The sequence below is a fragment of the Microcoleus sp. BR0-C5 genome, from assembly GCF_036705045.1.
Lineage (GTDB): Bacteria > Cyanobacteriota > Cyanobacteriia > Cyanobacteriales > Microcoleaceae > Microcoleus.
Genome location: NZ_JAUBTR010000051.1, coordinates 1 through 50,541, shown reverse-complemented (window position 1 = coordinate 50,541; position 50,541 = coordinate 1). Strand labels below are relative to the sequence as shown.

44 protein-coding genes are annotated in these 50,541 nt (G+C 45.9%); 23 read left to right on the top strand and 21 right to left on the bottom strand.

Going from position 1 to position 50,541, the window contains the following annotated elements; translation table 11 throughout:
- The first annotated feature begins 444 nt into the window (after positions 1–444).
- Positions 445–1,200 (top strand): GerMN domain-containing protein, encoded by a 756-nt coding sequence (locus tag QUB08_RS21775; RefSeq protein ID WP_333227015.1) that lies wholly within the window; start codon positions 445–447, stop codon positions 1,198–1,200.
- 122 nt (positions 1,201–1,322) lie between these two features.
- On the opposite strand, the gene QUB08_RS21770 is transcribed toward QUB08_RS21775, so the two are convergent.
- From QUB08_RS21770 to efp, 3 genes are all read right to left on the bottom strand, one after another.
- A complete protein-coding gene (locus tag QUB08_RS21770; RefSeq protein WP_006631662.1) occupies positions 1,323–1,715 on the bottom strand; it encodes an ArsR/SmtB family transcription factor in 393 nt (130 codons plus the stop codon).
- A gap of 30 nt (positions 1,716–1,745) precedes the next feature.
- Positions 1,746–2,303: an acetyl-CoA carboxylase biotin carboxyl carrier protein gene (gene accB / locus QUB08_RS21765; protein WP_333227013.1), complete on the bottom strand. Its 558-nt coding sequence runs from the start codon at positions 2,301–2,303 to the stop codon at positions 1,746–1,748.
- Between the two features lie 200 nt (positions 2,304–2,503).
- Positions 2,504–3,061, bottom strand: a complete 558-nt coding sequence (efp, locus tag QUB08_RS21760) for an elongation factor P (RefSeq protein WP_333058573.1) — start codon at positions 3,059–3,061, stop codon at positions 2,504–2,506.
- Positions 3,062–3,627: 566 nt separating this feature from the next.
- Here efp and QUB08_RS21755 point away from each other — a divergent pair.
- From QUB08_RS21755 to thiL, 3 genes are all read left to right on the top strand, one after another.
- The gene (locus QUB08_RS21755; protein WP_333227011.1) at positions 3,628–4,752 is read left to right on the top strand and encodes a peptidylprolyl isomerase; all 1,125 of its coding nucleotides are present in this window, start codon (positions 3,628–3,630) and stop codon (positions 4,750–4,752) included.
- 242 nt (positions 4,753–4,994) lie between these two features.
- Complete coding sequence (locus tag QUB08_RS21750; RefSeq protein ID WP_333058575.1) at positions 4,995–5,309, top strand: hypothetical protein; 315 nt, start codon at positions 4,995–4,997, stop codon at positions 5,307–5,309.
- A gap of 173 nt (positions 5,310–5,482) precedes the next feature.
- Positions 5,483–6,478 carry a thiamine-phosphate kinase gene (thiL, locus tag QUB08_RS21745; protein ID WP_333227009.1) on the top strand — a complete coding sequence of 332 codons (996 nt, stop codon included), beginning with the start codon at positions 5,483–5,485 and terminating at the stop codon, positions 6,476–6,478.
- Between the two features lie 115 nt (positions 6,479–6,593).
- On the opposite strand, the gene QUB08_RS21740 is transcribed toward thiL, so the two are convergent.
- From QUB08_RS21740 to QUB08_RS21725, 4 genes are all read right to left on the bottom strand, one after another.
- Entirely contained in the window at positions 6,594–8,060 is a 1,467-nt protein-coding gene (locus QUB08_RS21740) for a hypothetical protein (protein ID WP_333227007.1), read from the bottom strand.
- Positions 8,047–8,382, bottom strand: a complete 336-nt coding sequence (locus tag QUB08_RS21735; protein ID WP_333227005.1) for a hypothetical protein — start codon at positions 8,380–8,382, stop codon at positions 8,047–8,049. Before QUB08_RS21735 ends, QUB08_RS21740 begins: the two co-directional genes overlap by 14 nt.
- Positions 8,383–8,648: 266 nt before the next feature.
- Positions 8,649–11,882 carry a CHAT domain-containing protein gene (locus QUB08_RS21730; protein ID WP_333227004.1) on the bottom strand — a complete coding sequence of 1,078 codons (3,234 nt, stop codon included), beginning with the start codon at positions 11,880–11,882 and terminating at the stop codon, positions 8,649–8,651.
- Positions 11,879–12,091 carry a hypothetical protein gene (locus tag QUB08_RS21725; protein WP_333227002.1) on the bottom strand — a complete coding sequence of 71 codons (213 nt, stop codon included), beginning with the start codon at positions 12,089–12,091 and terminating at the stop codon, positions 11,879–11,881. Before QUB08_RS21725 ends, QUB08_RS21730 begins: the two co-directional genes overlap by 4 nt.
- Positions 12,092–12,224: 133 nt before the next feature.
- Between QUB08_RS21725 and QUB08_RS21720 the strand changes: the two genes are divergently transcribed.
- A complete protein-coding gene (locus tag QUB08_RS21720; protein ID WP_333227000.1) occupies positions 12,225–12,389 on the top strand; it encodes a hypothetical protein in 165 nt (54 codons plus the stop codon).
- A 58-nt stretch (positions 12,390–12,447) separates the two neighbouring features.
- Here QUB08_RS21720 and QUB08_RS21715 read toward each other — a convergent pair whose 3' ends face one another.
- From QUB08_RS21715 to QUB08_RS21695, 5 genes are all read right to left on the bottom strand, one after another.
- Positions 12,448–13,470 (bottom strand): hypothetical protein, encoded by a 1,023-nt coding sequence (locus tag QUB08_RS21715; protein ID WP_333226998.1) that lies wholly within the window; start codon positions 13,468–13,470, stop codon positions 12,448–12,450.
- 215 nt (positions 13,471–13,685) lie between these two features.
- On the bottom strand, positions 13,686–14,090 hold the full coding sequence (locus tag QUB08_RS21710; protein WP_333226996.1) for a type II toxin-antitoxin system VapC family toxin: 405 nt from the start codon (positions 14,088–14,090) through the stop codon (positions 13,686–13,688).
- Positions 14,090–14,314 carry a DUF2281 domain-containing protein gene (locus tag QUB08_RS21705; protein WP_333226994.1) on the bottom strand — a complete coding sequence of 75 codons (225 nt, stop codon included), beginning with the start codon at positions 14,312–14,314 and terminating at the stop codon, positions 14,090–14,092. The genes QUB08_RS21710 and QUB08_RS21705 overlap by 1 nt, the downstream gene beginning before the upstream one ends.
- Positions 14,315–14,490: 176 nt before the next feature.
- Positions 14,491–15,663 (bottom strand): cysteine desulfurase family protein, encoded by a 1,173-nt coding sequence (locus QUB08_RS21700; protein ID WP_333226992.1) that lies wholly within the window; start codon positions 15,661–15,663, stop codon positions 14,491–14,493.
- A 104-nt stretch (positions 15,664–15,767) separates the two neighbouring features.
- Positions 15,768–16,169, bottom strand: a complete 402-nt coding sequence (locus QUB08_RS21695; protein WP_333226990.1) for a DUF7682 family zinc-binding protein — start codon at positions 16,167–16,169, stop codon at positions 15,768–15,770.
- A gap of 191 nt (positions 16,170–16,360) precedes the next feature.
- On the opposite strand from QUB08_RS21695, the gene QUB08_RS21690 reads away from it, so the two are divergent.
- Together QUB08_RS21690 and QUB08_RS21685 are read left to right on the top strand one after the other, a co-directional pair.
- Positions 16,361–18,025: a DUF655 domain-containing protein gene (locus tag QUB08_RS21690; RefSeq protein ID WP_333226988.1), complete on the top strand. Its 1,665-nt coding sequence runs from the start codon at positions 16,361–16,363 to the stop codon at positions 18,023–18,025.
- A gap of 328 nt (positions 18,026–18,353) precedes the next feature.
- On the top strand, positions 18,354–18,998 hold the full coding sequence (locus tag QUB08_RS21685; RefSeq protein WP_333226986.1) for a hypothetical protein: 645 nt from the start codon (positions 18,354–18,356) through the stop codon (positions 18,996–18,998).
- A gap of 251 nt (positions 18,999–19,249) precedes the next feature.
- On the opposite strand, the gene cax is transcribed toward QUB08_RS21685, so the two are convergent.
- The gene (cax, locus tag QUB08_RS21680; RefSeq protein WP_333227017.1) at positions 19,250–20,350 is read right to left on the bottom strand and encodes a calcium/proton exchanger; all 1,101 of its coding nucleotides are present in this window, start codon (positions 20,348–20,350) and stop codon (positions 19,250–19,252) included.
- A gap of 194 nt (positions 20,351–20,544) precedes the next feature.
- On the opposite strand from cax, the gene QUB08_RS21675 reads away from it, so the two are divergent.
- A complete protein-coding gene (locus tag QUB08_RS21675) occupies positions 20,545–21,273 on the top strand; it encodes a Uma2 family endonuclease (protein ID WP_333226984.1) in 729 nt (242 codons plus the stop codon).
- Positions 21,274–21,498: 225 nt separating this feature from the next.
- Here QUB08_RS21675 and QUB08_RS21670 read toward each other — a convergent pair whose 3' ends face one another.
- From QUB08_RS21670 to QUB08_RS21655, 4 genes are all read right to left on the bottom strand, one after another.
- A complete protein-coding gene (locus QUB08_RS21670; RefSeq protein WP_333226982.1) occupies positions 21,499–22,119 on the bottom strand; it encodes a DUF6391 domain-containing protein in 621 nt (206 codons plus the stop codon).
- Positions 22,120–22,298: 179 nt separating this feature from the next.
- Positions 22,299–23,015: an MORN motif-containing protein gene (locus QUB08_RS21665; protein WP_333226980.1), complete on the bottom strand. Its 717-nt coding sequence runs from the start codon at positions 23,013–23,015 to the stop codon at positions 22,299–22,301.
- Between the two features lie 102 nt (positions 23,016–23,117).
- Positions 23,118–23,882: an MORN motif-containing protein gene (locus tag QUB08_RS21660; RefSeq protein WP_333226978.1), complete on the bottom strand. Its 765-nt coding sequence runs from the start codon at positions 23,880–23,882 to the stop codon at positions 23,118–23,120.
- Between the two features lie 215 nt (positions 23,883–24,097).
- A complete protein-coding gene (locus QUB08_RS21655) occupies positions 24,098–26,044 on the bottom strand; it encodes a hypothetical protein (protein WP_333226976.1) in 1,947 nt (648 codons plus the stop codon).
- Positions 26,045–26,276: 232 nt separating this feature from the next.
- Between QUB08_RS21655 and QUB08_RS21650 the strand changes: the two genes are divergently transcribed.
- From QUB08_RS21650 to QUB08_RS21630, 5 genes are all read left to right on the top strand, one after another.
- Positions 26,277–26,972: a retropepsin-like aspartic protease gene (locus QUB08_RS21650; RefSeq protein ID WP_333226974.1), complete on the top strand. Its 696-nt coding sequence runs from the start codon at positions 26,277–26,279 to the stop codon at positions 26,970–26,972.
- 426 nt (positions 26,973–27,398) lie between these two features.
- Positions 27,399–28,997, top strand: coding sequence for a 2,3-bisphosphoglycerate-independent phosphoglycerate mutase (gene gpmI / locus QUB08_RS21645; RefSeq protein ID WP_333226972.1), 1,599 nt, complete (start codon positions 27,399–27,401; stop codon positions 28,995–28,997).
- A 338-nt stretch (positions 28,998–29,335) separates the two neighbouring features.
- Entirely contained in the window at positions 29,336–29,575 is a 240-nt protein-coding gene (gene secG / locus QUB08_RS21640; RefSeq protein ID WP_333156560.1) for a preprotein translocase subunit SecG, read from the top strand.
- 221 nt (positions 29,576–29,796) lie between these two features.
- Positions 29,797–30,522 (top strand): peptidase, encoded by a 726-nt coding sequence (locus QUB08_RS21635; RefSeq protein ID WP_333226970.1) that lies wholly within the window; start codon positions 29,797–29,799, stop codon positions 30,520–30,522.
- A gap of 37 nt (positions 30,523–30,559) precedes the next feature.
- Positions 30,560–31,027 carry an NUDIX domain-containing protein gene (locus QUB08_RS21630; protein ID WP_333226968.1) on the top strand — a complete coding sequence of 156 codons (468 nt, stop codon included), beginning with the start codon at positions 30,560–30,562 and terminating at the stop codon, positions 31,025–31,027.
- 260 nt (positions 31,028–31,287) lie between these two features.
- On the opposite strand, the gene QUB08_RS21625 is transcribed toward QUB08_RS21630, so the two are convergent.
- On the bottom strand, positions 31,288–31,767 hold the full coding sequence (locus QUB08_RS21625; protein ID WP_333226966.1) for a rhodanese-like domain-containing protein: 480 nt from the start codon (positions 31,765–31,767) through the stop codon (positions 31,288–31,290).
- Between the two features lie 412 nt (positions 31,768–32,179).
- Here QUB08_RS21625 and QUB08_RS21620 point away from each other — a divergent pair, with 412 nt between their 5' ends.
- From QUB08_RS21620 to QUB08_RS21610, 3 genes are read left to right on the top strand one after another with little or no spacing between them, the layout of a single operon-like run.
- Positions 32,180–32,902: a hypothetical protein gene (locus QUB08_RS21620; protein ID WP_333226964.1), complete on the top strand. Its 723-nt coding sequence runs from the start codon at positions 32,180–32,182 to the stop codon at positions 32,900–32,902.
- Between the two features lie 47 nt (positions 32,903–32,949).
- Positions 32,950–34,929 carry an ATP-binding protein gene (locus tag QUB08_RS21615; RefSeq protein WP_333226962.1) on the top strand — a complete coding sequence of 660 codons (1,980 nt, stop codon included), beginning with the start codon at positions 32,950–32,952 and terminating at the stop codon, positions 34,927–34,929.
- Positions 34,926–36,398 (top strand): DUF1802 family protein, encoded by a 1,473-nt coding sequence (locus QUB08_RS21610; RefSeq protein WP_333226960.1) that lies wholly within the window; start codon positions 34,926–34,928, stop codon positions 36,396–36,398. The genes QUB08_RS21615 and QUB08_RS21610 overlap by 4 nt, the downstream gene beginning before the upstream one ends.
- Before the next feature lie 59 nt (positions 36,399–36,457).
- Here QUB08_RS21610 and QUB08_RS21605 read toward each other — a convergent pair whose 3' ends face one another.
- The 3 genes from QUB08_RS21605 to QUB08_RS21595 form a co-directional block, all read right to left on the bottom strand.
- The gene (locus QUB08_RS21605; RefSeq protein WP_333226957.1) at positions 36,458–37,174 is read right to left on the bottom strand and encodes a Uma2 family endonuclease; all 717 of its coding nucleotides are present in this window, start codon (positions 37,172–37,174) and stop codon (positions 36,458–36,460) included.
- A gap of 133 nt (positions 37,175–37,307) precedes the next feature.
- Positions 37,308–40,319, bottom strand: a complete 3,012-nt coding sequence (locus QUB08_RS21600) for an EAL domain-containing protein (RefSeq protein WP_333226956.1) — start codon at positions 40,317–40,319, stop codon at positions 37,308–37,310.
- A 268-nt stretch (positions 40,320–40,587) separates the two neighbouring features.
- Entirely contained in the window at positions 40,588–41,421 is an 834-nt protein-coding gene (locus QUB08_RS21595; RefSeq protein WP_333226954.1) for a prohibitin family protein, read from the bottom strand.
- 627 nt (positions 41,422–42,048) lie between these two features.
- Between QUB08_RS21595 and nfi the strand changes: the two genes are divergently transcribed.
- From nfi to QUB08_RS21560, 7 genes are all read left to right on the top strand, one after another.
- On the top strand, positions 42,049–42,702 hold the full coding sequence (nfi, locus tag QUB08_RS21590; RefSeq protein WP_333226952.1) for a deoxyribonuclease V: 654 nt from the start codon (positions 42,049–42,051) through the stop codon (positions 42,700–42,702).
- A 451-nt stretch (positions 42,703–43,153) separates the two neighbouring features.
- The gene (locus QUB08_RS21585; RefSeq protein ID WP_006631632.1) at positions 43,154–43,384 is read left to right on the top strand and encodes a KGG domain-containing protein; all 231 of its coding nucleotides are present in this window, start codon (positions 43,154–43,156) and stop codon (positions 43,382–43,384) included.
- Positions 43,385–43,973: 589 nt separating this feature from the next.
- Positions 43,974–44,504, top strand: coding sequence for an FHA domain-containing protein (locus tag QUB08_RS21580; protein ID WP_333226950.1), 531 nt, complete (start codon positions 43,974–43,976; stop codon positions 44,502–44,504).
- A 104-nt stretch (positions 44,505–44,608) separates the two neighbouring features.
- Positions 44,609–46,612 (top strand): FHA domain-containing protein, encoded by a 2,004-nt coding sequence (locus QUB08_RS21575; RefSeq protein ID WP_333226948.1) that lies wholly within the window; start codon positions 44,609–44,611, stop codon positions 46,610–46,612.
- Positions 46,613–46,671: 59 nt separating this feature from the next.
- Positions 46,672–47,100, top strand: a complete 429-nt coding sequence (locus tag QUB08_RS21570; RefSeq protein WP_333226946.1) for a hypothetical protein — start codon at positions 46,672–46,674, stop codon at positions 47,098–47,100.
- Between the two features lie 322 nt (positions 47,101–47,422).
- Positions 47,423–49,111, top strand: a complete 1,689-nt coding sequence (locus QUB08_RS21565; protein WP_333226944.1) for an ankyrin repeat domain-containing protein — start codon at positions 47,423–47,425, stop codon at positions 49,109–49,111.
- Positions 49,112–49,168: 57 nt separating this feature from the next.
- Entirely contained in the window at positions 49,169–50,323 is a 1,155-nt protein-coding gene (locus QUB08_RS21560; RefSeq protein WP_333226942.1) for a DNA cytosine methyltransferase, read from the top strand.
- The last annotated feature ends 218 nt before the right edge of the window (positions 50,324–50,541 follow it).

The window sequence follows — 50,541 nt, the reverse complement described above, 5'->3', positions numbered from 1 at the left end:
GGCTAAGTTTTAGTCTGAGATTGACAAAAAGCGCTCCTAGAAATAGGGGCGCTTTTTGTTTGGGGAAAAATATTTTTATCGACCTGTTTCTATCCGTTAAATCCCTTAAATCCGTTACCCCCCTTACCTCCGTTACATCCATCCGTTGCCTTCCTTCTTGCTTTTTACTTATTTTTTCTTCCTTTATTCTTTAATTTTTTATGATTACTATAGAATATAGCCACTAGGCCGATCGAGATACTGTGACATACTCCACGGGCGAAATCTTATATTATGGTCTAGGATTCCAATAGTCGGATTCAGAATATGTTGGGCTTGCTATAAAGTGTTCGCTAGCAGCAATGCAATTGTGTCAATTCCAGAATCTAACCATAGACAAATGTAGCTGATCGGGAGTCGCTCCTCACCGTCCCAAGCGCTCTATCTGTAAGGAGAATTTGTATTATGAAAGATGGACAAGAAGTACGCCGCGTCTCCACAGCCGTCATTGCCGGTGTTTGCGGGTTGGCTTTACTGACGGGAGGGGGCATTGCCTGGTGGACCGCGAATCGTTCGCCAACCCCCGCAGATACGCCGTCTTCTGCTCAGACTACGGCTCCGCCGCTTTCCCCAATTCCTGCGGAATCTCCTGCTGTAGTTATCCCCGTACCCCCTCCAAATCCTGTACAAGTGCCACAGGTTCAGACGCCACAGGTTCAGACGCCGCAGGTTCAGACGCCTAACGCTCTGATCCCAAAGTCGCCGCAGCCAAAGCCTTTGCCGCAGACTGATGTCCAGACGGTGCAAGTCTACTGGGTTAAAGATGCCAGCGGCAAATTTGAGGGAGTTCCTACGAAAGTAGCTGTCAAACAAGCTGACAAGCCTGATGTAGCTTTACAAGCTGCTTTTAACAGTTTGTTGGCTGGGCCGAAGGATGCAACTGTTTCTAGCGAAATTCCTAATGGGACAAAACTCAGGGGTTTGAGTGTTAAGAATGACGGAGTTTATGTCGATTTGTCGGCAGAATTTACTTCGGGGGGAGGAAGCAATTCGATGACTGGCCGGTTAGGGCAAGTTATCTATACGGCTACGAGTTTACAACCGAATACCAAGGTTTGGATTTCGGTGGAAGGGAAGCCTTTAGAACTTTTAGGTGGCGAAGGTTTGGAGGTGGCTCAGCCGAGTACCCGCCAAAGTTTTGACAAAAATTTTCCCCTTTAGTAATTATGAGTCATTAGTTACAAGTGATTAGTCATCGGTCTCAAGGCCGAGAATAGGAATTGATAACTGATGACTCATGACTGAGGATTGAGGATTGAGGATTGAGGACTGGCAACTAATTTTCAGTGCTTCGTAGTTAGGCTAAATGCTCGAAAGTGTAGGGCTTGCTGTTCGATCCGGCTGGCAAGCCGATCGCACACCATATTACACAGCTCAAAAATCAACTCGTCTTGCACCTTATAATAAGCTGAAGTCCCTTCACTCCGGCGAGTGAGGATACCAGCTTGGAGCATGAGTTTTAGGTGCTTAGAAACATTGGCTTGACTCGTTTGAGTAGCTTCCACCAATTCTTGCACGCATTTTTCGCCGTCGCGAAGCAAGTTCAAAATTCGTAAACGCATGGGTTCGCTCAAAATACTGAAATACTCAGCAACTTGTTGCACAACCTCTTGCGGGACAGGCTGGGATGACTTCATCAAACTCACCGGAGAGAAGTGATCGGGAAATATTAGCATTTATTCTGTCCATAACAATAAAGTAATCCTTCAATCCGGATTAATTCGCATCAACACTTGACCGTATTCGACAGGTTCGCCATTTTGAACTAAAATTTCCATCACTTGACCGGAGACTTCATCAGCATCGATCTCGTTCATCAGCTTCATCGCTTCGATAATACAGACTGTCTGGCCGACCTTGATGCGATCGCCCACATTTACAAAAGGCGGCTCGTCAGGAGCAGCAGCGCGATAAAAGGTTCCTACCATCGGCGAGATAATTGGCACCCATTTCGTATCTACAGAAGCAGGTACGGCAGCAGGTGCGGCGACAGGGGCGACGGGTACAGGGGCAGCCAGATCCGCTGCTAAATTTTGGTCAACAGCAGGAGGTGACGCTAAGGTGGGGCTAGGAACCGCGCCCAAGGCGATCGGAGCGACACTCGCCACAGCAGCAGGGAGCGCTGCAGAGGTGGCTGGTGAACTTGCCAGAATGCCTTTGCGTACTGTCAGTTCAATATCCCCACTTTTTAAGGTGAGTTCCGAAATGCCAGTTTTGTCTAATACAGTTAGCAGGTCACAAAGCTGGTTTAAGTCTAGTTGCACAGCAGATTCAAGGGTAATTGAGAATTGAAAATTGAGAATTGAAAATTGAGAATTCAGAATCCGGCGAAGCTAGGAGAATTCACCGAGTTTGGAGGCAAAAGGGATAGTTTTTAAGCTGTGAGCGATGAGTATTGAATTTTGACTTCTTTAACTCATAACTCAGAACTAAAAACTAAAAACTCCCTTTTATTCCCTCGTTTCTATTCTCGGCCGAGGTACTTGTCTTCACGAGTATCAATCCGAATCCGTTCTCCAATGGAAATAAATAGAGGCACCATAACCTGAGCTCCGGTGGAGACGATCGCGGGTTTGCTGCCACCAGTGGCAGTATCTCCTTTGACTCCGGGATCGGTTTGCAGCACTTCCAAGACGACAGAGTTGGGCAGTTCCACTTCCATGATTTGGTCGTTCCAGCGCAGGATGCTGACTTCCATCCCTTCACTGAGGTACTTGACACGATCGCCTATTTGCTTGGCATTGAGGCGACTTTCCTCGTAAGTTTCCATATCCATAAAGACGAACTCGTCGCCCTCTTTATAGGTATGCTGCATCACACTCTTTTCCAGGTTGGCTTGAGGCATAGTCTCGCCCGCCCGGAAGGTTTGTTCTACTACGTTTCCGGTTTGGACGTTTTTTAATTTTGTCCGCACGAAAGCCGAGCCTTTTCCTGGCTTGACGTGGAGGAATTCGATAACCCGCCACACGCCGTTATTCCATTCAATTGAAACACCTGGTCGAAAGTCGTTACTGGAAATCATATAAATTTTTGCGGGCAATCCCGTCGCCTTGGCGGCACGGGGGAACTACAGTCAGTCGATTTTAGATTTTAGATTTTAGATTTTAGATTTACTCCACAGATGAATTTGGGAGATTGAACCTTGGTCTAAAATTTTGATCTCTCCACGACAGGAGTCTGGGGATTGTATCCGTTTTTGAGCGGGTCAGGTTAAAGTCGCAGTCTAGCTGACGGCATCAAAAAGCAATTGGCATTTTATTTTACCGTTCAAAGGGAGCAAGTGCTGTACGGAAATGTTAATGGCAGTGGGCAGTGGGCTGTTGTCAGTTGACTATCAAGCATCCAGGATGCAAGCCCCCGGATTCATCCGTCCAGAAATAAAAAACCTGTATCCGATAAAGGAGCCCCCGAATTTATCTCGCGCAAGTCAATCTAAAATCTAAAATCTAAAATCTAAAATCGATTGACTGTTGGCTGTTGTGTCAACCCCACTTCCCCTGCCGAACGAACAGACACTTTAGATGGGTAGCAGCAAAGGCGGGCGGGCAGCGCTGTGGGAAGATAAGAGAGGCAATAAAAGTTAAAGTTATGTTGCATTGGCCTAATTTCTCGATCGATACGTGCAAGCGCTGGGTCAAAACCGTCGCTTTAGCACTCTTGCTGTTCACTCTCGGACTGAGTTTCAGTCCAGTCTCCCATGCCAAACGCCCCAGCAGCAGTATGCCTGCGGGGAATGCGATTACGGACGGCCGGGCGCTGCTGCGCTTCGCTTTACCTATTGACAATCAGACTGTACGAGATTTGCAAATCAGTCTCGAAGACATTGGCAACCACATACGGTCTAAACGTTGGGGGCCTATTAGTAGCGATGTCAGCAAGGCTTCCAGGATTCTCAACCTTCGGGAATCTGACCTTTTAGAGAGTATTCCCGACGCCAAAAAGCCGGAAGCTGAGGCGCTAGTTGCAGGAGTCAAGGAGAAAGTTGCTCAACTGGAAAAGGCTGTTGAGGCTAAAGACAGGGACAAAGTGATTGATTTGAAAGCCACCATCCTAGGTTCCGTAGGCGAAATCGAAGAGTTGATGGTGACAAAGTTTCCTTTTGAAGTGCCTGCCAAGTATGCTAATCTGCCTCAACTGAAAGGGCGCGCTACTGTGGCTGTACAAACTGAAAAAGGGGAAATTACTGTTGTGCTTGACGGCTACAGCGCCCCGGTTACGGCTGGTAATTTTGTGGATTTAGTCGATCGAGGTTTTTATGACGGTTTGCCGTTTATTCGATCGGAAGAATCCTACGTTTTGCAAACGGGAGATCCCGAAGGCAAGGAAGAGGGTTTTATTGACCCAGCTACTGGCAAATACCGGAATATACCGCTAGAAGTGCTCGTTAGGGAGGAAAAAGAACCTATTTACGGGATTACTCTAGAAGATGCGGGGCGCTACCGCGACGAACCTGTTTTGCCTTTTTCTGCTTTCGGTACAGTGGCTATGGCCCGTACAGAAACTGACCCTGATAGCGCTTCTTCTCAGTTTTTCTTTTTCTTGTTTGAACCTGAACTCACGCCCGCTGGCCTGAATCTGTTGGACGGCCGCTATGCTGTTTTTGGTTACATGATTGAAGGAAAAGAAGTTTTGGAGCAACTGAAGCAGGGAGACAAGATTGTATCTGCTAAGGTAGTTAAAGGAATCGAAAATTTGGTGCGACCTCAAGTTTAACTAATGACGGCGATTGAAATCGCTTTTACACCAAAGTGACGGCGATTGAAATCGCTTTTACAGAAACAAAGCCCGCCTGCGCGGGCTGAAAAAATCAATAGTGACAGGCATTGAAATCTTTTCTAAATAAAGGTAACGGCGATTGAAATCAGTTTTACACAGACAAAGCCCGCCGGAATCAGGCTGGAAGAAGAGATAATTTTTATAGTTTCGTTATTAAAATTAGGAATTCCATCGAAAATATGGCTATTTTACAATTTTTATTGGTAATGGGTTTGGGCGGATTCGCAGGCTTATTGATTGTAAAAAATGTGAATGAAAACAAGCAAAAGCAGCGGTTGGATGAGGCTTTTTATCAGTTGTTGGAAACTCAAAACAGTCAAATTTCGCTGATTCAACTGGCGGCTAGTGCTAGGGTTGAGGCAGAAGTGGCTCAGCAGTATTTAACTCGGCAAGTTAAGATTTTTTCGGCGGTTTTAGAGGTAGATGATGAAGGGGATACTTTTTATAGGTTTCCTAGGTTGCGCTTGCCGCCGAGTTCGGGTAAGGAATGGTAATACAGTTGACAGTTGACAGTTGACAGTTGACAGTTGACAGTTGTTAGTTGTCATTGGTTTAGGAATTACGCACCAATAACGTGCTACAGGTAAGATACCTGTTCCATAATACATTGAGTTTATTGTAGGATGGGCATCTTGCCCGCCCGCATCTCACTAAAAAATCCTTTTTAATGCTGATTAAAGATATCGGTGAACAAGGCCTTTTAAGGATATTGCAAAAATTCTGCCCCGCAGAGATAGTGGGTGATGATTGCGCTGTCATGGCTACAAATCCCAACCAATCTCTGGCTATCACTACAGATATGTTGGTGGATGGAGTGCATTTTAGCGATCGCACTACGGGGCCTTATTACGCAGGATGGCGCGCCGCAGCCGCAAATTTGTCGGATCTGGCCGCTATGGGAGCAAGGCCTCTGGCGGTGACTTTAGCCCTCGCTGTGACGGCGGATACGGCTGTGCTGTGGGTGGAAGAGTTTTATCGCGGGATGACGGCTTGCTTGCAAGAATATGATACGCCGATCGTCGGTGGGGATGTTGTGCGATCGCCCGTGGTGACTGTGGCGATTACTGCTTTTGGGGAGGTTGAGTGCGCTCGTACCATTAGTCGGTCAAATGCGCGATCGGATTGGGCGATTGTCGCGACTGGCGTGCACGGAGCCTCCCGCGCGGGATTAGAATTGCTGTTAAATCCAGAATTCGGGCAAAATCTGGAAAAGGTCGATCGGGCTTCTTTAATTCTCGCTCACCAGCGGCCTAAACCGCGGCTGGATGTTTTGCCGATTGTTTGGGAGATTTTAGATTCTGCGGGTGAGTTTTCCATCGCCGGAATGGACAGCAGCGACGGTTTAGCTGATGCGATTATTCAAATTTGTCGGGCTAGCGGTGTTGGCGCAAAAGTCGATCGCCCGAAAATACCAATTCCCGATATTTTTAGCGAAATTGTATCAACCGAAAAAGCTTTAGATTGGGCATTATACGGCGGGGAAGATTTCGAGTTAGTGCTGTTTTTGCCGATTGCCCATGCTAATTTATTGGTGGAACGAATCGGTGATGGTGCTGCGATTGTGGGAATTGCTACGGATAGCACCGATATTTGGTTGACTGATAGCAGCGGCATTTGTCCTGATATTGTATTAAAGCTCGATCGAGGATTTCAACACTTTTGAATTATCTCTTAGCCGGCGGAGTCAGAAACCGGGTTTTTTGGGAAAATCATTCGTTGTAGCGCACAAATTAGGGAAAAACCCGGTTTCTTTGGCCTTGATGGGTAATGGTTGAGTTTTATTCTTGTTCAGTGGGCGATCGCACTTCGGCCGCTTCCTGTAACATATCATTAACTGGTGGACTTTGGGCATCGGACAATCTCCGAGGTTCCGACTTACGCCGAAACCATCTGTACTGATTGATTTTCCACGCACCATTAATCCAGCCTACCAATCCAGAAACCACGATTACAGCCAAGAGACTCCACAACAGACTAGCTACAGCCGGATGAATGCGATCGCCATTTTGAGGTATTCTGAACACTATCTCTCTCTCTACATAATTCGCAACCGCAGACACCACAAGGCCTCCAGCCCCTAATCCAGTACCGAGTATTTGAATGGTTCTTTCTAGGGAGCGATCGATTTCTGCTTGTTCAATATCTACAATCCCCGCCACCAAATCCACCGCAATCTTAATCAAATCAGTGCCATGTTTGAAATATCCTAAATCACCCTGAATTTGTTTCTGAAAATACGGAGAATTTCTATCAATAAAAAACTTGAATGTTGTTAAATTTTCGGGTGAGGCTTGCCATTTATCACAGATTTGAGCTAGCTTTTCCTGATAATTGTAAACATGAATATTAATCGTATTATTAAAATCTTCCAGAGATTCTAATACTCTTTCATAATCCAAACTTTCTCGAAGTAACTGTTTGAGTGTGCTTTTCAGAGAGGTTAAAGACTCATCTGTATTAACATTTTCCTGGGAAGCAACATCATTGTTCGATTCAAAATGAGCGATTTTTGTTTCTAAGTTAGCGATTATCCCCTCAATTTTTGCATATAGTCCCTTGAGTAAATCATAATTTTTGCGACTATCAATAAAAGCTGTGGTGATTTTATGGCGATAATAAAACAGTTCAAATAAAGGTTGAAGAATTTGCCCTAATTTTTCCTCAATCTCATCGTCAACCAGATAAACAAACACTTGTAGTTGACTTTTGAGCGAACTGTACTCAAAAATTGGAGAACCCAGTAACTGAGTATCGCGGTAAAAAGGTGGATGCACAGATGTTTCTGGGAACAGATTCTTTAAACATTTATCCGCAACTTCGCGGAGGTATTTTTTAGTGGGAGGTTGATAGGTTTGTAATTTGTAGGTAATAAAAATAGTCTGTCCCAGCCAATCTTCATAACTCTCAGCAAGCATGAGATTATTAACATTAAAAATTTTTAATGCTGCGATATCTATATCTTTATTTTCATCCGTTTCTGGGCTGCCAATTCTTGCTAAAATGCCTTCGCTATCATCCAGAAGGCAAAACTTAAAGGAACCATCAATTTTATTTGAATGCGAGAATTTTTTGACTTTAGTGAGGGGATAACCGAGGTTGGCTTGGGAAAAGATTAGCTCTTTTTCGTGGCTGAAATGTTGCCAGATATTATTAGCCCAAGTCCAGATAGATTTGACTTCGGTTTTGCTTTCGCGGCTGAGTTGGTAGCTGTAAATGTAGATTTGGGGATGGTCAATTTTTAGCATTTGCTTTGTCAATGCGTTTTTTCAAGCTTGCTTCTAGTTTTTTGATATCGGGATATGTATTGATGAGTGTTTCATAACCGGGCGTGACTTCTGCTTCGGCATCATCGAGATTTATTCTGGTCAGACTTTTAATTTCATCTCTCAACACTATAAACTGTTGATAGAGTGCATTAATAGCCTTTTCTACAGTATCGTTATCAGCACCAGATTCTGCCAAGGGCAGGATTTTGGTGAGTAATTGTTCGATAAAATCGGGAGTAAGAATTGTGGGCGCGGTGGTAATCGCGTTGTATATTTGGCACAAAATATCGACTTCATTCATAAATTTACCTCACTTTGGTTGAATTCTGGCCTGTTGATTGATGATTGTATGATAATTCCAACTGCTGTAGGGGCGGGTTAGCCGAAATATTTGACACCCAGCGATGGATTGTAAAAACCCGCCCCACCACACCTAAAAATTTGGATTACCATCCTATTGTACAGATAGATTGTACGTTATATCCTAGCCGGGGCGGGTTTATGAAATCTCTGGTTTTCATCAGAGATGGTTGGTGAACCCGCCCCTACAACATTTGCACATTCAGATTATAACCCTATGGCACAAAACGCTCCCCAATGATAAACATCGCCGTAGGGTTGTTCATCATCATTGTAGCCTTTTAATTCCTTGAGTATGGGTTTTTTGCGATCGGCATCAAAGCTATCGGATTCCTTTACCCATGTTAGCAAATCTGGAGTGGTGGCAGACTTAAACCAGCGCTGGGTATCGTGGAGGGCTTTACCGATGCTAACTCCAGGTTGTAGCAATTCATAGAATTTTACCATGATCAAGGCGGTGGAGAGGTCGTTGACAGCCCAAAGACTGGCTAGGGTTCCCATTGCTCCGGCGTGGATAAATCCTGTCGGTAATCCAATATAATCGGAGCGATTTTTGGTGTCAATGAGGGCGGTTTCGCAGGCGGAAAGCACGACTAGGCGGCAATGTTTGAATTGCAATAGCAAGATGTCTGCTAATGTTAGACAATTGTTAATATCGGCTGTTTTGCCTTCGCGCCATTCCACGTAACGATCCGATTCATCTAAATCCGATCCCCCTAAATCCGATCCCCCTAAATCCCCCTTAAGAAGGGGGACTTTGACAACTTCTTCCTCTTGCTCCCCCCTTAAGAAGGGGGGCTGGGGGGGATCTCCGGAGATGATACCCCCAGACAAAATCAAAAACGATTTTAGCGGATCGTCGGGATTAAAGGAGCCGTGACAGGAAAAGTGCGCGCAGTGGGCGTTTTCTAACTGTTCTAGATAGTTTTCTAGGAGATTTCTTTTACTCGCTTCATCGCCGGGGAGTATTTGACTAATGGCGAATTTGGGGGCGATGCTGGCGACTTCCAAATCGGTGTAGCGCAAATCTGATGTGGGGTTTTGCAGGGCGAGGAGTTGGTCGAAATTTGGGTAGGTGGTAATCTGTTGCAGGAGTTGGCAACTGGGGGCGTATTGAATGCCTTCGAGGTATTTATCTAATAAGAATTCGCCGTCATTTAGGGGTAGGGCGTGGAGGGGGAACAGGTGCAGCAACCAGTGGGGAATTAGGATTAAGCGGGTACTTGATGGCGGCAGAATTGTGGTGATTTCGAGGATGTCTGCGAGGCGCTGGAGATAGGTAGCAAGTTGTTTTTGCCAGTGGGTTTTGCTTTGTTTGTAGGCTTCCCGGTATTCAGCAACTAAATCGGTTAATTCATCCCAGTGACGATTGCGGTGCACTGTCAGCACGTCGGGGTATGTGACGACAAAGGTGATGATTTCTGCGTCGGTGATGTACCACTCAATGATGGCGGTGTTTGGGGTGAGGAGTTGGGTGATTTCGCTGAAGGTGATGGGTGCTAGGGTTTTGGGGATTTCCTGTTTCTGGGCGATTAGTTCGGCAAGGTTGCGGGCTTTGTTGACTTCGGCATATAAGAGTGCTTCTTGGTTGCTTTGGCGATCGAGACATACTTGCACCATGCCTCTGTAGAGTTTATCCCACTGCAAGTCATGTTTTTGTTTGGTTTCATTCCCCGATTCCAAATTCCGCAGTTGGGCGGCTCCGGCTATGGCATTTTTAAAAGTATCGTAGGCAGTTTGGAGAGTTGCTGCTTTTTGGTTTGTGTCTTCTGGTTTTTCTTGGTTGATGTAGTTTAGTTTGTCAAGATAAGCCCAGCCCAAGTTATTTAATGTTTCTACATTATTGATCGGGAAATCCTCAATGGTACGAACAGTTAAAGCTGCCTCATAAAACTCGATCGCCCGTTCCAGATTTTCGGCCCGCGAACCGTTTATCCTGAAATAGTAGGCATTACCTAGGTTATTTTGAGTCATTGCCCAATCTTCAGGGAAATCCTCAAGGGTATAGACAGTTAAAGCTGCCTGATAAAACTTGATCGCCCGTTCCAGATTTTCGGCCCGCGAACCGTTTATCCTGAAATAGTAGGCATTACCTAGGTTATTTTGAGTCATTGCCCAATCTTCAGGGAAATCCTCAAGGGTATAGACAGTTAAAGCTGCCTGATAAAACTTGATCGCCCGTTCCAGATTTTCGGCCCGCGAACCGTTTATCCTGTCACTGTAGGCATTAGCTAGGTTATTTTGAGTCATTGCCCATTTTTCCGGGAAATCCTCAAAGGTATAGACAGTTAAAGCTGCCTGATAAAACTTGATCGCCCGTTCCAGATTTTCGGCCCGCGAACCGTTTATCCTGTCACTGTAGGCATTAGCTAGGTTATTTTGAGTTATTGCCCATTTTTCCGGGAAATCCTCAAAGGTATAGACAGTTAAAGCTGCCTGATAAAACTTGATCGCCCGTTCCAGATTTTCGGCCCGCGAACCGTTTATCCTGTCACTGTAGGCATTAGCTAGGTTATTTTGAGTCCTTGCCCAATATTCAGGGAAATCCTCAAAGGTATAAACTGTTAAAGCAGCGTTATAAAAGCCAATCGCCCGTTCCAGATTTTGGGCGCGCGAACCCTTGATTTTATCAATGTAGGCAAGAGCTAGGTTATTTTGAGTCTCTGCCCATTTTTCAGGGAAATCCTCAAGGGTACGAACTGTTAAAGCAGCGTCATAAAAGGCGATCGCCCGTTCCAGATTTTCGGCCCGCGAACCGTTAATTCTGTATAAGTAGGCATTAGCTAGGTTATTTTGAATCTCTGCCCATTTTTCAGGGAAATCCTCAAGGGTATAAACTGTTAAAACAGCTTCATAAAAGCCGATCGCCCGTTCCAGATTATCCGCCCGCGAACCCTTGATTCTCTCACTGTAGGCAATAGCTAGGTTATTTTGAATCATTGCCCAATTTTCAGGGAAATCCTCAAGGGCATAGACTGTTAAAGCAGCCTCATAAAAGCCGATCGCCCGTTCCAGATTTTGGGCCCGCGAACCGTTTATCCTGAAATAGTAGGCATTAGCTAAGCTATTTTGAGTTTGAGCAAACTTTTCGCTTCCCGGTTGCCGATTATTTAAAACTATTTGATAACCAGTAATGGCAATTTCAATATTATTCGCTCTACTGCCAAGGGGAAAGTTTTTAATATGAATACTCAAATTTACAATGAGGGCGACAATGAACTCAATTGCTTCTGGCTGTTCGGCAATTAAAATCTGTGATGCTTGCTGTAAAGTCTCGGCAAAACGGGCATTGAGGAGATGTTGCCGTTGTTTTAGTATCGGGTAAATTACTTTAATATCGCTATCGCTATCTTGTTCTGCTTGCAATAATTCTTGGATAAATTCTGCATATTCTTGGGGATTTTCACCTTCGGAGTTGACTCGATCGCGGTTTTCATTCATAGGTTATAGTTAATAGTTGATAGCGTTGGCATAATTGCTGTAGGGGCGGGTTCGCCAACCATATTTAATACCCACAAACAATCCCCATAAACCCGCCCCCACCCCACCGAAGAAATTCGATCGCTTGTTTCAAATTTTCCTACAAATGCGATCGGTCGTTTTCCGGTTTTCCCGAAAGTGCGATTCCCTACGGGATAGCTTCGCTTCACGGGAATTTGTCGTTGGGAGGGGGCGGGTTTATTTCAATTGTTGGTACTCATTAGAGATGGTTGGCGAACCCGCCCCTACACAATTAATGGTATGACAAACTAATAATTAGAGTGAATTTATTTTAGCATAATTATGGCAAAAGGTGCTAGGGAGCGATCGACCGTTTTCCAATTCTCCCAATGGCGAGAAACCGGGTTTTTGCGAGAATTTTTTGTGAGAGGCGAAGATATCGGAAAAAACCCGGTTTCTGAGATTGTGCGTGGTGGCGAGAAACCGGGTTTTTGCGAAGATATTTAATCGGAGGCGAAGATATCGGAAAAAACCCAGTTTCTGAGATTGTTAAAGCTACCTCACTTTAGGCATTAGCCAGCTTCTTTTGAATCATTGCCCAATATTCAGGGAAATCCTCACGGGTATATACTGTTAATGCTGCTTGATAAAACGATCGCGCCTTTTCGAGATTTTCATCCCGCGAACCGTTGATTCTGTCATTATAGGCATTACCTAGGTTATATTGAATCATTGCCCAATCTTCAGGAAACTGTTCGGGGGTACGAACAGTTAAAGCAGCGTCAAAAAATGCGATCGCGCGATCGATATTTTCATCCCGCACACCGTTGATTCTGTTGGCGTAAGCAGCAGCTAGGTTATTTTGAGCCATAGCCCAATCTTCCGGGAAAGCCTCAAGGGTATATACTGTTAAAGCAGCGCCATAAAGGGCGATCGCCATTTCCACATTTTCGGCCCGCGAGCCCTTTATTCTAGTAATGTAGGCAGCAGCTAAGTTGTTTTGAGTTTGAGCAAACTTTTCGCTTCCGGGTTGCCGATTATTTAAAACAAGTTGATAAGCGGCAATGGCAATTTCAATATTATCCGCTCTATTCCCACCGGAAAAATTACTAATATTAATGCTCAAGTCTTCAACGAGACTGACAATTGAATCAATAGTTTGTGCATTTTCCCCACCAATTAATCTCTGCATTACTTGCTCTAAAATGTCAGAAAAACGAGCATTTAGGAGATGTTTTCGTTCAGCTAGCATGGAGTGAATTACTGCGGTATTGCTATTGCTACCATCTTCTGCTTGCAATAATTCTAAAATAAAGTTTGCATACTCTTGGGGATTTTCACCTGCGGAGTTATCGCCATCGTTGATATCGATTAATTGTGCTAGCTGACCGATCAGATTCCGCAGGAAATTAGCGCCGTTTTGTCCTCCTTGCTGTGCCATTTTTTCTGCTACTAACTCGCAAGTTTCCAGAAATTCGACATCCAACAATTCTGAGTTATCCTGTAATATCTGCGGTTCTTCTCCGTTGGGGCAATTCAGCAGGGTGTGAATTAGTTCTAGGTAGGCTTGGGCGCGGCTTTCTTCCATTGTTGGGGAGTTGTAAATAATATCGGGATTTATTTTATCATGCTTGGTGGGTGGCCCGAAACTGGGTTTTTGCGAGAATATTTGGTTACAGGTGAAGATTCTGGAAAAAACCCGGTTTCTTTGATTGTGCGCGAGTGGCTGTAAACGTCGGTTAGCCCGGCCAAAATTTCCGCAAACTCCCACTCAGTCACTTACATGGTAAATTCCACTCATACTCACCAAATTGTCTGAATAGTTGTTAACGCTTGAATTTTAGCGTCGCGGGTGACTAACGGAAGACTCAAAGATAAAGCAGTAGCAGCAATAATTCTATCTGGCATATCTGGCACCACATCGCGGGGAATTTGACGCAGAATTTGTGCTGTGATTAAATCCAAAGGGGCGATGGCTAATCCAGTCCCCGGATCGGATAAGGCATTAATCAACTGCTCAAATGCCTCTTCGGGCAATCGATACCTTTCCACTAAATACCCTAATTCTACCACAGAAATTGCGGACACATAAATCGAATAGCCTCCTGCCAATGCTGTATCCAAAGCAGTCATTGCTGTTTGCGATAATCGAGCAGTCTCCCGCAGATACCAGATAATTGTATGAGTGTCGGCGACAACGGCTGTCATTAAATATCCCCTCTGGGAAAGTTTCCCCACATTTCTTTTCTCGCTTCAGCAATATCTTCTTCGGTGATATCCATATCTAAATTAGCCCACATTCCTTTGACGCTTTTTAGAGGTCGTTTGAGAATGTTTTTTTGGTGAAGAAATTCAGCAAAATCTAAAACTTCCTGCTGCTGATTTGGGGGCAATTCGCGCAACTTATCTAAAACAGCTTGCTCTAAATTCATTGTTTATTTTCCTCCGTTATTTTTCTTTTTTTTGATCGACATCTCTACGCAAATAATACGGCAACTGACACGCTAAAATTTTCCTGCTAAGGAATGAGAATTAAATAACTTACAATTTGATATTTCTTGTGGGATGGGCGTCCCACAAACTTGTGTAAATTATTTAATTTGCGCTCCTAACGTCTAGATAATGCTACCTTTGGCATTAATCTATCCAAAATTTGCTCGATCGCACTTGCAGTCCAATCAATATCAGCTTCTGTGGTTTCCCGTCCCAGACTCAAGCGAATGCCGCCAACGGCCTTAGTTTTGTTATATCCCATTGCCAATAATATCGGACTCGGAGTCAGTTTGCCGCTGTTACAAGCAGAACCGGAACTAATGCCAATTCCTGCTAAGTTTAGCTGTCGCACTAAAGTTTTACCCGTCACTACTCCTGTGTCGCCGTCGGGAGAAACAATGCAAAAACTGGTGTGGTGCGGCAGTCGGTAATATCGATCGCCAGTTGGTACTAAACTGGGTACGTGGGATAATCGGTCAAAAAGTCGATCGCGCAATGCAATTAACCTCGGCGTTTCCACATCCATTTCCTGCAATGCTAACTCCGCCGCCACCCCAAAACCGACGATAGCGGGCAGTGCTTGCGTTCCTGAACGCAGTTTCAACTCTTGTCCGCCCCCGCCGAACATTGGCACTAATTCTAGCCCTGGACGCACGTAAAGCGCCCCCGCACCTTGCGGCCCGTAAAGTTTGTGACTGGAGAGGGAAAGCAAGTCTACGGGCAGTTTCTGTACGTCAATTGGCAGCTTGCCGGCAACTTGAACTGCATCTGTATGAAACATGATATTGCGATCGCGCGCAATTTGTCCTAATGCCTCAATTGGTTGCAGCGTGCCAACTTCGCTTTGTCCGTAAATGATTGAAATTAACACTGTATTCGATCGCAGCGACTCTTGCAAATCCAAAGGGTGAATGCGCCCAAATTTATCCACAGGTAGGCGCGTCACTTCCCATCCCAACTCTTCGAGTTGTCGCGCCGGTTCTGCTACTGCGGAGTGCTCTACGCTGGAGATAATAATATGCTGCGGCTTTGTATAAAGACGCGCAATTCCCATAATTGCCAAATTGTCCGCTTCAGTGCCGCCACTGGTAAAAATCATGGATTCCGGTAGCGCGTTAATCAAGCTAGCAACCTGCATTCTTGCTAATTCTAAAGCTGTCGCCGCCCTTTGTCCCCACTCGTGCAAGCTGGAAGGATTTCCCCACTGCTGAGTCAGGGCTTTTTGCATGGCTTGAATCGCTTCTGGGCGTGCGGGTGTTGTGGCACTATAGTCTAGGTAAATTTGCATGATAAATAACTAATTAATGAATGAATGAATGAATGTTGACTGTTGACTGTTGACTGTTGACTGTTGTGAGTGGCTACCAATAACCAATAACCAATAACTGATGACTAACTTCCTGGTTTGCAGACGTTGTAGTCTTCGTGCGACAAAACTTTTTGGGGAGTTAAGAAAGTGCCGCAATCTTCACAAAGCATTCTGTAGTTGCGAGTTACAGGAATACTGATTATCAAACGGTTGTGACGCAGACGTTTGCCGCCGAAATCTCTGTAATTCTTATTTTCGCCCAAAGCTGCTATAATGGCGCGGGCTTTAGTAACTACGTGGTCGGGCAGACCTCTGAGATCGATGATATCTCTAGCAAATGATGCTTCCCTCTCTTGTTTTTTGGTTTGTTTTTGTGTCAGCACTTCAACGTAATGCTGTTGCGCCACCAACTCTTGCGTGCAGCGATGGCACGCTTTACCATATCCTTTGTGACCGCACGGAAAAATTCTTTTTCTTTTAGCCATAAAGCAGCGGTATAGGGTTTGACCCACGCCCCTGAATGCTGCTACCCTACCAGTGATGCTTCCGGCATCGAGGCAGTTCTACAAGACGTAAAATCTATTCCCTTGCATAAATTTAATAGGTTGTAACTTTACTTGATCCAATAGATTTGAACTGTGGGAAGGCTAATAACCTCTATATTTTTTAAAATTTTGTGGCTGTATTGTATTATCATTTACTCGGTTTCTGTTGTGCTGGGCTGGTGGCGCTCAATCTGGCGGGCTGCGGACAAACAAAGCAAGACGTGCAGAATTTACCACTCAGTCTGGCTCCATTGCCTCAAGACCCCTTGTTGCAAGTATACTTCAATCAGTCGATCGCTTCGAGTTATACAGAGCCTTACCGCCAGCAAACTAGACCTGGAGATGATTTAGAAAACTTGATCGCTGTTGCGATCGCTAGTGCTGGATCGACGGTAGATGTAGCGGTTCAGGAGTTTCGCTTGCCCGGTATTGCGAGGGTTTTGGCCGATCGACGGCGATCGGGAATTAAAGTGAGATTAATTGTCGAACATATGTATAGTCGCCCTTGGAGCGATTTTACAGCCCAGGAGTTGGCGAAATTACCGGAAAGAGAGCGCGATCGTTATAACGAATTTGTGCAACTTGCTGATACCAATAAAGACGGTAAATTAAGCGCCGAGGAAATCAAGCAAAATGATGCTTTGGTAATTGTCAAAGATGCGGGTATTCCTGTAATTGATGATACTGCTGACGGCAGTAAAGGCAGCGGTTTGATGCACCACAAATTTGTGGTGATTGACGGCAAAACCGTAATCGTCACTTCTGCTAATTTTACCACAAGCGATATACATGGCGATTTCAAGACAGCCGGAAGTCGCGGCAATGCGAACAATTTACTGAAAATTGAAAATGCTCAAGTAGCGCAACTATTTACTCAAGAATTTAACATCATGTGGGGCGACGGGCCCGGAGGCAAACCGGACAGCAAGTTTGGCATCAAAAAGCCGTTTCGTCAAGTGCAAAAAGTAAGAGTAGGGAATTCGACAGTGGCGGTGCAATTTTCGCCGACTTCCCAGACTTTGCCTTGGGAAAAAAGCGTTAACAGTTTGATAAATCGAAATTTGGGTAGTGCGAAAAAGTCGGTTGATTTGGCCCTGTTTGTATTTTCGGCTCAGCGGTTGTCAAATACTTTGGAAATTGAAGCTAGCCGGGGAGTGGCGGTGCGAGCTTTAATTGACTCTAATTTTATTTATCGCTCTTATAGTGAAGGGTTGGATATGATGGGGGCGACTTTGATGCAAGATTGCGGGTTAGAAACTGACAATCGCCCTTGGAGAAAGCCGCTGACTACGGTGGGAGTGCCGCTGTTACCAATGGGCGATCGCCTGCACCACAAATTCGGCGTTGTGGACGGCAAAACGGTACTTACAGGTTCTCACAACTGGAGTGAGGCGGCAAATCACGGGAATGACGAGACGCTGCTGGCGATCGAGAGTCCCACGGTTGCAGCCCATTTTGAGCGGGAGTTCGATCGGCTTTACAAAGGTGCAATCTTAGGAATTCCCGCCCGCATCAAACAGAGAATTGAAGCTAAGAAAAAAGAGTGCGATTCACTACAAGCAGCATCAAAATCTGCGGATGCTCAACCTCAAATTGCTGCGAGTAAAAAGTTAGTTAATTTGAATGCAGCGACTCAGGAAGAATTAGAAACCTTGCCTGGGGTTGGCCCGAAGTTAGCCGAGAGAATTATTGCAGCGCGACAACAGCAACCTTTCACCTCTTTGGACGACGTGGCGCGGGTTCAGGGCATTGGGGACAAGCTTTTAGAGAGATGGCGCGATCGAGTAACTTGGTAGTTAAGTTCGTACTCCTGAAATGTTGCACCATTCTCGCTTAACAGGCTGGACGGCCTGTTCCACAAGAAAATTCACTCTTTGTGGAACGGGCATCTTGCCCGTTCATAACAGGCTTATTGACAATGGTGCAACATCTCAGTAATCAGGACTTCATTCCTGACTCTAAAAAGTTCACAGTCATAACTTCCGTCCTTCCTTTGGAAACTCAGCATCCAAGACTCAAGCCCTCACTAGAAACCTATTCGATATACTTTGACAACACCTCACCTCTCAAGTTAAAATAACTCCTAAAAAAAATGCTATCTATTCACATTAGAGGTAGAGAGAGATGAAACACGCCAGATTTATTACGGGGAGGCCACAAATCAAATTCCTAGCTATTTTGGTGGGGGCTTTTTTTTTGACGCTAGCAGCTTTCACAGTTAACGCCCAGCAGACTAGCGAAGCCCAATTTAGGGTCAAAAACGAAAACGCTTTTAATATTAATTTGATTCAATTTAAGCGCACTGAATATGTAGGGCCGTGTGCCGGTACTGTCTTCTCCCCTGATTCGCAAAGCGCTCGATTTGTCTCCAGCAAAACTCCTCCCGGCCCTAACAGAAGGGTAATGATTAAAAATGTAACTGATGGCATGGAAACTAACCCCTATCCCTACACATACAGAGGTTACAACAAAGGTGAGTTTTCCGAGGATTTTGGATTTAAGTTGGGTAACAGTCACAAAACAAGAACTTTTTCGGTTTTAGAGGGAGAAAATAAGTTTCTCTATGAAATTAAAGAAAATGACCAAGTTATAGAACAGGGTTCGCTGACGGCTGAAGTTTCTATACAAAACTTAGGTACTTTTCCCCGTCAGCAAATTTGTCAAGATCAGGTAGAATGTCGGGATACTTCTGATTGTCGCGACCGTAAAGGCAGAAAAAGAAGTTGCAGACGAGAGTGTTTTCCTGTTCAACAGTGTCGCTGTCCGTAATTACTTTCTCTGCTAAAATTATTTTCTTAATTAACGGCAGAAGACAAAGAGGAATAAAAAACCAGAAACAAGATAAGTTATTACTCGTTACCAGGCAGAGCCTGGTAACGCAGATCCGGAGGCTCTGCCTCCAATTTTCATGGAAGAAAACGAGGCAGAGCCTCGCTTACATCTGTTCCCAGGCCCAGCCTAGGAACCAGTTAAGAAAATGAGTGTTTGTGGAACAGGCACTCCGGCCTGTTCCGCGAAAATCAAGTAATCGGGTGAAAGTAAAATGCTGCTCCTAAAACGGTGTATGTTGCTAAAAGCAGCACTCCTTCGAGCCAATTAGAGCGCCCGTCGAGACTAATTAGATTAGCAATTGTTACTGCAATGGCAACTGCAACTACTTCAAACGGATTAAAGTTTAAATCCATCGGCTGATGAATCACTAATCCGATAATCACCAACACCGGCGCTACCAGCAAAGCAACTAGCAAACTCGAACCCATCGCGACAGAAACTGACAAATCCATATTGTTTTTCATCGCAACTCCCACCGCAGTTACATATTCGGCTGCGCCGCCCACAATCGGCAACAGAATTACCCCTGTAAACAGTGGCGTCAATCCCAATCCTTTGGTAGTTTCTTCGACAACACCCACGAAAATTTCTGATTCAAAAGCAACGGCAACAGTTGAGGCAACTAGCACTCCTATCCACAGCCACAAATTCGGTTTGTGCGTAGTGGATTCCTCTTTGGTATTTTGAGGATTTTCTGACTCTAGTTCTAGTAAGCCGACTTCGTAAAGATAGCTGTGAGTTTTTAAGGAAAATAGTAGAGTTAAAGCGTAAACTGCAATTAGGACGATCGCAGTTATTAAGGAAAGATTCTGAATGGCTGCGGGTTCGACTCCATTGGAGGTGTAAATTACCATTGTCGGCAGCAGGATGGCAATCACTGCTAGAGTCATTGTGGAACCGTTCACCCGCGCGATAATTGGCTTAAATTCTTGTTCTTTGTAGCGGATTCCTCCTAACAGCATGGAAAATCCCATTACTAAGAGCAAGTTGCTGATAATTGTACCGGTTATGCTGGCTTTCACAATGTCAATTAAGCCAGCTTTCAGGGCAACTATGGCAATAATTAATTCCGTAGCATTGCCAAAGACTGCATTTAATAGGCCGCCTATGGAGGGGCCTGTGACGATCGCCACTTCTTCTGTTGCTGTACTCAACCAAATCGCCAGAGGTATAATGCCTAAAGCGGATGTGATGAAAACTGCGAGGGAACCCCAGTGCAAATACTCAGCGCCGATGGAAATGGGGATGAAAATTAACAACGCTATGGAAAGAATTTTTTTGATTGACATAGGAACTCGGATGGTGTAAGGAAGGGTGAGGTCGAGTTGTCGAGGCGATCGCAAAGTTGATTTTACACTATTCAACTATTCTCTGACAATTCTGGCGGCGAGTGCGATCGATAATTGGGAATTTTTAACCGCAAATGCACCCAGATCGAGGCAGATTGAATATAATAGAATTATATCGACATCGGTGAAAAGATATGTCTCAATCTGTAGTGCCAGTTGTTGAATCAAAGCAAATTGATACTTCACCCACATTGACCTTTGAAGAATACCGATTTTATCAAACTGATTCCGATCTACAATATGAACTGTACAAAGGCAAATTAATTCCGATGCCAACCGCAACAGTTTTACATATCAAAATTTGCGAATATTTAGTTTACAAATTGCAGCGTTACCTAGCTGAACACAATCTTGACTTAGTAGCAAAGACAGGCCTGGGAGTAAGAACAGAAGAAGATACCTCCCGGATTCCTGATGTAGTTGTTTGTACTCAAAGTCTTTTAGAACAAGCTGCTACTAGACCAGGTTCTGGTATCCTCGATTTTGAAGAAAAGCCCCTGTTAGTCATAGAAGTAGTGAGTCAAAATCGGCGCGCCGATTATGTGATTAAACGAGCTGAGTACGAACTAGCTAACGTGCCCGAATATGTCATTGTTGACCCTACACCTAACAAAGAATTAGTGCGAGTCCTAGCCTTTCCTGAAGGGGAAGATATCTATACCCAGACTGATTTTAGGGCGGGGCAACAAATGGTGTCTGTAGTATTTCCCAATCTGACATTATCAGTGAATGAAATACTGTCTCCGCCATTAGTTGAAGGGTTGATTAAAGCAGAACAAGCTCGGTTCCAAGAACTCGAACAACGGGCTGAAAGATTGGCGGTGAGGTTGCGAGAATTAGGAGTAGATCCCGATCGCATTTAGGATCTTCGATGACCCAGAATTCATGAGTTAATTATTATTAGTTATATCAAATCCGCGCTGCATCAGAATTATTCAGATATCTCTGATCTGCATCTGCGTGAATCCGCGTCAATACCTTGTCATCTGCGGTTGCAAAATTCTATTTTTTTGACCGCAGATACAGGCAGATAAACACAGATTAACGCAGATGAGTTAGATATATCGATCGCCCTTGATACTGTGTAACTATTCAACCCAACGCACCCGCACAAAATGAGCTTCGCGTCCCCAGAAGTCGTGACTTACAGTAATATCAACAACACTCAAATTAAACGGAATAGCAGTTGTAACGTACCGCTGAGCCAGAGAGCCCACATCAGGGGCTAACTGAGCCGCAGCAGCCGCCGCTGCACCCAAACCTAAAAGTTGCAGAATGGGCCCTCGCGGTAAGGCTAAATTGATGCCGACAGCAAGTCCTGCTGTCAGCAGCATTGCCACTGACAGATTCGTGCCACAGCGGGGATGTACAGCTAAATCCCACTCTCCGCTGGCAATCCGCTGCAAAGCCTCGCGCACTGCCTGCCGCAACTGTGCAATGTTAACGTGACCATAAAGATAAAACCCTTGGTCTGTGGACATCCCGCCCAATAACTCATTATCGGTTCTTGCTGTCGCCACGCCGCCAGATTGGCTGAGTACCCAAACCGTAGCGTGTTCCAAAGCATGAACTTGTCGCAAAGCCAATATTTCCTTCAAGCCGGGCACAAAATCGAGTTGTCGCAACAAATCAGCATCTTGAGTCCGCTGCGGGGCAAAGTCGAAGGGAAACTGGCCGGTACGGCCGGAAGCAGAAGCAGTAGTTGTCATATCAAAACGCCTCCATTAACTCAATTAAGTCGATATTTAACATTAGCAATTCGGTTGAGAAAAAGTAGGTCATAAATTATCAATAGTTTTGACTTTAAAACCTAGCAAGGGCAGGTTTTAAAGTCAAAAATTATTAGCCCTCAACCTGCCCTTACTAATAGATCGCACTTATTCCCGGTTTATCGTTCGAGCCGCTGGCCGTCGCGGAACACTCCCGGAAACCGTCGGCCACTGGTATCGATAATTATGCCTTTGCCGTGAGGTAATCCCTTACGGAACTCTCCCTGATAGCGGATACCGTTAGAAAACGCGCAGCTACCCCTAGCATCGAGGTCTTGATTAAAGAACTGTCCCGAACACCGGGTACCGTCAGCGCGGGTGAACACCCCCGTACCCAAAGGCTTGCCCCCTAAAAATTGACCGACAAAGCGATCGCCGTTAGCAAAAATGAATTGCCCCTGTCCAGTCGGCGTACCCACTTTCCAATCCAGAGAAAACGGCCCTATATAGCGATCGCCATTAGTAAAAATAGCTGTCCCGGAGCTGATTCTGCCATCTCGGAATATGCCCTCGACGCGGGCGTCGTCCTTAAATATAAATTGTCCTCGACCGTTTGGCTGGCCTTGACGGAACTGCCCCTCATAGCGATCGCCATTGGAATATACGTATACCCCCGCGCCACTCGGCAAACCGTTAACGAACTGTCCGATGTAGCTATCGCCACTGTCGTAATCGCACCTAACTCTACCTGTAGCGATAGCTGGGACGCAACGACCACTCGGAGCTCCTACCCCTACTTGCGCCATTGATGGCAAGGGATAAGTCGCGTAACTACCAATTCCCAACACTGATGTAACTAATAGAGCGATTCCACTGGTTTTAAAACGGGAAATCATTAACTAAGTCTCTCCTATACGCTTCTGGATATTATTTTGCTTCGTCATTTGTCTTTTGTCCGATTTCTGTTCAAAAGTGACCTGAAAACCTCAATTTATGCTTTACGAAACTCCGCGTTTGCCGTTGCGATATACCCCCGGAAAGCGCCTGCCGCTAGCATCGATCATAGTTCCGACACCGTGAGGCACTCCCTTTCGCAATTCTCCTTCATAGCGCGTACCGTTGGGGAAAGTGCAGGTGACACTAGCATCTAGTTCTTGATTAAAAAATCTGCCGGAACAGCGAGTGCCATCTTTGCGTACTAATACCCCTGGGCCAAAGGGCGAACCTGCAAAGAATTGTCCTTCATAGCGATCGCCATTGTCGTAAAAAAATTGACCCCGCCCTGCAGGTTGGCTGCTAATAACATCAGTCTGAACGTTTCTGACGACTGCGAACTCTCCCACGTAGCGCTCGCCGTTGGGGAAAATCACCGTCCCAGACCTCATCGTGCCGTCTTGGAACACGCCTATATAGCGGCCATCATCCTTAAAAATGAATGTCCCTCTACCATTTGGCACTCCATTGCGAAATTGTCCTTCGTAGCGATCGCCATTAGCGTACACGTACACTCCACTGCCGTCGGGCAGGCCGTTGACGAAATTTCCCTCGTAGTTATCGCCTCCCTCGTAATTGCATTTCACTCTCCCCGTAGGAGGGTTTCCTTGGCAGAAGGGAGAGCGTTTTTCTTCTTCGGGTTTTGCCTCTGGTGTTGGCTCTGGTGTTGGTTGAGCCATTGATGGCTGGGGATTCAAGAGATTAGTGGCGCTGCCGATACAAGAAGCAACTAATATCACCATCCCTAATTTTTGAATTGAACCGAGCATGGGAAATCTCCTTTGACTTCAATTAGTGATAGAGCTTTTACAAAAGCTAAGACTTGCTGAAAAGTCTTCTATTTTTTAATCCCTAATGTTTCTTCCCAGAAGCGACTAACTCACTCTATATTAATTTTACCTTCAGATTCGAGATCAGCCATAAACGCTAAGGGCAAAAATTAGAGTTTTTGCCCTTAGCATTTTTCATGCTTTAATGTCAATTTTCAGCGCCGCGTTGAGCTATTCGGATTTGGCCGACGGCTAATAACTGCATTGGCGGGTTGTTGGCGACTTGCGGGTTTTTCGCCAACACCTTTGGCTACCTCAACGCCGTTTTCCTCCAGAATCACGACTGGATCTGCTCCGGGCTTGATCTCCACCCGCTTCACCAACACTTGCCCGTTAGACAACCGCTGGCCGACTTTGACATATCGGCTGGTTGGTTCATTCGGTACTTTGACAATCACTTGCGTCTCGTTCCCGACTTTTACCACGCCACTGACTTCAGTGCCTGTAGCGAGGTCAGTAGAAGGCGGTGGCGGCGGTGGCGCAACTGTTGGTATCTGCGGAGGAGGTGGGGGATTGGGGTCTCTCCACTGGGGCGGACGCTTGTCTACTGGCAGTTCCGGCAGATCCGGGACTCCTATGGGTCTAGCTGCAATTGGCTGGGGCGGGCGCGGGGGTCCTGGACGGCGCGGATTCCTACCGGTAGTTGGTGGTGAAGTTGGGCGACCGCCCACTTGAGGCGTATTCAGTCCCGGAACTTGGCGCGGCGAGCCTATTTGCGATCCATCGCCTCCCGGCAGAGAAGGATCTCCGGGGCGACTGCCCACTTGAGGCGTATTGAGTCCCGGAACTTGGCGCGGCGAGCCAATTTGCGCGCCTTCGCCTCCTGGAAAACCTGGCTGTCCAGGGCGACTGCCCAATTGAGGCGCATTGAGTCCCGGAACTTGGCGCGGGGAGCCAACTTGCGCGCCTTCGCCTCCCGGCAGAGAAGGATCTCCGGGGTTCGCTGCTATTAACGGAGATCCCGCTGGGCGACGCCCTAGTGGCGGGGGGCTTAGCCCAGGCACTTCTGGCAACCGGGCTAATTCCCGACCCAGGGCCCTCTCGCCTGTAGGCTGACGATTTGTCCTGCTTTCTGATAGAACTGGCAGAAGAGGCGCTTTTGCTATTGTTCGAGCCTCATAGTCTTGATCGCGGAGGGCTGCATCAAGTCTATTCTTACCCTGTCGCCAAACTGCTTGCAGCAAATTTCCTCGCGTCACGCAGGAAAGTTCCCCTCTTCTTACTGTCGGCGGTCGATATACCTCAATTGCCTCGGCAATTTCGGGCACGATGGAGCATCGGAGAGCGTCAGGAGGTGATTGATCTCCGTAAATATCCCACAAGTTTGAGGCTATTACATATTCACCCAGGGCTTTTTCTATTCTTCGGAACAATGGCCGGTTAGTTAGTAGTAACTCTCGTCTGGTTACACCAAAACTTCTTGTTCCTGGTATTCCGTAAATAGTCTCGACCAATCTATTCACATCCGTACCGTACTCAGAGTTTTGTGTGGTGTCGTCTAGCAAAGCCTGAAGCGTCCTGAATTCACTGACAACGCTTCTTGCTGTCGGGCTGAGATTGATTTGGGGAGCGGCCGGGCCTCTGAGCTTAGTTCCTCCAATTTGGACTGGGCGGGATAGTTCTGGCAGTTTAGGTATCATGGCCACCTGTCGCTGTGGCAGTTTGGGCAACGGATTGGCTGTCATCGGCCCTGCTGGGACTCCGCCCGGGAGATCGCCAACTCCGGGAGGGTTTTGAACTGTGATCGGTGGCAGCGGCCCAAAGGGGTCTAACCCAGAAGGATTCGCTGTCAAAGGGCCTTGGGGCACCGGCTGAAGCGGAAGCGTTGGATTCCTGTCCTTTTTGTCGCCGATGCCTGTTTGAGCCTGTCTCGCTCGTTCGTCTGGGTTGGTCGATCGAATTAACCCTGGAGGCTGGGCGGCTACTATTGGAGACTGGAATGTCTGAGTTCCTGGGGTGGGGCTGGCAGAGGCGGTGGGGGATGGAGAGGCTGCACTGGGGCTGGGGCTGGGGCTGGCTGTGTTGCTGCCCTCGCCACCACCGCATCCTCCGATCGAGAAAGCTAGTAGTCCTATAGTTGCAAAATATAAAAGTTTGTGCATTGCCGATCGTCCCCAAATGCTTAATTTCAAGATATCCAACAAGGCTCTGCAATTACAGCCTGTTGCCGTTTATCAGTTTATCTGTGTTCGATGTTATGCGATCGCTTGAAAATTGCCAAGTTTTCCTGATGATCGGATCGGGTTCTTCGGGCGCTGGGTTTTCGGGAGCGGGTTAGGATATCAGTGGCGGTCGTTGTTCGACATCATTGAATTAATTAAGGTATTTAAGATAATGGCAAAAGTGATTCTCAAGCGGATTTGGCGATCGGGCTTTGTTTTTGCAACCGTTTTGGTGGGTGTGGGATCGGTGGGAGGCGGCGAGGTGCATTCTGATTCACATCAGCCAGAAACCCAGGTGATCACATTGGTTCCCGATGTGAGTTCCCAGCAGCACGCGCGGCGGAGCTATCCCGTTCCCCGCAGGGGTTCCCGAAGGGTAGGGAATCGCACTATAACGGGATCGGGATTCACAACTGGCAAATTGTACTCTCAGTTTTGGAACCCGTCAAATGGTGGTGCTAAACCGCCTGCAAATCAACGGGCTAAGCCACCGGGCAATCCACAGGTATTTCAAGCTAAAATCAAGCGTCGCGCAGGCGGGACGCCGGTGATTGATGTGGTATTTAACGGCAACAAGACTTTTGAAATGATTGTCGATACCGGGGCGAGCGGCACTTTGATTTCTCAGCGGATGGCTACTGCACTGGGAGTGAGGCCGGTGCGTACTATCAGAGCGGGGATCGCTGACGGTAGCGTTGTCGAGTTCCCGATCGGCGTAGTGCGATCGATTCGGGTTGGGGGTGCTGCGATCCAAAATGTCGAAGTGGCGATCGCCAAACAAATGCCTATAGGTCTGCTCGGTCACGATTTCTTTGGCAATTACGATGTCACAATTAAAAAAGATGTTGTAGAATTTTATGTCCGCTGAGAGTGAGCGGATTCGGAAACCGATTTTTGCTCAGCAGGTTTAAAGTTATTCCCAGCCCAGTCAAAGCTGTTTAATCTATTCCTTAAGGTAGTAGTCAAAGTTTGCCATCTGTGGTAATCTTCTTAGTGTTTCAATAGCAACCTACCGTTGAACAATTCGTGAAAATGCGGCGGCAAAAGCAGGGTCGCTGTTGGTGAGATAGGTAACAGCCTCCGACTGTGCATTTACAGTACAGGGCAAGGCAATCAATTAAACAATTCCCAAAGCAGGTCGAAATTAGTTCCCAAAATGCTGTGGCTGAGGGAGTTTTGGTTGGCATTGTTCAGCCGGAGCTTAGAAAATATGTAAACTGATTAGCGGCAGATGTTCCGCAAAATCGGAAATCATGACGATCGAGAAATTAATTATTGTAAATAAGGTATTCACATGGCACAAGCGTCTGTATCTCCTGTAGTGCTGATTATTCTAGACGGCTGGGGTTATCGTGAAGAAAAAGACGGAAATGCGATCGCCGCTGCGAAAACACCCGTGATGGACAGTCTCTGGGCCGCTTATCCCAGAACTCTGATTAAAACATCGGGTCGGGCGGTAGGGCTGCCAGACGGGCAAATGGGCAATTCAGAGGTTGGTCACTTGAATCTGGGCGCGGGGCGCGTGGTTCCTCAAGAGTTGGTGCGGATCTCGGATGCAGTGGAAGATGGTTCTTTGCTTAACAATCAAGCGCTGGTTAGGCTTTGCGAGAAAGTCCGCGCCACGGGCGGCAAGTTGCACCTGACTGGTCTTTGTTCTGAAGGTGGGGTTCATTCCCATCTCAGTCATATTAAGGGTTTGCTGCAGTTAGCAAAGGCACAGGGAATTTCTGATGTTTGCATTCACGCGATTACAGACGGCCGTGATACTACTCCGAAAGAAGGTGTAGAAGCTTTAGGCAAGATTGAAAGTTATATCGCAGAGGTAGGGGTCGGTCGGATTGCGACCATTAGCGGCCGCTACTACGCGATGGACAGGGACAAGCGCTGGGATCGGGTGCAGCGCGCTTACGAGGTGATGACGACTGAGAGTGCGCCTGACGGTCGATCGGCTGTTGATGTGTTGCAGGCCTCTTATGCTGAAGGAGTGACCGACGAGTTTGCTGTTCCGACTCGGATTGCTCCGGGGGCGGTGGCATCCGGCGATGGGCTAATTTTCTTCAATTTTCGCCCGGACAGGGCTAGAGAATTGACTCAGGCTTTTGTATCTCCAGATTTTAAGGGGTTTGAACGGCAGTTAATTGATCCCCTGGCGTTTGCGACTTTTACTCAGTACGACCCGAAACTCTCGGTAATGGTGGCTTTTGAACCGCAGAATTTGAACAATATTCTGGGCGAGGTGATTTCTAAACACGGTTTGCAGCAGTTGCGGACGGCGGAAACTGAAAAGTACGCTCATGTGACTTATTTTTTTAATGGGGGTCTGGAAGAGCCTTTTATCGGGGAACACCGGGAGTTGGTGCAGAGCCCGATGGTGGGGACTTACGATGAGGCACCCCAGATGTCGGCGGAGTTGGTGACGGATGGGGTGGTGACGGCTTTGGAAAAAGGCATCTATTCGTTTGTGGTGATTAACTACGCTAACCCGGATATGGTTGGTCATACGGGGATGATGGATGCGACGATAATTGCGATCGAAACTGTGGATAAATGTTTGGGGCGGCTGTTGAGCGCCATTAGTAAAGCTGGGGGAACGGCAATTATTATTGCTGACCACGGAAATGCTGAGCAGATGTTTGACGAGGACGGGAATCCCTGGACGGCTCACACTACTAACCCCGTGCCGTTTATTCTGGTAGAAGGTGAAGGTCGGAAGATTCCGGGTCACGGAACGGATGTTCCTCTGAGGGCGGATGGTTGTTTGGCGGATATTGCGCCGACTATTCTGGAGTTGTTGAGGTTGCCTCAGCCCCCGGAGATGACGGGACGTTCTATGATTCGATCGGCTGAGTTTGAAGTTCGCGCCAATCGCACTCCGGTGCGAGTCCGATTGTAGAAAGTCTGGGTCAAATCTCGCTAAAGGTAGGGACACGGCGCCGTGTCCATAGGTGTCAAATTAAGGTATAACCCATAGTCCGACAGGGGTTGAAACCCCTGCCTCATAGCTAAAGTCCTCTCAAGAGGACTGAGAAGAACAATTTTTAAACTCATGAGTCCTCTTCAGAGGACTTGGGCTTTGAGACAGGGAATTCATTCCCTGGCGGACTGGCGGACTAACAGCTTAATTCGACAACAATTGGTACGATGCTGTGCCCCTAACCGAGTTTGCGGGCGATCGACCAAATTTGATATCATAATAAATTACCGATTACTAATTACCAATTCCCCCCGATTATGAATATTGTTGCTGTGTTACAAGTTATCTGGTCTTTGTCTGCTTTAGGACTTGTGATTTTTGTGTTGCTGCACAGTCCTAAAGGCGATGGTATTGGAGGGATTGGCGGACAAGCTCAATTGTTTACCAGCGCCAAGAGTGCAGAAACAAGTCTGAACCGGATTACTTGGGGTCTGTCTATTGTTTTTATGGGTTTGACTGTGATTTTGAGTGCTGGTTGGTTGACGCCTAAGTTATAAGATTCGGATTTTTAACCACATGAGTTCACGGGCGAGACGCCCGTGCCACATGAGTTCACGGGCGGGACGCCCGTGCCACATTAACATGAGCTCACGGGCGGGACGCCCGTGCCACATGAGTTCACGGGCGAGACGCCCGTGCCACCTAAATAAATATTGTGGGGAGTAGGGGTTGGGCTTCTAGCCCGCTCTAAAGATGAAATTTAAGTGCGGTTGCAAAAATGCGGTTGGGGAAAGTTACAGTAAAACCTCGATTGCTGGCTGTCTTGGGATTGGGTTTATGTTGTTTTAGCCTGATAATTTTTAGTCAGGTTAATACTCCGGCGGCGACTCTTTCTTCTCTCCCGAATAGTTTGCCGAATCCACAGGTTCATCCTTTGCCACCAACGCTAGCAAATTGGCAAGATTCCACGGATAGCGGGGATTATTTTGACCAGGTTAAGCCACCGAATTTCGGTCATTTGTTGTGGTCTAAGTTTCCGATTCAGGTTTATGTTGAGCGTCCAGTTGATGCTAATAAGTCTGAAGAATGGGTGGCGGCTGTGTTGGATGTGGTGCGGGAATGGGGGGTTTATTTGCCTTTGGAAGTGGTGGATAGTTCGGAGATGGCTGATATTAGGATTTTACGTCGGGCTCCGCCTTTGCGTCAAGGGGTTTTGCGATCGCGTTCTGGAGAGGCTACCTATGAATTATATGCCCGTCGCGATGGCGATAAAACTGTGTTATCTCATCGGTTTTCGGTTTATTTGAATCCGACTCAAGTGGGTAAGTATATTCCGGCGACGGCGCGGCACGAGTTGGGTCACGCTTTGGGAATTTGGGGCCACAGTTTGATGGAAACTGATGTGCTTTATTTTTCTCATGTGAGAAATCCTCCGCCTATTTCGGCTAGGGATGTCAATACTTTGAAGCGCGTTTATGAACAGCCGACTCGGTTGGGGTGGTAATATTAGTTTTGATATGTAAAATCGTGTCAGTAAAAAGATGAAAGATGAAGCTTTTGGCATTGTGCCAGTTTTTGCGACTGAAACTGATATTTTGTTTTTATTGATTCAACATCAAGCGGGACATTGGGCGTTTCCTAAAGGTCACGCGAATCAGGGAGAATCGGCGCTAGAAACGGCGAAGCGGGAGTTTGAGGAGGAAACTGGCATCCGCGATTGTGAAGTGCTTGAGGAGCCTAGTTTTGTGGAACGTTATTCCTTTGTTAAGGAAGGGAAGCCTAGTTCTGTGCAACATTATTCCTCTGCGAAGGAAGGAGAATCAATCGAAAAGACTGTTACTTACTTTTTGGCTTTTGTAAATTCAATGGAAGTTCAGTTGCAAGTAGAGGAAGTTAAAAATTCGGCTTGGAGTTCATTTGAGGATGCAGTTAAGCTGATTACTTTTGATGGGAATCGGCAAGTTTTAAGGGAAGTAAAAGCCTTTTTGGACGCGAGGAAAGAGTGTTAACGAGTGTTGGATACACACACTTGTTTATGTAGGATGTGCATTGTTCACTTTACGCTATAAGTAGCCTGTTAAAGCACTTTTTGGGTTCGCGAGTGTTAATATCTAGTCCGGTTATACGATCGCAATTAAGTTTGTAGTAAGGACTTTAGTGCTTAGTGACTGCAAGCTTTAAGAGAGAGCTCGATTCCTTACTACAAACAAATTATTTGGTTAGATACCCAACTTCTTCAATAAGTCGGGTATCTAGGTATTCGGTGTGATTATTTGTTGATTTTCTGCGCTTCTGCGTGGTGTTGCAAGCGAGAGAAAACGTTGTAGGCGTCGGGGCCGGGATTGTCATGTTCGACTGCGCCGTCGATGGGGCCGTCGATGGCTTTCCAAGCAGGAATTCCGCCTTGTAGTTCGGCTACTTTTCTAAAGCCTGCTGCGCGGAGAAGATTGGCAGCTTCGGCGGTTTGTTGGTCGTTTTCGCCGTAGATGTAGATGTCGCGGATGGGTTCTAAACTGGATTGCGCGCGATCGACTAATTCGTCCATTGGCATCGGTACGGCGCCGGTAATGTGGCTTTTGGTGAAGCTTTCAAAGTCACGGGCGTCGATGATTGTGAGTCCGGGTTCGCCCCAATCTAAACGGGCTTTGAGGTCGTGGCTAGATGCTTGAGCTTTTAAACCGGGAGGGGTGGGAGTAAAGTCGGGAAGTTTGTCTTTGATGTTGGAAATTTGGTCGGGAATAGTTTTCATGGGTAAAATTTTGTTCAATGTTTTGATTGCCATTGCAATGTAACAAGATGTTTAACTGGAATTCGTCTTTCTAAAGGCAGAATCGAGCATTGAACTAAAGTCGCAGTTACGTTGGTTTCCGGGTTATTAGCTGCGGTTGGGATCGCTACATTTGTTGAGGTTGCTAGAGCCTAGCGGGCTGTGCTTAAAATTGTTTCGATCGCATTTGGTGCAGAGAATTTGAACTGCGATCGCTTGTTTGATTCGCTATTTTATCAAACAATCACATTTTAGTCAATGCCTATTATTTTTAAATGAAATTTGCATAAGTTGTGCGTACCCTCGCGCGGATTTTTGGGGAAAAGTTTAAATGTTTCTCAGCAAGGTTTCTGGTAAAATTTAAAAGTAAAAACAAGTATTTAAAGGTATGGATATGTCTGAGAAAAGTGAAATTGCGGTGCCTATAACTTTGACACCGGAAGAGCAAGCGGTGTGGGATGCGAAGGCCAAAGTTCGGGTACTGCTGAATTTGTGGGATTTGAGCGGCGGGAAGATGAAGGTGAAAAAGGGGGATTTGACTAAGCGGATTGTGCGGACTAATGAGACGAGTCAGAGATATGTGGAAGTGCTCGGCGAGTTGCAGGCGACTGGGGCGATCGAGTATTCGCTGGTAAATCGGGTGACGCTGGTGGAATTGACGGCGAAGGGGAAAGAAGTTTTAGCGCAGGGGCTCAAAAGTAAGGATTCTTTGTTTGAGTTTGATGGTTCTCAAATTGGTACTCGGCTGGGAAATTCTTTGTTGAAGTGGATTCGGCATCAGGATGGTGCGGCAAGTGTTGCAGTTGAAAAGGGGAAGGCGGATGTCGGGACGATCGCATCCTATGACGATTTTAAGGCTGTGGCGCTCGATGTGTATGACAGCTTGAACCGGGATTATAACTTAGACGATTTAGTGCCGATTTATCGGATGCGTCGGGCGATCGGCGAAAGGGTAGGGCGATCGGAGTTCAATGAATGGCTGTTGGAAATGCAGGCTAATGACATTTTTCAGCTAATGTCCGGAGAAATACCAGACATTACCCCAGACAAACGCGAGGACTCAATCACCATCTCTGGCGTTGGATTTCGTAACTACGCCAAGCGCTTGAACGCCTAAAATTGCCCTGAATCTTTTTGTAGTTCGTTACCTCACAGCCAATCATTATGGACAATTCAGCCGCATCCCCCATAGAAGTTCTCAACGCTGCTATCCAAAGTCACAACCCATTTAGCAAAACTAGGATTGTCACAGAACAGGATGTCTGGGGAAAAGGATTCCCCGATGTTCCCACTCTCAACAAACACGCTTCTGATGCAGTTTTTCAGGCCGTTGAGCAGGTGCGAACAAGTCAATCGAGTCAAGAAAAAGTGACTTCACTTGCTATAACTGCTCAGCCTGGAGTTGGTAAAAGTCATATTCTCAGTCGGCTACGGCATCGACTTGAACGCGATGGTGGCGCTTCATTTGTTTATGCAAGCGTCAATAATTACACCGACTTAAACCTGATTAAGTACCAATTTCAGCAAACCTTAGCAAATAGTTTGAGTTACACAGCCAATCAAGGGGTGATGCAGTGGCAAGAAGTAGCATCAGCAATGGCAAACGAAGGCTTGAAAGCTATAAATGCTGATGCTCCCAGCCTTTCACCCGCCAATCTTCTCGACCGATTTGACAAAGTATGTGCTAGTTGGGCAGCTAAAAATAAGAGTTTTATGAACACTCTGAGTCAAAAAGTTTGCCAAACAAAGCCTAATGCCGATCCTTATATTGTTCGGGCTGTTTTGTGGACTCTTTCAAAGATTCAGTCAGCTTTTGCAATCAGATGGTTGTCAGGTGAGGAGCTAGATAAGTCTAAAGCTGACGAACTGGGATTGCCAGCTAATTATGGTAAAACAAATCAAGATAGAGAAGCTGAAGCTCTTAATACTGTTCAGCAAATATTGAATTTGGTGAGTTACTACAACCCAGTCATCATTTGTTTTGATGAAATAGATGTTAAAAATAACTCTACCGATGATGGTTTGCCAACAGAAATGGTAATTGCTGATTTAGTTAAACGCCTCCACGATACTCTCCATCAATCGGAACTCGGTCAAGGAGTTGTCATTCTGACAGTAATGTTGCCCGATACTTGGACACAGAAAATTAAGCCGATGTCTGGCGGTACACCAGCTCGACTATCAACACATACAAAAGGAAAGCCCATAGAATTAAACTTTATTGATAGCAATTCAATGATTGAGATAGTAACTCTCTGGCTGAAAGATTTTTATGAATTCAGGCAGTTAAAGCCTCACGATCGGCTATATCCTTTTGAAGAAAATCAACTCAAAGAATATGGCAAAAAGAAATCAACGGTACGGGAAGCTTTGACATGGTGTGAAGAGAACTTTAAAGTTTATCGACCTGCTCTTCCAGAAGATCCTCTTGAGCGATTTGAACTTGCTTTCAGAGAACTTGAATCAGGTCTCGTAGACTATATGGAGAATAATTCCATAATTGCTAAAGCTCTTTGCTTTGGTTTTGAAACGTTGAAAGGTCAGACAATCGAAGGAGTGTTGATTGAAGAGGTTACTACTGAAATCAAGCCAAAAGCAAAAAATAATGATTGTATTAACTTCAAAGTTATTGGCACAGAAAATGGAAAAATTGTCAAAATTGGCATTGCAGTAATCCAGTCTTCTCAAAATGAATTAGTTGCTGGATTGAGGCGCTTAATAGATTACGAAAGATTTGACTTAACTCGCGGTTGTTTAGTCCGTTCTCAAGCCAAAATCGAAACAATAAAGAAGACGGCTCAAGCATACAAGTTACTTGAACAACTTGTATCACCTCAAGAAAGAGGTGGTGAAATCGCAGATTTGATAGAAGAGCAAATAAGACCCCTTATTGCTGTTTATTCTGTCTGTAGAAAGTGCCGAAACTACAATTTAAATGAGGAGCAAGTTTTGGATTTCATATCTCAGAAACAGCTAACTTTTGACAATCCTTTACTGCGAGAGATTTTGAGCGATCCATCCGGTCAAATGCCTGTTGTTGACGATGAAGATGAACGTCAACTTTTAGAAGACATTTTTAACCCGCCGACTATTGACAATACACATGAATCGGATGACTTGAGTGATTTATTTAGTGAATTATGAGCGCATCTGTTTTGATTTACAATGCCCTGCGTCTACCTGCTGCTGATGTTGAAGCGTTAATTATAGGGCGATTAATTGTGGCTGTGCCCCGGAAATTTATTAATCCTGGGCAGAAGTTTGCTTTGTACCCTGCCAATATTTGGATTAACTTGCTACCCCACGAGCAACATTATAGCTCAAGTTTTTTGCCTGTCGCTCAAAACGCAAACGCACTTGCTCAGTTAAATTCTGAGAAAGTTTTGATTAAAGCTTGGGCTAGGTGCGAACTGTGTCAAATGCTAAACGATCCAGAATCATTAGAGGCTTTGTCGCGGTTAACAGTCTGGACAACAGAGGCATTACAGCAAACTCTCCTAGAAAAACCTTATATTTTTGTAGCTTACCTGCGAGTTTATTTACTGCCTCAGCCACTGGAAATGCCAGTGCATCCCAGCGGCAATTTTGTACCTTTGCCAAAATCCCTAAATGTTACTGATTCAACGCCTGTGTTGAGCGAGTCTATCTTTGCCAAACGCCGTCAAAAGCTGGAAAAACTAGAGCCGCCAGAACATCCAGAATTGGAAGAGTTGCAAAGTGCATTAGTGTATTTATCCACCACCAACCCAAAAGCCAAACAACTAGACGCAGAAATCAAAATGTTTCTAGGTTGGTCGGAAAAACTACCCACAACACAACCAGACCCGGATTTAGGTTGGATTAAAACAATTGCACAAATTGGCAATTCTAGCGATGGTAATACATTTGAAAAGTTAGTCCGCAAAAGTTTTATCAAGCTAGGATTTGCCAATTCTAACAATAAACCAGAAGCTAGCCTCGATCCCGAATCAACAGGCGGTGCTGGCGGATTAGATTTCTACTGTGAAACTCCCTATCAGGTAGTGGGAGAATGCAAAGCCACCAAAAGTGAAACCGTAGCTGATGGAACGCCAGCGCAACTTATCAAGTTAGGACATAAGCATCTCCAGGAACAATACGACTGCTGTATTAAGATAATTATGGCTGCTGGTCAGCTAAATAGACACGCTAAACAAACTGCTATCGGAAACCGCATGAACGTAATTCGCCCTGAAACATTGCAAAAGCTGGTTGAACTGAAAGCTAAGCAACCAGGTTCGATCGATTTATTGCAGTTAAAACCGTATTTAGAACAACAGCCGTTTGGTGAGGAAGCCGATGCTAAGGTTAATCGCTATATTGACGAGGTGCAGGAAAAGCTTAAAGTGCGATCGCACATAGTTCAGCTAGTCAAAGACTTTTTGGAAAGAACAAAATCAACAAGTGTTGAATTTAATCAGCTTCACGGTGCTTATGCCTTTTCCATGTCGCCCCAACCTTTAAAATATGAAGAAATGCACCAAATTTTAATAGAACTTTCCTCACCTTTGACGGGTTTCTTAGGGCGAATTAAAGGCGAAGATTTAGGGCGCGATCGCTTTTATTTCCTGCGCGACTTGCCGCTAGATGATTGAGATACGTCAAGGGCGATTCCCTGCGGGATAACTTCGCTTCACGTACTTCATCCAATTTCCTACACAGCATCAGGATCTACGCCCAACTCCCGCAACCTCGCCGCCAACCTTTCAGCTTTCTGCAATTGAGCTTGTTCTGCCTTAATTAACCCTTCCACCAATGGCGGATCTAAAATTTCATTGACTGATAATCTCAGATTGGGAAATACTACAGATTCCATTTCCTCACCAGGCAAGAAATCTGTATACGTGTAACCATCTTCACCTTCAATCAATGCAAAAAGCCGGATTTTTTGCTTGCCCGTTTTAGGGTCAACAATGCAATATTCTGGCACATTCGCTAATTCGTACTCTCCGCGTTTAATCACGTAATCTTCGCGGCGATTTTCGCTGACTACTTCTACCACTAACAGCGGCTTTTCATCAAATTCGAGGATACCTGCACCTGGTCGAGCAGCAGCTTGTTCCAAAAGACTTTGAGTGCAGACAACTACATCGGGAATCCGAGATTTATCTTCATCTGTTCTCACTCCCAGACCCGTTTTTACTACTAAGTCGAGATTGTGTTCAGCTAGGTAACGCTGCAACTGGTAAACTAAATATTCGCAAATTTTGATGTGTAAAACTGTTGCTGTTGGCATCGGGATTAATTTGCCTTTGTACAGTTCATATTTTACATCAGATTCTCCTTGATAAAATCGGTATTCTTCAAAAGTTAATGTCGGCGAAGTATCGAGCTGTTTTTCTTCGACTGCTGGCACAACAGATTGAGACATATATTTTTTCCTATCTCTATAGTTTGCTATTATACTAAATTTTGATTTTAACACCCAAGGCATTGAGTACGAAAAGATCGATCGCCCTTATTGACAATCAAGCAATTTGAGCCGGTTAAATATTTAGTTCAGTTCACCATTTGGGCGATCGCCTCAACAAGGCTGTAGCTGCCTCACTGTCGAGAGGTTTAGAGAAAAAGTATCCCTGACCGTACTCGCAGCCGATCGCCCGCAGTTGAGCCAATTGGACAGCGGTTTCGACACCTTCTGCCACTACCTCCATCCCCAAACTGCGGGCCAGCATGACGATCGCCCGCACGATTTCCAAATTTTCGCCCGTTTCCCCGATGCGACTGACAAAAGAGCGATCGACCTTCAAAATATTAATCGGGAACCTGTGCAAATAACTCAGAGACGAATAACCAGTGCCAAAATCATCAATGCACAAATCAATCCCCAAATCTCTCAACTGCGAAAGCATCGCCGCCGCCGCTTCCCCATCTTCCATCACCACAGTCTCAGTAATCTCCAACTTCAAACAGCGAGCATCAACACCCGTTTCCTGCAAAACTTGCTTAATTTGCTCGATGGATTCCGGTTCCGCAAACTGCCTCCCGGAAAGATTTACTGCTACAGTCAGCCGCGAATTTCCCACAGGTAAATTCAAACTCTGCCACTGAATAATTTGGCGACAGCTTTCGTTCAAAACCCACAAACCCAAAGGCATAATTAACCCAGTTTCCTCCGCCATCGCAATAAATTCCATCGGGGAAACTAAACCCCGTTCCGGGTGCAGCCAGCGCACCAGCGCCTCAAATCCGATAACTGAACCGGTTTTCAAACAAACGATCGGCTGATAATAAACAGTAAAAGGACATTCCAATTTATAAGGAGCCAATGGCGATTTCGGACGCTCCAACTTCCGATCTATTTCGCTGCTCGGTGAGTTTTCCTCCAGCGCCACACATCCGAAATCCAATATCGAATATTTCAAATTTAGTTCTTCAACCGACTCCCGCAAATCGTGTTCCAAGTGCATCAAAGCCACAGCCCGAGTGTGCATCGCACTGGTAAAAACTTCGTAGCGAGCTTTACCGAGAGCTTTCGCTCGGTACATTGCAATATCAGCATCGCGCAAAATATCTCCCGGCCACTGATATTTGTCGGTACTCAAAGCAATGCCGATGCTAGCAGTAATTAAAACTTTATTACCTTCCAAATAAAGCGGTCGTTCGATCGTTTTGAGAATTGCCTTTGCTTGGGCGATCGCCTCATCAACACCGTGAATTTCTTCCAACAAAATCACAAACTCATCTCCCCCCAGACGAGCCACCGTATCGCCTGGCCGCAAACAAGTCAAGAGACGGCGAGCCACAGCCACCAACAGCCGATCGCCCGTGCGGTGTCCCTGACTGTCATTAATCACCTTAAACCTGTCCAAATCCAGAAACAGCACCGCAAACTGCTCGCTCGGATGCCGTTGCGCGCGGGCAAAAGCTTGCCCCAACCTGTCAGTCAACAAAGCACGGTTCGGCAACTCTGTCAGCGCGTCGTGTAAAGCATCGTGCAACAATTGGTCTTCAGCCGCCTTGCGCTCAGTCACATCGTGACAGTTGACCACAATTCCCCGCACCGAAGGTTCGTTGAGCAAATTCGTCGCCACCGCTTCCAACACGCACCAGGAACCCTCCTTGTGTTGCACTCGGTATTCCGCCATTCCCAGGCTAACTCTCGGCATTTGCATGACACCTTTGAAGACTTGATCCACTATCAGCAATTCGTCAGGGTGAATCAAGTCAAATATAGATCTGCCGAGCACTTCCGCCGTCGGGTAGCCCAAAATCCGCTCTAGGGAAGGAGATACATAGCGGCAAAAGCCTTTATCGTCGAGAATTACAATAATGTCTCTAGCATTTTCAATCAACGATCGAAAGCGCTTCTCGCTTTGCCGCAGCTCTTGTTCCGTGCGCTTTTGATCGGTAATATCGGTATTCATGTAAATCTGACCGACAATTTTCCCTGTGGGGTCTTTAATAGCATCGGCCCGCAGCAACACTTGCAAAGTTTCACCGCTTTTAGTGCGGTTGGTAATTTCACCAAACCAAGAATAACCTTGGGCGATCGTGTCGAGTACCTCCCTAGCGACTGCGGGGTCAGTAAAAACTGCCGATATACCTCCGGCTAGTTTAAATTCCTCTGCCGTGTCCCACTCAAATAGCTGAGAAAACGCTTGATTTTGATAGATGTGAGTGCCGTTCGCATCGCTGATGCCGATCGCGTCACTCGAACTTTCCACCGCCTTGCGAGTCAGCACCAGAGCTTCTTCTGCCCGCTTGCGCTCGGTAATGTCAATTCCTACCAGACAAGCAGCTTTGCCCTCATCGTACTTTTGAGCCACAATTAAATAGTATCCCTCCGACTCTCCCCCGTCGGTTTGTACCTTAACGTTGAGTTCTTTAACCGCTTCCGTAGCGTCATCGGCAAAAAACTCCACCACAAAAGAGTTAAAATCCGAGCTAGCGCCCAGAAAACCAATATCTTGACCAACAAAAGCCGACGGCCGCAAACCATGCAGTTTGGCTAAGTGCTGGTTAACCCCCAAATAGCGCAAATCCGAGCTAATCCAAGATACTGTGCCCGGAACTGCTTCCAAAATCGTTTGCAGTTGGTCGTTAGCTTGCTGCAATGCTTGCTGCACTTCACATATTGGTTCCGACAAGTCAGACTGAACTCCTACAAAGTGAGTCAAATTAGCGCTGTCGTCTCGCACGGGAGATAGCGACAATTTGCTCCAAAAAGCAGTGCCGTCTTTGCGGTAATTTTTGATTGTTGTCTGGATTTCTAGACCTTGGCGCAAGGCGTCGCGGATCTTAGCTACTGTAGTTCGATCGGTATCCGGACCTTGCAAAAATCGGCAATTACGCCCCAAGATTTCACTGGCACAGTAACCCGTCATCCGTTCAAAGGCCGGATTGCAATAAATTATGGGACAATCGGGTGCCTTGGCGTCAGCAATGACAATGCCGCAGCTAGTAGCTGCCAAGGCTCGATCGCGTAGCCACAGGGCTTCTGACGCACTATGGCGATCGCCTGCACCCCCCACTTCACCTAAATTAGAAATTGACTGGTTCTCCCGATCTCCCATCAGCCGAACTTTCAAGCAAACCTTTACAATTTCCGAGTTGTTTCTTACTGTAACGTTTTTCAGGACTCGCGCAACGTAAATTGTATCTCCGCATTTAAGTCAGCGGGATTTCACATTAGTGGTTAGTTGTATTGCCTACCCTTGCTGTTGGGCATTTAAAAAAGAACATCTTCACATCCGCAGTGAAAACCCTCTATTCTTCCCCCCCTCAGACTCTCTCCCCCTCTCCCCTTCTCCCCGCGCCCTAGCAATCATGATCCGCAGCAGCTTATTTAGCAGGAGTTGCAGCTTGAGAAGTCGGCGGCGCAATATTAATTAAGGGCAAAGTTCCGCTTCCTCCCATTACTGTCGGAAACTGGCCGTTCCATTTTTCAATTGCTTGCTGCTGCAAAATTTCGGCTGTTAATGTTTGCCGCTGCAAGCGTTGAGCTTCAGCTTTACCTTTAGCGCGGTTAATTTCAGCTTGAGCATCTTGGGTTGCTTTTTGAACTGTAAATTCTGCTTGTTTAGCTTCTTGTTCTGCTATTTGTTTGGATTCGATGGCTTTGCTAAATTCTGGAGAAAAGCCAAAATTTATTAAAGAAACATCTCTGACAATGACGCCGTAAGGTTCCAAGCGCTTTTTAAGGCTGTTGTCGATTTCTGTTTTGAGTTCGGTGCGCTTAGTGATAATTTCTTCTGCGGTTTTTTTAGAAGTTGCTGCTTTGAGAACTTCCGAAATAGCCGGACTCAGAATGCTGGTAACAATTTGTTCTTCGTCTCCCACTTGTTGGAAAACTTGATTAACTTTGGCGGGGTCAACATTCCAGTTAACTGCTAAATCCGTAGTAATGCTTTGCAAATCTTTGGATGCTGCATCTGCTTTTAAATCTGTTTTTTGTACCCGCACGCTGAGAGTTTTTACAGAGGTGAAAATCGGGAAGATCGGGTGAATGCCTTCATCTAAAATCGCGTCTTGAACTTTCCCGAAGCGCATCATAACGCCCCGTTCCCCTGGGCCGACGAGGGCAAAAGGTCTTAAAATTAAGGCGGCGATGATGAAGACGATGCCACCGACGATGTAGAGAGCTAGGTTGTACTGAACTCTTTGCATGGTTTTCATAGGTTACTTCAGCTATGTTGTGTTATTTGATGTGAGTTTTCTCTTCGATATTATCTAAGATTATAACTTCATGTTAAGGGTGCAACAACTCATAAATTCATTGATTTTTTTTCATAAAAGTCATATAGTGGCGAGGGTGTGGGAACCTCTTAGCTCGATGAGCGGGGATGAACAATGGCACTTGTAGCTGGGTGAGATTATTGATGAATAAATGTTTCAATTATCTTGACAAACAGGAGTTTATTAGATAAAGCAGAAGTAAATAAAGAACTCGATCGCTCTTTGACCAGCGATAAAATGGCGAGCCGAAAGAGAAAGCTTTCTAGAAAGCTAAAAAATCAGCATTAAATAGGTATTTTTTGTAAATTTTGAGTAGAAAATTGGAGAAGTGTGCCGATAAAACCTTTGGGGGTTGGTTCCAGCACAAGCGAAAGATAGAATTTCCATCTGCGACGTACAGACTCTATTTGTAGAATTGGCATCGGCCCGCCTTGCTCAACCCTCCTGAGTAGAAAAAAGACTGCTTGGGCAAGTTGGGAATTTATAGCTACAAACGATAAAAATCCGAGTTTAAAAATGCCCGAAAATAAGTTAAGCTTAGATGAGAACGGTTGAAGAAAAATCAAAATGTTGCAGCGACACCCTTGGCCGCAGACAATTGAAGAGGCGATCGCCATTCAAGAACAGCTTCGGTCAGAGGTAATTACCGCAAATCAACTGGAGACAGTTCGCTACGTCGCAGGCGTAGATGTCGGCTACGACAGTGCAAACGATGTATCGCGGGCCGCTGTAACAGTTCTGAGCTTTCCCGACTTGCAATTGCAGCAGCAAGCTGTGGTTCGCAGTGCTACAACTTTTCCTTATATTCCGGGTTTCCTGTCTTTTCGAGAAGTGCCGGCAGTTCTCGAAGCTTTGGAAAATATCAGTTTGAGGCCAGACTTGATATTGTGCGACGGTCAAGGACTAGCCCATCCCCGCCGATTCGGTCTGGCGTGCCATTTGGGGGTTTTGACAGGGATTCCCACGATCGGAGTTGCCAAAAATCGATTTATGGGAGAACATTCCGAAGTCGGACTCGACCGGGGCAGTTGGCAACCCTTGCTGCTAGAGGGATCAACGGTAGGCGCAGCGCTAAGGACGCAAACAGGGGTAAAGCCGATGTATGTTTCGATAGGTCATAAGGTAAACTTGATAAGTGCGATCGAGTACGTCCTGCGCTGCGCCCCAAAATATCGCTTGCCAGAAACCACTCGATCGGCAGACCAACTAACATGGGGATAACTGGCAAGCGCGGAATGCCAAAAAAAAAGTAAAAAGACCAAAAAAGCATCCGTCTTTGGACTTTTAATTTTTGAGGTGGCGCCGCCCGAGTCGAAAAATCCTCTGAGTCTACTGCCAATCAGCTTTCGGTTCCATCCTTCCAGCGAACTAAAGAATGACTATACCTGAGAAAGAGGTATAAAAGTTGGGGGGTTTATAGAATGATTGAAAGACAGTAACCAGCTTAAAAAATTGGCGGCTCTAACTATAGTGCCCGGGCGTGAACTATTTTTAGTTCACATTTGTAAATCATGAAAGAGTCATCCTGCGAGTTAAACCAAAAGCTTAGATTCGTCTGATGAGGTTTCATAATTTACCGTCGGATATCTCACCACTGGCTGGGAGTAACCATGACAGTGGGAGGCGAAGGCGCGATCGAGCTAAAAAATCAGAAACAAACAAGGAGACAGTCATGGCTGAGAAAAGCAAACGCGGATTCGCTTCTATGGATGCAGAAAAACAGCGCGCAATTGCTAGCAAAGGCGGAAAAGCTGCACACGAGAAAGGAACTGCACACGAATTCACCCCTGAAGAAGCCAGACAAGCTGGTCAAAAAGGCGGCGAAGCTGTCAGCAGAAATCGCGAACACATGGCTCAAATTGGTCGCGAAGGCGGTCGGAAAAGCCGCAAGAGCGAAGCTTAAGTCTCTTAAGGCTGGCCCTGTAATGAAAGATTGCACAGTTGCAGCGTGAGACATAGCACTAGGACAGTAAACGTTTGAGGAGGGGGGGCGATCGAACTTACCGAGGTAGTTCGATCGCCCAACCTCCAAAATTCGTCACTAGCGCACCACAGCCTCGCAAATAGGAAAATCCCACAGCAATTAGTTTTTAGCAATCGCTGGCAAATTTTTAACAAAGCTGCACTGGGGTCTATAATTTTGCCGGAAAGAAAAGCTGGCAAGCGCGAGTCAGTCTCTCAAAAAAAGCAAATACGAGCGCTAAAAGCCCCGAAGTCGGGGCTTTTTTGTTTAGATCGCGAATTAAATAACTTACAATTTTAATTGTTATTGTGGGATGGGCGTCCCGCCCGTCCAAAAAGGACGGGCGGGACGCCCATCCCACAAACTTGTGGAAGTTATTTAATTCTCATTCCTTAGCTGCACATAATATTTTTCCGAACTTAGATCGACTCTGCGTCAATAATTCTAATTAAGTTTTTTGTTGAGAAATTCCGTCCTCAAAATAAATCAGTTAATATTTTTTTATATTTTTGAGCAAACCTATACAATCATGACAAACCAGCTAACTTTAGTATGGACAGAAGCTGGGGTGCGTCAAACTCGAACAATTCAAAACGGACAGCCGAGCAAAAATCCGGGAACAGTGAGGCTAGGGCGCGATCCGGCGAAGTGCGATATAGTATTTTCGCATCCGAGCGTATCGGGTCTGCACGTTGAAATATTTTTTAATCAAGAATTGCAGGAGTATGCAGTGCGGAATTTGCGCGAAAGCAATCCGCCACTGGTAGACGGAAAAATTCTCACCCAAGGCGAAGCAACATTGAGATCCGACAGCCACCTCCATTTAGGTCAAGTGGAAATTGAGGTGCTGAAGGTGATGGAGGTAGAGGTAGCCGCGCCGCTGACTGTTTTGCTGTCCGGGCCTCCGGCTCAAAGTTCTTCCCCGCCGACGGGGCCTTCAAGCTACGGTTTGCAGTGTCCCAAATGCAGCCGAATTTCGCCTTACGCACAGTTGAATGCGGGGTGTCCGTGGTGCGGTACTTCTTTGGCGGCGGCGGCGAGTGTGATGATCTCTCCGTGAAAGTGTGAAAAAGGGAAAATCGGGCTATCCGCTAAACACTCTCAACTTCAAAAATCTTTTTTGCAGAAAGCTCAAAGCCGACGGCTGATGTTTAAAAAATAATCATGACTTCTCAACCCTTGCGCCTGCGACTGACTTGGACAGATACAGCTACGGGGGATTGTCGATCCCCGATACTCGACTTACCCATCGCTTTGGGACGAATTTTTGAAGCTATGCCCGCCACAATCAACGGGGAACGAGTTTCTCGAATTGCCCTCAGCAGCAGTCAAGTTTCTCGCTTTCACGCAGTGATTGGCACCGAAGGTAACAGTATTTTACTTACTGACACGGGCAGCCGCAACGGTACTTTTGTTAACGGCATTCGCCAAACCCGCTGCGTGCTGGCAAACGGGGATATGCTGCAAGTTGGGCCCTACGCGATCAGCATTTCTTTTGCTGTTAATTCCCCAGAAACGCCGTCGGTCAATTCTCACATTTTCTTTAACCCGCAGACCAATGGGCCAGACCCGGCATTGGGCCAGCAAATAATGTTGCAGCTTCCTCAAACAAGTAGTAGGGAAGAATTTCCGCCGATCGCATTTTTGCAAGCTTCTCAAGTGTCAATGCGATCGCTCGAATCTATGGGACTCCCTGTGGCAGAAGTTGATTGGGCTGCCGTTGGTGGCGGTTTGGGCAGCTTTATTTGGGTGGATGTGCTGAGAATTTGCGGCGTGAAAATCGATCGAATTGCCGTTTTGGGCATGGAAAGCCAGCCTTACGCCCGCTACCTGCGTTTGTGCCTGAATTCTCAAATTCCGCTGCGGGAACGCCTACGATCGAATTCTGACTCTTGTCCAGACAATATTTGGGGGTGGCCTCCATACGCTTTGCGGGAAGCTTGGCAGGAATTGCTCAAAGGGCGTTTGGGAGTATCACTGAAGTTGATGTGGCAGGTGTTTGCTGAACCGACTTTTGCCGAAACTTATACGCCTCGCGCGGGGAATGTGTTTGATTCTATTGACAGGGAAGTCGATCGAATTGGGTGGAATCAGATGTTTCGCTACGGTAGAGTGCGGGGAATTCGCAAAACAGATGACGGCAGGTACGCGATCGCTTATTCTCGATCGAATGCGGATCACCGCGACCACGCTTTTTTAATCGCCAAATACGTACACTTAGCCACCGGCTATCCCGCCATTCAATTTTTGCCCGACTTGCAAGCTTATCGCGAAAAAACCCAGGATTTTGAGTCGGTTGTCAATGCTTACGAAAGCCACGACGGCGTTTACGAAAAATTGGAGGCCAGCGGCGGCAGCGTGTTAATTAGAGGCCGGGGAATAGTGGCTTCGCGGGTGGTGCAGCGAATTTATGAAGCGCGACAGCGGAACCGCAATATTCAAGTATTGCATTTGATGCGATCGCCCAAACCTCAAGGTAACAAATTTAAACTCGCTCAGCGAAGAGTCGAAAATCACTACGAATTTCAACCTTTCAACTGGCCAAAAGCTTGCTGGGGCGGGGAACTCCGCGTACTTTTGGAAAAAGCCGCCCCGGAATTGCGGCCGCAGTTGCTCACAGACTGGGGCGGCACTACCACAGCCCAGCGCAGCGACTGGCGGCGGATTGTCAAAGAAGGTTTAAGTCAAGGATGGTATCAAATTACCTTCGGGGAAGTCGAGCGAGTCGAGCGCGACAGTCAAAACCGCACAGTGACCTACATTCAGGAGAAGGAACTCAAGGGGCAAATTAAGTTAGAAGCTGATTTTATTATTGATGCTACGGGTTTGGACGCTAAGGTAAAAACCAGTCCCCTGTTAAACGATTTGGTAGCTCAATATAATCTTCCCCTCAACGGTTTGGGCCGGCTGAGTGTTAACAAGGATTTTGAAGTGCCCGAATTGCGTAACACTTCTGCTAGCAACGGAGAAGGCCGAGTATACGCAGCCGGCGCGATTACTTTGGGGGGGCCTTACGCGCCGGTAGACAGTTTTCTGGGCTTGCAATACGCCGCCTTGCGATCGGTTGAAAGTCTGGCCACCAGCCGAGTTGCTGGTGTGCGGAAATTGAGCGTTTGGCGATCGTTTGTGCAATGGTTGAAATGGATTTTAAATAAATCTCCAGATTGATTATAAACAAAACCGTTTCGCATTCAATCTAAAATCCAAAATCTAAAATCCAAAATCGAATGACTCCCACCTTATTTGGTCGATGGCAAACTCGAATTTTATTATTTGCAACAGTCGGCGTTTTAGTAACACTGCCATTTTTTCTAGGTTTAATCGCTGGTAAATCAGGCTCGATATTTTTCGGGATTTTAGGGTATGTAGCGATTTTTGGCATCGGCTGGGATGCCTTATATATCTACATCCAGCAGTACCGCTGGGATCGAGATTGGCCCGGCGCATTTCAATTGCTCGCTGGGATTTGGGAAGCACTTTTTGTCTTGCTATTAATCAAAACTATCGGTTTACCGGGGATACCGCTGCTAGACTTTGATTTAGGAGCTTTTGCTCTACATTATAGTTTTGTATGGCTGGCTATTTATCTGGCATCGCAAACAGTAATGCGGATTTTGTTTCCCTACTGGCGTTTCCGAGGCGGCCAATGGTTCTAACAATAGTTTGGTTCAGGGAGCGATCGGGCAAATCTATCTTATAATCCACATCAAGCACCTTGCCAAAACTATCCCTTGGGCTTTCCTGATTATCTTCCTCTCTGGAATTTAGCCAACACTCTCTTGAACTTGGCGAGCAAAAAAAACCAGAAAGCACACGACAACACCCGCACCGATGCTAATCAAAAGCAGCATTAGCTGATGGGTGTATAATGGAGAATTCACCACTCGCTGGAGAAACTAATGCAATGGAACCTTAAAACTATTCCAAAATGCGGTACAAATATTAGGAATATTTGATTAGTAAATTTAACTTAAAGCAATGCAAATTCATATTGATGCCGAACAAGGAAATATTCCAGGTGTAGCCCACCAAATTGCTAGTGGAGTCGATATTGATAGTACAGATAACTTTTACTCAAACACACCATTGATGTGCGCGATATCTAGCTCAAAGGCAACGAGCGATATGGTTAAGTTTCTTTTAGACAACGGAGCTGATATTGAAGTGATTTGTGGAGAGCATGAAAATAATGTACTCAGCTTAGCCGTGCAGTCAGGGAGTCTCGATAAAGTTCGACTGATTTTGGATGCTGGAGCCAACATAAACTATCAGAGACCAAATGGCTATCATGTTTTAATCGATGCCATAAATGGATGCGCTATCTCAACAGATCGAGAATTCTTATCAATTTTAAGTTTGCTGATCGAAAGAGGTGCAGAACTGAGCAATGTCAGTATCTACAGCAAGTCCGCCGTGAGTTTCGCCGCACAAAGGGGACGTTATGATGCTGTCAAATTATTGCTAGAGGCAGGTGCGGATGCTAGTGACCAATGGGCGGGACTAATGCAAGCGATCGCCTGTGAGGATGTCGAAAATGTAAAGGTATTACTCGCTCAAAATCCCGATCTTTCTGCGCGCGACTGGTGGAGTCGAACTCCTTGGCTGTTGAGTTTGGAAGTCGGTAAGCTTGAAACAGCCAAATTATTATTGTCAGCAGGAGCAGATCGCAACGATCGTGGACACTGTGGCCAGACTCCATTGATGTATCCCATCGAAAACGATAAAACCGAAGTCTTAGAATGGTTGATTGAGCAGGGATTTGATCTCGAAGCTACTGATGAGTTTAATAGAACTCCTTTAATTTTAGCGGCAGAATGCGGCGCGACTGATTGCGTGCGTATTCTCTTAGAGAATGGAGCAAATCCTAGTCGAATAGATAATTGCTCTAATAAGGCTATTAACTCGGCAAGTAATCTACAAATTGTCCGAATGCTTGTTGATGTGGGGGAAGATCTAAGCGATATCAGTGATGATATGAGGTCATATCTCACTGGAGTGGGTAATTACGATCTAGAAGTAACGCTAGAACAGTATTTGTCTGGCAGAGAGCGTCGATTTGGGAAAACTAATCCAGAAGTAATGGAAGTGGACTTTTGGAAGGCAATGATTCTGAGTGGTACTGCGGCTGGGGCTGCAGAATTAATGTTTAGCAATCGGGATAACTACAATCCACCTCTATGGTGCTATCAAAGATTTGGGAGAACAATTACAGAATTGCCAGATGGAAGAATTATTGAAATTGCTGGCGAACACGAAGATCACTACGATCCAAACTTTGGTATCTATAACGATGTGGTTGTTTACGACGGACATGGCAAGTTTAAGATTTTAGGCTATCCCAAAGAAGTTTTCCCTCCTACTGATTTTCATTCTGCAACCTTAGTTGGAGAGTATATCTACATTATTGGTAATTTAGGCTATCGTAAGGACAGAAACTATAATGAAACGCCAGTTTATCGACTGCATCATGGCACTTTCAAAATAGAAAAGCTGGAAACTACTGGAGATAAGCCTAAGTGGATTTGTCGTCACAAGGCGCATTACAAAGACCAATCAAAAATACTAATTACTGGTGGAAAAGTTTCCGAGAATTACGTTGACAACTCAATCGATTATATTTTGGATTTAACAACTTTAATTTGGAGTCAAGTGAATACGCATGAATAAAAGGAGTTCTATTAAGTTAATCTTTTCTCTTTCCCAATTTCCAATTCCCCATTCCCTATGCTCAATTCCCAATTCCCCATCCCCTGTATATTCTCATTTTTTTCTGGTTCTGGATTGCTCGATCTGGGTTTTGAGTCGATCGGCTTTAATGTAGCGTATGTCAATGAAATTTTCCCACCTTTCATGCAAGCATACCGTTATTCTCGGCAGTGCATGAATTTGCCGCTACCAGAATACGGATATTGCGAAGGAGAGGAAGCAGATGTCACTCGACTTGTAGGGGGAAAACCAGCACTTCATTTGCGGGAATTGATGCAAGATGCCCGCAAGCATCACGATATTGTGGGATTTATCGCGGGGCCGCCTTGTCCTGACTTTTCTATTGGTGGCAAAAACCGGGGTGGGGAAGGAGATAAAGGTCAACTTTCAGCTTCATACATTGAATTGATTTGTCAGCAGCAGCCAGATTTCTTTTTATTTGAAAATGTCAAAGGTTTGTGGAGAACCAAAAAACATAAAGCTTTTTACGAGGCACTCAAAAACCAGTTGGCTGATTCGGGATACGTTTTTGCCGAACGTTTAATTAATGCGATCGAATACGGTACCCCGCAAGATAGAGACAGAATTATTTTGATTGGGATTAGCAAAAACCTTGTCAAAAATCTGGGCATTTCCCTAGACGAAAAAACCCAAATGTTATCCGAAAGTTTATTTCCTTGGCAAAGTCAGATATTATATCCCAAATCAGAAATATTTTCTCATCCTTGGCCGGATAGAACTGCCTTTGCAGATGATGGTTTCGTGCCTTGTCCTGATGGTATTCCCCAAGATTTAACGGTAGAATTTTGGTTCCAAAAAAATGACGTTCTCAACCATCCCAATGCCAAACACTATTTTCAACCCAAAGCAGGCCTTAAGCGGTTTGCTTCCGTTGAGGAAGGAGATGATTCAAAAAAATCTTTCAAGCGATTGCACCGATGGCGTTATTCGCCAACAGCTTGTTACGGCAATAACGAAGTTCACTTGCACCCTTACAAACTTCGCCGGCTTTCTGTTGCAGAAACACTGGCTATTCAGTCACTGCCAAAAGAGTTTGCACTGCCGGCTAAGATGACATTGACTAATATGTTTAAAACTGTTGGCAATGGGGTTCCTTATTTAGCTGCACAAGGTATTGCCAAAACAATTTTACAGTTTTTACAGACAAAATAAATAGAGAAATAGGCCCAAATAAACCTTAGCATCAGGACTTTTGCTGTGGTGCGTGAGGGCGAGGAATTTTTCAATTCAAACTGTGAGATTTTTAACACTCAGCCACGGCCACAACTATATTTTGGTGCGTGATGCGCGGTTTAACCCACATTCCGCAGTTCTGGCTTTGATGACTAAGGATTTTCATACCTTCACTGTAGGAAAAATATCTGTGCCTA

Excerpts from the sequence above, each read along its gene's own strand:
- QUB08_RS21775 (WP_333227015.1), top strand. The coding sequence starts at position 445 with ATGAAAGATGGACAAGAAGTACGCCGCGTCTCCACAGCCGTCATTGCC.
- QUB08_RS21770 (WP_006631662.1), bottom strand. The coding sequence starts at position 1,715 with ATGCTAATATTTCCCGATCACTTCTCTCCGGTGAGTTTGATGAAGTCA.
- efp (WP_333058573.1), bottom strand. The coding sequence starts at position 3,061 with ATGATTTCCAGTAACGACTTTCGACCAGGTGTTTCAATTGAATGGAAT.
- QUB08_RS21755 (WP_333227011.1), top strand. The coding sequence starts at position 3,628 with ATGTTGCATTGGCCTAATTTCTCGATCGATACGTGCAAGCGCTGGGTC.
- QUB08_RS21750 (WP_333058575.1), top strand. The coding sequence starts at position 4,995 with ATGGCTATTTTACAATTTTTATTGGTAATGGGTTTGGGCGGATTCGCA.
- thiL (WP_333227009.1), top strand. The coding sequence starts at position 5,483 with ATGCTGATTAAAGATATCGGTGAACAAGGCCTTTTAAGGATATTGCAA.
- QUB08_RS21740 (WP_333227007.1), bottom strand. The coding sequence starts at position 8,060 with ATGCTAAAAATTGACCATCCCCAAATCTACATTTACAGCTACCAACTC.
- QUB08_RS21735 (WP_333227005.1), bottom strand. The coding sequence starts at position 8,382 with ATGAATGAAGTCGATATTTTGTGCCAAATATACAACGCGATTACCACC.
- QUB08_RS21730 (WP_333227004.1), bottom strand. The coding sequence starts at position 11,882 with ATGAATGAAAACCGCGATCGAGTCAACTCCGAAGGTGAAAATCCCCAA.
- QUB08_RS21720 (WP_333227000.1), top strand. The coding sequence starts at position 12,225 with ATGGCAAAAGGTGCTAGGGAGCGATCGACCGTTTTCCAATTCTCCCAA.
- QUB08_RS21715 (WP_333226998.1), bottom strand. The coding sequence starts at position 13,470 with ATGGAAGAAAGCCGCGCCCAAGCCTACCTAGAACTAATTCACACCCTG.
- QUB08_RS21710 (WP_333226996.1), bottom strand. The coding sequence starts at position 14,090 with ATGACAGCCGTTGTCGCCGACACTCATACAATTATCTGGTATCTGCGG.
- QUB08_RS21705 (WP_333226994.1), bottom strand. The coding sequence starts at position 14,314 with ATGAATTTAGAGCAAGCTGTTTTAGATAAGTTGCGCGAATTGCCCCCA.
- QUB08_RS21700 (WP_333226992.1), bottom strand. The coding sequence starts at position 15,663 with ATGCAAATTTACCTAGACTATAGTGCCACAACACCCGCACGCCCAGAA.
- QUB08_RS21695 (WP_333226990.1), bottom strand. The coding sequence starts at position 16,169 with ATGGCTAAAAGAAAAAGAATTTTTCCGTGCGGTCACAAAGGATATGGT.
- QUB08_RS21685 (WP_333226986.1), top strand. The coding sequence starts at position 18,354 with ATGAAACACGCCAGATTTATTACGGGGAGGCCACAAATCAAATTCCTA.
- cax (WP_333227017.1), bottom strand. The coding sequence starts at position 20,350 with ATGTCAATCAAAAAAATTCTTTCCATAGCGTTGTTAATTTTCATCCCC.
- QUB08_RS21675 (WP_333226984.1), top strand. The coding sequence starts at position 20,545 with ATGTCTCAATCTGTAGTGCCAGTTGTTGAATCAAAGCAAATTGATACT.
- QUB08_RS21670 (WP_333226982.1), bottom strand. The coding sequence starts at position 22,119 with ATGACAACTACTGCTTCTGCTTCCGGCCGTACCGGCCAGTTTCCCTTC.
- QUB08_RS21665 (WP_333226980.1), bottom strand. The coding sequence starts at position 23,015 with ATGATTTCCCGTTTTAAAACCAGTGGAATCGCTCTATTAGTTACATCA.
- QUB08_RS21660 (WP_333226978.1), bottom strand. The coding sequence starts at position 23,882 with ATGCTCGGTTCAATTCAAAAATTAGGGATGGTGATATTAGTTGCTTCT.
- QUB08_RS21655 (WP_333226976.1), bottom strand. The coding sequence starts at position 26,044 with ATGCACAAACTTTTATATTTTGCAACTATAGGACTACTAGCTTTCTCG.
- QUB08_RS21650 (WP_333226974.1), top strand. The coding sequence starts at position 26,277 with ATGGCAAAAGTGATTCTCAAGCGGATTTGGCGATCGGGCTTTGTTTTT.
- gpmI (WP_333226972.1), top strand. The coding sequence starts at position 27,399 with ATGGCACAAGCGTCTGTATCTCCTGTAGTGCTGATTATTCTAGACGGC.
- secG (WP_333156560.1), top strand. The coding sequence starts at position 29,336 with ATGAATATTGTTGCTGTGTTACAAGTTATCTGGTCTTTGTCTGCTTTA.
- QUB08_RS21635 (WP_333226970.1), top strand. The coding sequence starts at position 29,797 with ATGCGGTTGGGGAAAGTTACAGTAAAACCTCGATTGCTGGCTGTCTTG.
- QUB08_RS21630 (WP_333226968.1), top strand. The coding sequence starts at position 30,560 with ATGAAAGATGAAGCTTTTGGCATTGTGCCAGTTTTTGCGACTGAAACT.
- QUB08_RS21625 (WP_333226966.1), bottom strand. The coding sequence starts at position 31,767 with ATGAAAACTATTCCCGACCAAATTTCCAACATCAAAGACAAACTTCCC.
- QUB08_RS21620 (WP_333226964.1), top strand. The coding sequence starts at position 32,180 with ATGTCTGAGAAAAGTGAAATTGCGGTGCCTATAACTTTGACACCGGAA.
- QUB08_RS21615 (WP_333226962.1), top strand. The coding sequence starts at position 32,950 with ATGGACAATTCAGCCGCATCCCCCATAGAAGTTCTCAACGCTGCTATC.
- QUB08_RS21610 (WP_333226960.1), top strand. The coding sequence starts at position 34,926 with ATGAGCGCATCTGTTTTGATTTACAATGCCCTGCGTCTACCTGCTGCT.
- QUB08_RS21605 (WP_333226957.1), bottom strand. The coding sequence starts at position 37,174 with ATGTCTCAATCTGTTGTGCCAGCAGTCGAAGAAAAACAGCTCGATACT.
- QUB08_RS21600 (WP_333226956.1), bottom strand. The coding sequence starts at position 40,319 with ATGGGAGATCGGGAGAACCAGTCAATTTCTAATTTAGGTGAAGTGGGG.
- QUB08_RS21595 (WP_333226954.1), bottom strand. The coding sequence starts at position 41,421 with ATGAAAACCATGCAAAGAGTTCAGTACAACCTAGCTCTCTACATCGTC.
- nfi (WP_333226952.1), top strand. The coding sequence starts at position 42,049 with ATGTTGCAGCGACACCCTTGGCCGCAGACAATTGAAGAGGCGATCGCC.
- QUB08_RS21585 (WP_006631632.1), top strand. The coding sequence starts at position 43,154 with ATGGCTGAGAAAAGCAAACGCGGATTCGCTTCTATGGATGCAGAAAAA.
- QUB08_RS21580 (WP_333226950.1), top strand. The coding sequence starts at position 43,974 with ATGACAAACCAGCTAACTTTAGTATGGACAGAAGCTGGGGTGCGTCAA.
- QUB08_RS21575 (WP_333226948.1), top strand. The coding sequence starts at position 44,609 with ATGACTTCTCAACCCTTGCGCCTGCGACTGACTTGGACAGATACAGCT.
- QUB08_RS21570 (WP_333226946.1), top strand. The coding sequence starts at position 46,672 with ATGACTCCCACCTTATTTGGTCGATGGCAAACTCGAATTTTATTATTT.
- QUB08_RS21565 (WP_333226944.1), top strand. The coding sequence starts at position 47,423 with ATGCAAATTCATATTGATGCCGAACAAGGAAATATTCCAGGTGTAGCC.
- QUB08_RS21560 (WP_333226942.1), top strand. The coding sequence starts at position 49,169 with ATGCTCAATTCCCAATTCCCCATCCCCTGTATATTCTCATTTTTTTCT.